The 57,671-nt window shown below is 72.6% G+C and carries 28 protein-coding genes and 1 pseudogene (1 of these 29 running past the window's edge); 13 read left to right on the top strand and 16 right to left on the bottom strand.

The annotated features are described in order from the left end of the window. The 4 genes from CLV63_RS31060 to CLV63_RS31015 form a co-directional block, all read right to left on the bottom strand. On the bottom strand, nucleotides 1-1,896 hold part of the coding region annotated (locus CLV63_RS31060) for a type I polyketide synthase (RefSeq protein ID WP_146165714.1) (this coding region is incomplete at its 3' end). 101 nt of the annotated region lie to the left of the window's left edge; 1,896 of 1,997 annotated nt are visible. Between the two features lie 54 nt (nucleotides 1,897-1,950). Then, nucleotides 1,951-20,379, bottom strand: a complete 18,429-nt coding sequence (locus CLV63_RS34840; RefSeq protein ID WP_170134387.1) for a type I polyketide synthase — start codon at nucleotides 20,377-20,379, stop codon at nucleotides 1,951-1,953. A gap of 469 nt (nucleotides 20,380-20,848) precedes the next feature. After that, a complete protein-coding gene (locus tag CLV63_RS31020) occupies nucleotides 20,849-21,826 on the bottom strand; it encodes an acyl-CoA desaturase (RefSeq protein ID WP_106586813.1) in 978 nt (325 codons plus the stop codon). Between the two features lie 209 nt (nucleotides 21,827-22,035). Next, on the bottom strand, nucleotides 22,036-27,546 hold the full coding sequence (locus CLV63_RS31015) for an ATP-binding protein (RefSeq protein ID WP_106586812.1): 5,511 nt from the start codon (nucleotides 27,544-27,546) through the stop codon (nucleotides 22,036-22,038). A 398-nt stretch (nucleotides 27,547-27,944) separates the two neighbouring features. Between CLV63_RS31015 and CLV63_RS31010 the strand changes: the two genes are divergently transcribed. Beyond that, the gene (locus CLV63_RS31010) at nucleotides 27,945-29,180 is read left to right on the top strand and encodes an aromatic amino acid transport family protein (protein WP_106586811.1); all 1,236 of its coding nucleotides are present in this window, start codon (nucleotides 27,945-27,947) and stop codon (nucleotides 29,178-29,180) included. Nucleotides 29,181-29,225: 45 nt separating this feature from the next. Here the strand turns inward: CLV63_RS31010 and CLV63_RS31005 are convergent, their stop codons facing one another. From CLV63_RS31005 to CLV63_RS34835, 3 genes are read right to left on the bottom strand one after another with little or no spacing between them, the layout of a single operon-like run. Next, nucleotides 29,226-29,918, bottom strand: coding sequence for a GyrI-like domain-containing protein (locus CLV63_RS31005; protein ID WP_245929228.1), 693 nt, complete (start codon nucleotides 29,916-29,918; stop codon nucleotides 29,226-29,228). Continuing rightward, nucleotides 29,915-30,451, bottom strand: coding sequence for a PadR family transcriptional regulator (locus CLV63_RS31000; RefSeq protein ID WP_106586810.1), 537 nt, complete (start codon nucleotides 30,449-30,451; stop codon nucleotides 29,915-29,917). Before CLV63_RS31000 ends, CLV63_RS31005 begins: the two co-directional genes overlap by 4 nt. A gap of 49 nt (nucleotides 30,452-30,500) precedes the next feature. Further along, entirely contained in the window at nucleotides 30,501-31,139 is a 639-nt protein-coding gene (locus tag CLV63_RS34835; protein ID WP_106586809.1) for a TetR/AcrR family transcriptional regulator, read from the bottom strand. Between the two features lie 26 nt (nucleotides 31,140-31,165). On the opposite strand from CLV63_RS34835, the gene CLV63_RS30990 reads away from it, so the two are divergent. Then, nucleotides 31,166-32,419: an amidohydrolase family protein gene (locus CLV63_RS30990; RefSeq protein WP_106586808.1), complete on the top strand. Its 1,254-nt coding sequence runs from the start codon at nucleotides 31,166-31,168 to the stop codon at nucleotides 32,417-32,419. Nucleotides 32,420-32,522: 103 nt separating this feature from the next. On the opposite strand, the gene CLV63_RS30985 is transcribed toward CLV63_RS30990, so the two are convergent. The 3 genes from CLV63_RS30985 to CLV63_RS30975 all read right to left on the bottom strand — a co-directional run bounded on the left by CLV63_RS30985 (nucleotide 32,523) and on the right by CLV63_RS30975 (nucleotide 36,238). Further along, nucleotides 32,523-33,713 (bottom strand): L-talarate/galactarate dehydratase, encoded by a 1,191-nt coding sequence (locus tag CLV63_RS30985; protein ID WP_106586807.1) that lies wholly within the window; start codon nucleotides 33,711-33,713, stop codon nucleotides 32,523-32,525. 92 nt (nucleotides 33,714-33,805) lie between these two features. After that, nucleotides 33,806-35,137, bottom strand: a complete 1,332-nt coding sequence (locus CLV63_RS30980; RefSeq protein ID WP_106586806.1) for an enolase C-terminal domain-like protein — start codon at nucleotides 35,135-35,137, stop codon at nucleotides 33,806-33,808. A 204-nt stretch (nucleotides 35,138-35,341) separates the two neighbouring features. Beyond that, on the bottom strand, nucleotides 35,342-36,238 hold the full coding sequence (locus CLV63_RS30975) for a LysR family transcriptional regulator (protein WP_106586805.1): 897 nt from the start codon (nucleotides 36,236-36,238) through the stop codon (nucleotides 35,342-35,344). 137 nt (nucleotides 36,239-36,375) lie between these two features. On the opposite strand from CLV63_RS30975, the gene CLV63_RS30970 reads away from it, so the two are divergent. The 3 genes from CLV63_RS30970 to CLV63_RS30960 all read left to right on the top strand — a co-directional run bounded on the left by CLV63_RS30970 (nucleotide 36,376) and on the right by CLV63_RS30960 (nucleotide 39,597). Continuing rightward, nucleotides 36,376-37,386 (top strand): tripartite tricarboxylate transporter substrate binding protein, encoded by a 1,011-nt coding sequence (locus tag CLV63_RS30970; RefSeq protein ID WP_106586804.1) that lies wholly within the window; start codon nucleotides 36,376-36,378, stop codon nucleotides 37,384-37,386. Further along, nucleotides 37,383-37,970 (top strand): tripartite tricarboxylate transporter TctB family protein, encoded by a 588-nt coding sequence (locus tag CLV63_RS30965; RefSeq protein ID WP_245929225.1) that lies wholly within the window; start codon nucleotides 37,383-37,385, stop codon nucleotides 37,968-37,970. Before CLV63_RS30970 ends, CLV63_RS30965 begins: the two co-directional genes overlap by 4 nt. Nucleotides 37,971-38,076: 106 nt before the next feature. Continuing rightward, nucleotides 38,077-39,597, top strand: a complete 1,521-nt coding sequence (locus tag CLV63_RS30960) for a tripartite tricarboxylate transporter permease (RefSeq protein ID WP_170134386.1) — start codon at nucleotides 38,077-38,079, stop codon at nucleotides 39,595-39,597. A 53-nt stretch (nucleotides 39,598-39,650) separates the two neighbouring features. Here the strand turns inward: CLV63_RS30960 and CLV63_RS30955 are convergent, their stop codons facing one another. Both CLV63_RS30955 and CLV63_RS30950 read right to left on the bottom strand, forming a co-directional pair. Then, a complete protein-coding gene (locus CLV63_RS30955; protein WP_106586801.1) occupies nucleotides 39,651-40,916 on the bottom strand; it encodes a cytochrome P450 family protein in 1,266 nt (421 codons plus the stop codon). Between the two features lie 438 nt (nucleotides 40,917-41,354). After that, nucleotides 41,355-41,852, bottom strand: coding sequence for a DUF523 domain-containing protein (locus CLV63_RS30950; protein ID WP_106586814.1), 498 nt, complete (start codon nucleotides 41,850-41,852; stop codon nucleotides 41,355-41,357). A gap of 210 nt (nucleotides 41,853-42,062) precedes the next feature. Between CLV63_RS30950 and CLV63_RS30945 the strand changes: the two genes are divergently transcribed. The 7 genes from CLV63_RS30945 to CLV63_RS30915 all read left to right on the top strand — a co-directional run bounded on the left by CLV63_RS30945 (nucleotide 42,063) and on the right by CLV63_RS30915 (nucleotide 52,532). Next, complete coding sequence (locus tag CLV63_RS30945) at nucleotides 42,063-43,499, top strand: MFS transporter (RefSeq protein ID WP_106586800.1); 1,437 nt, start codon at nucleotides 42,063-42,065, stop codon at nucleotides 43,497-43,499. A 171-nt stretch (nucleotides 43,500-43,670) separates the two neighbouring features. After that, nucleotides 43,671-45,359 carry a thiamine pyrophosphate-binding protein gene (locus CLV63_RS30940; protein WP_106586799.1) on the top strand — a complete coding sequence of 563 codons (1,689 nt, stop codon included), beginning with the start codon at nucleotides 43,671-43,673 and terminating at the stop codon, nucleotides 45,357-45,359. A 16-nt stretch (nucleotides 45,360-45,375) separates the two neighbouring features. Continuing rightward, entirely contained in the window at nucleotides 45,376-46,605 is a 1,230-nt protein-coding gene (gene frc / locus CLV63_RS30935; RefSeq protein WP_106586798.1) for a formyl-CoA transferase, read from the top strand. Between the two features lie 4 nt (nucleotides 46,606-46,609). After that, a complete protein-coding gene (locus CLV63_RS30930; RefSeq protein ID WP_106586797.1) occupies nucleotides 46,610-48,772 on the top strand; it encodes an acetate--CoA ligase family protein in 2,163 nt (720 codons plus the stop codon). 395 nt (nucleotides 48,773-49,167) lie between these two features. After that, entirely contained in the window at nucleotides 49,168-50,757 is a 1,590-nt protein-coding gene (locus CLV63_RS30925) for an Nramp family divalent metal transporter (protein ID WP_106586796.1), read from the top strand. Then, entirely contained in the window at nucleotides 50,757-51,317 is a 561-nt protein-coding gene (locus CLV63_RS30920) for a hypothetical protein (protein WP_106586795.1), read from the top strand. The genes CLV63_RS30925 and CLV63_RS30920 overlap by 1 nt, the downstream gene beginning before the upstream one ends. 117 nt (nucleotides 51,318-51,434) lie before the next feature. After that, the gene (locus tag CLV63_RS30915; RefSeq protein WP_106586794.1) at nucleotides 51,435-52,532 is read left to right on the top strand and encodes a TerC family protein; all 1,098 of its coding nucleotides are present in this window, start codon (nucleotides 51,435-51,437) and stop codon (nucleotides 52,530-52,532) included. Between the two features lie 121 nt (nucleotides 52,533-52,653). Here CLV63_RS30915 and CLV63_RS30910 read toward each other — a convergent pair whose 3' ends face one another. Beyond that, nucleotides 52,654-53,337 (bottom strand): GntR family transcriptional regulator, encoded by a 684-nt coding sequence (locus CLV63_RS30910; protein ID WP_106586793.1) that lies wholly within the window; start codon nucleotides 53,335-53,337, stop codon nucleotides 52,654-52,656. Between the two features lie 205 nt (nucleotides 53,338-53,542). On the opposite strand from CLV63_RS30910, the gene CLV63_RS30905 reads away from it, so the two are divergent. Beyond that, entirely contained in the window at nucleotides 53,543-54,556 is a 1,014-nt protein-coding gene (locus CLV63_RS30905; RefSeq protein ID WP_106586792.1) for a 2-dehydropantoate 2-reductase, read from the top strand. A gap of 534 nt (nucleotides 54,557-55,090) precedes the next feature. On the opposite strand, the gene CLV63_RS30900 is transcribed toward CLV63_RS30905, so the two are convergent. The 3 genes and pseudogenes from CLV63_RS30900 to CLV63_RS30890 form a co-directional block, all read right to left on the bottom strand. Next, nucleotides 55,091-56,638, bottom strand: a complete 1,548-nt coding sequence (locus CLV63_RS30900; RefSeq protein WP_106586791.1) for an aldehyde dehydrogenase family protein — start codon at nucleotides 56,636-56,638, stop codon at nucleotides 55,091-55,093. Then, complete coding sequence (gene sucD / locus CLV63_RS30895) at nucleotides 56,635-57,537, bottom strand: succinate--CoA ligase subunit alpha (protein ID WP_106586790.1); 903 nt, start codon at nucleotides 57,535-57,537, stop codon at nucleotides 56,635-56,637. Before sucD ends, CLV63_RS30900 begins: the two co-directional genes overlap by 4 nt. A 14-nt stretch (nucleotides 57,538-57,551) precedes the next feature. Next, nucleotides 57,552-57,671, bottom strand: a pseudogene (locus CLV63_RS30890) (ADP-forming succinate--CoA ligase subunit beta); the annotation flags it as partial.

Genomic DNA, 57,671 nt, shown 5'->3' with positions numbered 1-57,671 from the left:
CAAGCCCGGGTCACCGTCGTCCCAGAGGACCTGCCGCAACGGCCGGTCCAAATGACCGTCCAACTCCGCGCACACCGCGTCGAAGGCGTCGGCGAACACCGGGAACACCGCCGCCAACTCCCGGCCCATCCCCACCCGCTGCGCACCCTGACCACTGAACACGAACGCGCACCGACCGGCAGACGCGCTCCCCCGCACCACACCCGGGGCGTCCTCCCCCCGCGCCAGGGCGCCCAGCGCCGCCACCAACTCCGCACGGTCGCCGCCCACCACCACCGCACGCTCCGCAAGAGCGGCCCGCGACAGGGCCAACGCCGCCCCGGCATCCTCAGCACGCAGGTCGGGGCGCTCCTCCACGTAGGCCCGCAGGCGATCGGCCTGGGCGCGCAGCGCCGCAGGCGTCCGCGCCGACACCACCCACGGCAGCGGGCCCGGCTCGCGCGAACCCGCACTCCGCTCGGCCGTCGAATCCGGCGTCCCTGCCGGAACCGCTTCCGCCGCCTCGTCGGCGGGCGCCTCCTCCAGCACCACGTGCGCGTTGGTGCCGCTGATACCGAACGACGACACGCCGGCCCGGCGTGGCCGGTCGCCACCGACCGGCCACTTCCGCGCCTCGGTGAGCAGCCGGACCGTGCCCGCCGACCAGTCCACGTGCGGGGTCGGCTCGTCCGCGTGCAGCGTCTTCGGCAGGGCGCCGTGCCGCATCGCCTGCACCATCTTGATCACGCCCGCCACGCCCGCCGCGGCCTGCGTGTGCCCGACGTTGGACTTCACCGACCCGAGCCACAACGGACGACCTTCGGGGCGCGCCTTTCCATAGGTGGAGAGCAGGGCGTCGGCCTCGATGGGGTCGCCCAACCGGGTCCCGGTGCCGTGCGCCTCCACCGCGTCAACATCGCCCGGAACCAGCCCGGCGTTCTCCAGCGCCTGCCGGATCACCCGCTGCTGCGACGGCCCGTTCGGCGCGGTCAGACCGTTGCTCGCGCCGTCCTGGTTCACCGCCGAGCCGCGCACCACCGCCAACACCCGGTGCCCGTTCCGGCGGGCATCGGACAACCGCTCCACCAGGAGCAGCCCGACGCCTTCGCCCCAACCGGTCCCGTCCGCGGCCGCCGCGAACGCCTTGCATCGGCCGTCGGCCGCGAGCCCGCGCTGGCGGGAGAACTCCACGAAGGTCCCCGGTGTGGCCATGACCGTCACACCCCCGGCGACCGCCAACGAGCATTCCCCCTCCCGCAGCGCCCGCACCGCCAGGTGCAGCGCCACAAGCGAGGACGAACACGCGGTGTCCACCGTCACCGCCGGACCCTCCAGACCGAAGGCGTACGCCACCCGGCCGGACACCACGCTGGCCGCGTTCCCGGTACCGGCGTAGCCCTCCAGTTCGTCCGGGCCGTTGGCGGCCAGCACCGCGTAGTCCTGTCCGTTGGTCCCCACGAACACACCCGTGCGCGAACCGCGCGCCGAACCCGGGTCGACCCCGGCGTCCTCGAACGCCTCCCACGCGGTCTCCAGCAGCAACCGCTGCTGCGGGTCCATGGCCAGCGCCTCACGCGGCGAGATGCCGAAGAAGTCCGCGTCGAACCCGCCCGGCTCGTCCAGAAAGCCGCCCTGGCCGACGTAGGCGGTGCCGGGGCGCGACGGGTCGGGGTCGAACAACCCGTCCAGGTCCCAGCCGCGGTCCTCCGGGAACGGTGAGAGAGCGTCGCGGCCACCCTCAAGGAGCCGCCACAGATCCCCACGGGACGCCACACCGCCGGGGAAACGGCAGCCGATGCCGACGATCGCGATCGGTTCCGCCGCCTTCTCCGTTACGGTGCGGAGCCGCTCCTCGGCGCGGTCGAGGTCGGCGGTGACCCGCTTGAGGTAGTGCAGCAGTTTCTCTTCGTTCACCATGGTGGGATCACCCGGTCCGGGTCGTCGGGAGGGGGATTCAGGCTCTCGGGGCGGTCACTCGCCGTACTTCTTGTCGAGATAGGCCAGGAACTCGTCGCTGCCGGCCTCTTCGAGGTCGGCGTCGGGCTCCGGTGCTGCCGTGCCGCGCTGCTGTTCCCGCAGCCGGCGCGCCAGCGCCTCCAGCCGTTGGGCGATCGAGTCGCTGTGCTCGTCGGCAAGGCCGGTTCCGGGGAGCCCGGAGAGGGACGCTTCCAGCCGGTCGAGGTCGGCCAGCGGGGCGGCATCGCCGCTGAGACCGAATTCGGTGCGCAGGTGCTCGGCGACCGCTTCCGGTGTCGGGTGGTCGAACACCAGGGCGGGCGGCAGGACCAGCCCGGTCTCGGCGTTCAGCCGGTTGCGCAGCTCGACCGCCATCAGCGACGTGAATCCCAGCTCGCGGAAGGCGCGGCCGGTGCGCACCGCCGTGGTGTCGCGGTGCCCCAGTACCGCAGCCGCCCGGCTCGCCACGAGTTCGAGCAGCGCCGCGGACTGCTCGGCCTGCGACTGTCCGCTTAGGCGTTCCCGCAGCTCATCGCCTCCCGCACGGCCCGATTCCACGACAGTGGACGCCGCCGCCCGCCGCGCTTCGGCGACCCCGGTGAGCAACGGGCTCGGCCGGGTGGCGGTGAACCCCGGGGCGAACCGCTCCCAGTCGATGTCGGCCACGACCTCCACAGCGGCGGCGTCGCCTCCGACGAGGGTGTGGAAGGTGTCGACGGCGGTCTCCGGCCGCATCGCGCGGATGCCGTCCCGGCGGAACCGGTCGACCGCGGCGCCGTGCGCTGCCAGACCGTCGCCCGCCCACGCCCCCCAGGCGATCGCGTGCGCGGCCAGCCCGTCGGCGCGACGCTGCTCGGCCAGTGCTTCGAGGAACGCGTTCGCGGCGGCGTAGTTGCTCTGGCCGGGGCCGCCGATGGCGCCGGCCATCGAGGAGAACAGCACGAAGGCGTCGAGATCGCGGTCCCGCGTTGCCTCGTGCAGGCGGTGGGCCGCCGCCGCTTTCGGAGCGAGCACGGACTCCAACCGGTCGGGCGTCAGCGAGTCGGCGACACCGTCGTCCAGGACCCCGGCGGCGTGCACCACCGCCGTCAGCGGAAACTCGGCCGGGACCACGGAAAGCAGCCGCTCCAGCGCGACGGGGTCGGTGACGTCGCACGCCGCGATGGTCACCCGGGCGCCATGCCCGGCGAGCTCGGACCGCAACCGGTCGGCACCGGGGGCGTCGGGGCCGCGGCGCCCGACCAGCAGCAGGTGTTCGGCGCCGCCGCGCGCCAGGCGGCGGGCGATGTGCCCGCCCAACGCGCCGGTGCCACCGGTGACCAGGACGGTGCCGCGAGGGCGCCACGCGCCGCCGTCCGACCCGGGTTCGGAGCGGGCGCGCACCAGCCGGCGCGTATACAGGCCGGACGGTCGGACAGCGAGCTGGTCCTCCCCGGTCCGCCCGGACACGGCGGCGGCGAGCAGCTCCAGCGACCTGCGGTCAGGAGCGTCGGTGCCGGGCGCCGGACCGGCCGGAAGGTCCACCAGGCCGCCCCAGTGGTCCGGCTGTTCCAATGCCACCGAGCGCCCGAAGCCCCAGGTCTGGGCTTGCAGCGGCGAGTCGGGACGGTCGCCGGGGCCGGCCGCGACCGCGCCACGTGTGACCGCCCACAGCGGGGCGGTGACACCGGCGTCGGCCATGCCCTGCACCAGAGCGAGCCCCGCCGCCAGCCCGGCTGGGACCGAAGGGTGATCGGCACGCGGCCGCTCCTCGAATGCCAGCAGCGACACCACTCCGGCGAGGCCGCGGTCTGCGGACGCCGTGCGCAGCCGGTCAGCGAACATGGCGCGGTCGGCGGTGTCGGCGTCCGCCTCGATCTGCACGGCATCGGCGCCGTTCTCCGTGAGGACGGCGAGCACCGCGCGGGCGCACGCGTCATCGGCGAGTGCCCGGGGGACGACAACCGCCCAGCGCCCGGTCAGCGGACCCGCGGAGGGTTCGGCAACGGGGCGCCACTCGATCCGGTAGCGGCTCCGGTCCGCTGTGGCGCGGTCGCGGCGGTTCCGGTGCCACTCGGACAACGCGGGCAGCGCCGCGCTCAATGCGGCGCGGTGCTCGGCGTCCACATCGAGCGCGTCCGTGAGCCCGTCGACGTCCTCTCGCTCGACGGCCTGCCAGAACTCGGCCTCGGCCGGGTCCGCTTCGGCCGTGGCCGACGGTTCGGGATCGTCCGGCCAGTAGCGGCGGCGCTGGAACGGATACGTGGGCAGGTCCACCCGACGTGCACCCGACCCGGCGAAGAACCCCGCCCATTCCACCGCAGCGCCGGAGACGAACAGCGCGCCCAGAGCAGCGGCCGCCTCCCCCGCTTCACCCCGGCCCGAACGCTGCGCCGGGACCACGACCGCCCTGTCTTCGGCGGTCAGGCAGGTGCCCACCATCCCGCTCAGCACCGCATCGGGGCCCACCTCCACAAACCGCGACACACCACGGTTCTCCAAGAACGCGATGCCGTCGGCGAACCGCACCGCCTCGCGCACATGCCGCACCCAGTACTCCGCCGTGCCCAGCTCCGCAGCGATCCCGCCATCAAGGTTCGACACCACCGGCACCGACGGCTCGGAGAACGCCACCTGCTCGACCACCGACCGGAACTCGGCCAACACCGGCTCCATCAGCACCGAATGGAACCCCTGCGACACCCGCAATCGCCGGGTCTTGCGGCCCAGCTCACGCAACCGGGCAGCCACCCCGAGCACGGCGTCCTCGGCGCCGGAGACCACCACCGACTCCGGACCGTTCACCGCCGCGATATCCACACCCGCCACAAGGAACGGGCGCACTTCCTCCTCCGAGGCGGCCACCGCGACCATCGCCCCCGATGAGTCCAAGCCCTGCATCAACCGGCCCCGCGCCGCCACCACCCGCGCCGCGTCCGAAAGAGACCACACCCCCGACGCATGCGCCGCCGCCAACTCCCCCACCGAATGCCCTACGAGGAAGTCCGGGCGCACCCCCCAGGACTCCAGCAGCCGGAACAGCGCCACCTCGAACGCGAACAACCCCGCCTGCGCGAAATCCGTCCGGTCGACCAACTCCGGGTCACCGTCGTCCCAGAGGACCTGCCGCAGGGGTCGGTCCAAATGGACGTCCAACTCCGCGCACACCGCGTCGAAGGCGTCGGCGAACACCGGGAAGACCGCCGCCAACTCCCGGCCCATTCCCGCCCGCTGCGCACCCTGACCACTGAACAAGAAGGCGGTTTCTCCCGTGGACCTGCCAGCCGTCCCTTCGACCAGGTTTCCGGTCGGTTCCCCCGCGATGAGCGCTGCCAGACCTTCGCTCAGGTCGCTGCTGTCGAGGGCGATGACCGCCGCGCGGTGCTCAAGTCCCGCACGTGTCGTCGCAAGTGAGAGGGCGGCGTCGACCGGACGCACATCGGTGTTCGCCGCCAGGTGCCCCCGAAGCCGCTCCGCCTGGGCACTCAGTGCCTGCGCACTGTGCGCGGACAGCACCACCGGCACGGGCCGGGCCGATACTTCGGCCGGTTCCGCCCCGGCGGCGTCCTCTTCGGGTTGGGCCTGTTCGAGAACGACATGGGCGTTGGTGCCGCTGATCCCGAACGACGACACACCAATGCGGCGCACCCGGCCGGACTCCGGCCACGGCGTGTGCTCCCGCAGCAGCTCCACCCCGCCCGCCGACCAGTCCACATGCGGCGACGGCTCATCGGCATGCAGCGTCTTCGGCAGCATGCCGTGCCGCATCGCGAGCACCGACTTGATCACGCCGCCCACACCCGCCGCCGCCTGGGCGTGCCCGATGTTGGACTTCACCGACCCCAGGCGCAGCGGACGGTCCTGCGGGCGCCCCTGCCCATAGGTGGCCAGCAGCGCCTGTGCCTCGATCGGATCGCCCAACCGGGTCCCCGTGCCGTGCGCCTCCACCGCGTCAACGTCGCCCGGAACCAGCCCCGCGCTCTCCAGCGCCCGCCGGATCACCCGCTGCTGCGACGGACCATTCGGCGCCGTCAACCCATTGCTCGCACCGTCCTGATTCACCGCCGACCCACGCACCACCGCAAGAATCGGATGCCCATTGCGCCGCGCATCCGACAGCCGCTCCACCAGCAGCAGCCCCGCACCCTCCGACCAGCCGGTCCCGTCCGCGGACGCCCCGAACGCCTTGCACCGGCCGTCCGGTGACAGCACCCGCTGCCGGGAGAACTCCAGGAACACGGCCGGGGTGGCGAGCACAGTGACGCCGCCGGCCAAGGCGAGGTCGCATTCACCACTGCGCAGCGCCTGCGCGGCCAGGTGCAGCGCCACCAGCGACGACGAACACGCGGTGTCCACCGTCACCGCCGGACCCTCCAGGCCCAGGGTGTAGGCGATCCGGCCGGACGCCACACTGCCCGCGCTGCCGCTGACCAGGAACCCTTCGAGGTCGTCGGATGCCTGGGCGATCCGGGTCCCGTAGTCGTCGTACATGACTCCGGCGAAGACGCCCGTGCGCGATCCGCGCGCCGACCCCGGGTCGACCCCGGCGTCCTCGAACGCCTCCCACGCGGTCTCCAGCAGCAACCGCTGCTGCGGGTCCATGGCCAGCGCCTCGCGCGGCGAGATCCCGAAGAAGTCCGCGTCGAACTCCCCCGCGTCGTAGAGGAACCCGCCCTGCCGGGTGTAGCTGTGTCCGGTCCGCTCCGGGTCGGGGTCGTAGAGTCCGCCGAGGTCCCACCCCCGGTCGCCGGGAAACGCGCCGATGGCGTCGGTGCCTGCCGTCATCAGGTCCCAGAAGTCCTCCGGCGACCGCACGCCGCCGGGGTAGCGGCAGGCCATGCCGACGATCGCGATCGCGTCGGTGTCCGCAGCGGGCGCACCCGCGGGGGGCACACCCGCCGGAACGGCTGATTCGTCCGCGCCGAACAGCTCTTCGTCCAGGTGTGCGGCCACGGCCGCCGCCGTCGGGTGGTCGAAGGCGAGGGTTGCGGGCAGCCGCAGCCCGGCATCGGCGTTCACCAGGTTGCGGAACTCCACAGCGGCCAGAGAGTCGAACCCGAGGTCCTTGAACGCGCGGTCGGGGTCGATCGCGCCGGGGTCGGCGTGGCCCAGTACCGCGGCGAGCCGAGTCCGGACCATGTCGAGCAGTCGGCGGGCGCGGTCGTCAGGTGTCAGGGCGGCGAGGTTCCGCATCGGGGAGTCGCCGGCAGCGGTGGAAGCACCCGCTGCCTTGCGGCGCGCCCGAACGGGGGCGAGCGCACGCAGCAGAGCGGGCACACCGTCTCCGCGGGCCCGCAGCGCGGCGGTGTCGAACCGGATCGGCACAAGCGCGGGATCGCGCATCTCCAAGGCGGCGTCGAGCAGGACCAGGGCCTCACTGGTAGGCAACGGCGGCATGCCCAACCTCCGCAAACGGCCGACATCGACGATGTCGCCGCTCTCCTCCCACAGCCCCCACGCCAGCGAGGTCGCGGGCAGACCCAGCGCCCGCCTCCGGTGCGCCAGCGCATCGAGGAAGACGTTGGCCGCCGCGTAGTTGGCCTGCCCGGCGCCGAGGAGCAGCCCACCGGTGGAGGAGAACAGCACGAACGCCGCCAGGTCGGTACCGGCGGTCAACTCGTGCAGGTGCCACGCCGCGTCCACCTTCGGCCGCAGGACCCGGTCGACCTGATCGGCCGACAGTTCGGTGAGCACACCGTTGTCCATGACCCCGGCGGCGTGCACCACCGCCGTCAGCGGGTGCGCGTCGGGCACCCCGCCGAGCATGGCGGCGACCGCATCGCGATCAGACGTGTCGCAAGCGGCGAAGGCGACCTCGGCACCGGCCGCGGCGAGTTCGTCCCGCAGCCCGGCGGCTCCGGGCGCGTCAGCCCCGCGCCGTCCGACCAGCAGGAGCCTCCGCACCCCGCGCCGCACCAGGTGCCGCGCCACGACCCGCCCCAGCGTTCCGGTCGCGCCCGTGATGAGGACGGTGCCGTCGGGATCCCAGCCGGGGACGGCGCCGACAGGATCGACGCCGGGACCCTCGCGGTCATCCCTGCCGCCACGGTCCTCTCCGGCGGGGGCGGAGGGTGCAGAGGGTGCGGCGGCCGTACCGGTCGCGGGCACCGCCGCGGAAGCCAGCCGGGGAGCGCGGATCTCGCCGCCGCGGATGGCGAGTTCGGGTTCGTCCAGGCTCAGGGCCAGGGCCGCGATCGCACTGCTCCCGGCAGCCCCGGGCGTTCCGGTGGTGCCGGGTGGACCAGAGGGGTCGGATGTACCGGAGGGGTCCAGGTCGAGCAGCCGGAAGCGGTCGGGGGACTCGGCCTGCGCGGCGCGGACCAGACCCCAGACCGGGGCGTGGGCGAGGTCGAGAACGTCCTCGTCCGGGGCGGCGGCCACCGCCCCGCGGGTCGCCACCACCATGCGGGAAGCAGTGAAGCGGTCGTCGGCGAGCCAGCCGCGCAGGGCGTCCAGCACGCGGAGCACGGCGGTGTGCACCGCCGCCGGCACCGACCCGTCCACGGGACCACACGGGAGTACCACCGTCCCCGGCATCGGGGTGCCGCCATCGACGGCGGCGCCGAGGGCGGCAAGGTCGGCGTACGCGGCCGCCCCGCCGAACTCCCCGAACGGGTCGCCTCCCAGGACGGCCCAATCGCGGGTGTCCGCGTCCGAGTCCACTCCCCCGTTGTCCGCACCAAGCTCAGGGATCCAGTCGAGGCGGTACATCGAACCGGCCGCTGCATCGCCGCGCGCCTCGGTCAACTGAGCGCCGGAGACCGGACGGGTCACCATCGACTCCACTGTGGCCACCGGCGCACCCGCCGAGTCCGCCACGGCCAGCGAGACGGTGTCGGGAGCGGTGGCGGAGATCCGCAGCCGCACCGAGGACGCCCCGGCCGCGTGCAAAGTGACGCCCGTCCAGGCGAACGGGAGCGGGGTCCCACCGGTCGGCCGGTCCTCGTGCAGCAGGCCGATCGTGTGCAGGGCGGCGTCGAGCAGCGCCGGGTGGACACCGAACCGCTCAGCGTCGGCCCGCGCCTCCTCCGGAAGGGCGACCTCGGCGTAGACATCGCCGTCCCGCCGCCAAGCAGCACGCAGCGCTTGGAAGATCGGGCCGTAGTCGTACCCGCGCGCGGCCAACTCGTCGTACCAACCGTCCAGGTCCACCGGGGCTGCGCCGCGCGGCGGCCAGTCGGACAGGTCGGACGGCCCTGCGGTGTCGGCGGTGTCGGCGGTGTCGGCGGTGTCGGCGGCACCGAGGAGACCCGATGCGTGTCGGGTCCAATCCCGATCGTCGTGTGCGCCCTCGAACCGCGAGTACACCGCCAGCGAGCGGCGATCCGAGTCGTCCGCCGCGCCGACCTCCACCCGCACTGCGACGCCGCCCTGTTCGGGCAGGAGCAGCGGAGCCTCAAGGGTCAGCTCTTCAAGGACGCTGGACCCGAACTCGTCCCCGGCCCGGATGGCGAGTTCAACGAATCCGGTCCCAGGCAGCAGGACCGCGCCCTGCACGGCATGGTCGGCGAGCCATGGCTGCGTTTCCGCCGCAATCCGCCCGGTGAACACGGCGCCATCTGTCCCGGGCAGCGCGATCACCGCGTCGAGGAGCGGATGTTCCGCGCTCTCCTGACCGATGTCGCCGACATCGCCCGCGACCACCGGGGCGTCGAGCCAGTAGCGGCGGCGCTGGAACGGATACGTCGGCAGATCCACCCGGCGCACGCCTGAGTCCGCGAAGAACCCCGCCCAATCCACCCCGACACCATCGGCGAACAGCGCACCCAACGCCGCCACCGCCGAGACGGCCTCACCACGGCCCGAACGCTGCGCCGGGACCACGACCGCCTCGCGCCCGCCGCCCTCAGTCAGGCAGGTGCCGACCATCCCACTGAGAACCGCATCCGGGCCCACCTCCACGAACCGCGACACACCCCGGTTCTCCAAGGACGCGATGCCGTCGGCGAAACGCACTGCTTCGCGCACATGCCGCACCCAATACTCCGCCGTGCCCAACTCCGCAGCGATCCCGCCATCGAGGTTGGACACCACGGGAATCACCGGCTCGGCGAACGCCACCTGCTCGACCACCCGGCGGAACTCGGCCAACACCGGCTCCATCAACACCGAATGGAACCCCTGCGACACCCGCAACCGCCGCGTCTTGAACCCCAACCCCGAAAGCCGCTCGGCCACCCCGAGCACGGCGTCCTCGGCCCCGGAGACCACCACCGACTCCGGCCCGTTCACCGCCGCGATATCCACACCCGCCGAAAGATGCGAACGGACGACGTCTTCCGAGGCGGCCACCGCGACCATCGCACCGGCCGAGCCCAAGCCCTGCATCAACCGGCCCCGCGCCGCCACCACCCGCACCGCATCCGACAGCGACCACACCCCCGCCACATGCGCCGCCGCCAACTCCCCCACCGAATGCCCCACCAGGAAATCCGGCCGGACACCCCAGGACTCCAGCAGCCGGAACAGCGCCACCTCGAACGCGAACAACCCCGCCTGCGCGAAATCCGTCCGATCCACCAACCCCGGATCGCCACCCCACACGACGTCCTTCAGCGGACGATCCAAATGGCCGTCCAACGCGGCGCACACCGCATCGAACGCATTCGCGAACACCGGGAACACTGCCGCCAGCTCCCGGCCCATCCCCGCCCGCTGCGCACCCTGACCACTGAATACAAACGCGGTCCGCCCCTGCGAACGCGCCCGCCCCCAGAACACACCTGGGCCCGACGATCCCTCGGCGACAGCAGCCAGACCGGCACGCAACTCCGCACGGTCGCCGCCCACCACCACCGCACGCTCCGCAAGCGCGGCCCGCGTGAGAGCAGAGGAGAACGCGACATCACGCGGCTCGTACCCGCGGACATCCATATGCGTCAGCAGATCAGCGGCGCGCTCCCCCAGCGCCGCAGCCGACTTCGCCGATACGACCAACGGCAACGGTGCGGGCGTGGTCGGCTCCTCCTCGCCCATTACCGCGTCCTCGGGTTGGGCCTGTTCGAGGACGACGTGGGCGTTGGTGCCGCTGATCCCGAACGACGACACACCCACCCGGCGCACCCGGCCGGACTCCGGCCACGGCGTATGCTCCCGCAGCAACTCCACCCCGCCCGCCGACCAGTCCACATGCGGCGACGGCTCGTCCACGTGCAGCGTCTTCGGCAGCATGCCGTTCTGCATCGCGAGCACCGACTTGATCACGCCGCCCACACCCGCCGCCGCCTGCGTGTGCCCGAGGTTGGACTTCACCGACCCCAACCACAACGGACGGGTGGCCGACCGGTCACGACCATAGGTCGCCAGCAGCGCCTCTGCCTCGATCGGATCACCCAACCGGGTGCCCGTGCCGTGCGCCTCCACCGCATCCACATCGCCCGCCGACAGGCCCGCGCTCTCCAGCGCCCGCCGGATCACCCGCTGCTGCGACGGCCCATTCGGCGCCGTCAACCCGTTACTCGCACCGTCCTGATTCACCGCCGACCCACGCACCACCGCCAACACCCGGTGCCCATTGCGCCGCGCATCCGACAACCGCTCCACCAGCAGCAGCCCCGCACCCTCCGACCAACCCGTCCCATCCGCCGCCGCAGCGAACGACTTGCACCGCCCATCGGCGGACAGCCCGCCCTGCCGGGAGAACTCCACGAACGTGCTCGGCGTGGCCATCACGGTCACCCCACCCGCCAAGGCCAGGTCGCATTCGCCGCTGCGCAGCGCCTGCGCGGCCAGATGCAGCGCCACCAGGGACGACGAACACGCGGTGTCCACCGTCACCGCCGGCCCCTCCAGCCCGAACGCATACGCCACCCGGCCGGACACCACACTCGCCTGATTGCCGGCGAGCATGTATCCCTCGAAACCGTCCGGCGCCTTCGCCATGCGTCCCGCGTAGTCGTGGTACATCGACCCCGTGAACACCCCGGTCGCGCTGGCCCGCACCGACTCCGGGTCGATCCCCGCCCGCTCGAACGCCTCCCACGCGGTCTCCAGCAGCAGCCGCTGCTGCGGATCGGTCGCCAGCGCCTCACGCGGCGAAATACCGAAGAACTCCGCGTCGAACTCCCCCGCCCCATACAGGAACCCGCCCTCACGGGTGTAGCTGTGTCCGGTCGCGTCCGGATCGGGGTCGTAGAGCGTGTCGACGTTCCACCCCCGGTCGTCGGGGAACGGGCCGATCGCATCGGCCCCGGAACTGACGAGCCGCCACAGATCCTCCGGCGACCGCACCCCACCCGGGTAGCGGCACGCCATCCCCACAATGGCGATCGGCTCGTCCGCGGGCGCCGCAGCGGCGGGCGCGCGGACCGCCCGCTTCGGGGCGGGACCCGATTCCTGTAATCCGTCCACGATGAACCGGGCGAGCGCGCTCGGGGTCGGGTGGTCGAAGACCATGGTCGCGGGCAGGCGCAGCCCGGTCGCCGCTTTCACCCTGTTGCGCAGCTCGACCGCTGTGAGCGAGTCGGAGCCGAGCTCCTTGAACGTCCGGTCCGTGTCGACGGTCGCGGGATCGCCGTGTCCGAGCAGTTCGGCGACCGCCCCGCGGAGCAGGTCGAGCACGATCGGCAAGCGGTCGGCTTCCGGCGCGTCGGCGACGCGGCGCGCCCAGTCCGCGGTTGCGGCCCGGACCGGTCTTCGGGTGCGCTCCGGTATGACCGACCGCAGGATCGCCGGAAGCTCCCCGGACTCCGCGCTGCCGCGCAGCGCGGCGGCGTTGAGCCGCGCCGGGACCAGGTGCGCCCGCCCGGTGCCGAGGGCGGCGTCGAAGAGGGCCAGCCCTTCGCCCGTGCTCAGCGGGGACAGTCCGGCGCGGTCGAGCCGGGCGAGGTCGGCCTGGTCCAGGTGGCCGGTGATCCCCCCGGACTCGGCCCACAGCCCCCAGGCCAGTGCCGTGGCCGGAAGCCCGGCGGCGCGCCGCTGCTGCGCGAGGGCGTCCAGGAAGGCGTTGCCCGCTGCGTAGTTGGCCTGGCCGGCGTTGCCCAGGACGCCGACGATCGAGGAGAACACGACGAACGCCGCCAAGTCCTCGCGTTCGGTGAGCCGGTGCAGGTGCCACGCTGCGTCGGCCTTGGGCCGCAGTACGGCGGCCAGCTGGTCCCCGGTCATCCGGGCGACGGTGCCGTCCTCGATGACACCGGCGGCGTGCACCACTGCGCTCAGCGGGTGGTCCTCCGGAACGAGGCTCAGGGCGTGGCGCAGCGCGTCCTCGTCGGCGGCGTCGCAGGCCGCGATCCGCACTTCGGCGCCGAGGCCGGACAGCTCCTCGACGAGGCGGGCGGCCCCGACCGCGTCCGGCCCTTTCCTACTGGTGAGCAACAGGCTGCCGACCCCGTGCTCGGTGACCAGATGCCGGGCGAGCAGGGCGCCCAGCGCGCCGGTGCCCCCGGTGATGAGCACGGTCCCGGAGTCGAGCGGCCGGGGCGCGGCGCCTCCGGCGGTCTCTTCGGCGGCGGTGTCGCGGAGCCTGGTGAGACGGGGGGCGAAGTAGCCTCCACCGCGGACTGCGAGCTGCGGTTCGCCAAGTTCGATGGCGGTCGCCAGCGCCGCGGCGGCGGCCTCGTCGGTGCCATCGGTCGGCTCGTCCGCCGCGGCCGCTTCGGTATCGAGCAGGACGAAGCTCCCGGGGTGCTCGCGCTGGGCCGTACGCACCAGGCCCCATACCGCTGCGGCGGCCGGGTCCGCTGCCGGGTCGCCGGGGACCGCTGCCACAGCGCCCTGGGTGCGGACGACGAGTGGGGCGCTCCCGGACGGCGGTTCGGCGGCGATCCGCTCCTGGATCAGTTCGAGTGCCTGGTGGGTTGCGCGGTGCGCCCGCTGGGGCGGGCTCCCCTCGCCCCCGTCCACGCGGACTACCTCCGCTGCGGCGGGCGCCCCAGCGACCGCGGGGAGGCGGGTCCACTCCACGGTGTACATCGAGTCGTCGCGCGCGGTGAAGCGGTCGGCGTCCGCCTGCGACAGGACCACCGAGTCGACATCGGCGACCGGTGCACCCTCGCTGTCCGCGAGCGTGAGGGAGACCCTGTCCTCGGCGACCGGGACGATGCGCGCGCGGAGCCGACCGGAGGGCGCCGCGTACAACGACATGCCGGTGAAGGAGAAGGGCAGAAGTCCGGGCCGCACCGCGCCGACGAGGCCGAGGACCACGGGGTGCAGCACGGGATCCATCAGGCAGGGGTGGAGATCGAACCGGTCGGCGCCGCCGTCATTCTCCGGCGCGGCCTCGACCTCGGCATACAGTTCGTCGCCGAGCCGCCAGGCCGCGGACAGCCCCTGGAAGGCGGGGCCGTAGTCGTAGCCGAGGTCGGCGAGGCGCCGGTAGGAGTCGTCCAGCGGCAGTGGTTCGGCGCCGGCAGGCGGCCACTCGCCGATCCCATGTCCCGCGTCGTCGGCGGCTGGGGACAGCAGGCCGGTGGCGTTGCGGGCCCACGGTTCGTCCGAGCCGTCCAGCCGCGAGTAGAGGGTGAGGGTGTGGCCGCCGTCGCCGCCGTCGGGGCGCACCTGCACCTGGAGGGCGACGGTCCCCTTGTCGGGCAGCACGAGCGGGGCCTCAAGGGTGAGTTCGGCAATCCTCTCGGCTCCGATCGCGCGCCCGATGTGCGTCGCGAGTCCGGCGATGGCGACGCCCGGGAGCAGGACCGCGCCCATGACGCGGTGGTCGGACAGCCATGGGGTACCCGCGCGGGAGACCCTGCCCGTGAAGACGCGCCCTTCGTCACCGCCGAGTTCGACCACGCCGGTCAACCACGGGTGGTCGGCCGCGGTTCCGCCTTCGGCCAGGGCCGGCGAGGAATCGAGCCAGTAGCGGCGGCGCTGGAACGGATACGTGGGCAGATCCACCCGACGCGCCCCCGACCCGGCGAAGAACCCCGCCCAGTCCACCCCGACACCATCGGCGAACAACGCGCCCAACGCCGACACCGCCGAGACGGCCTCACCCCGGCCGGAGCGCTGCGCCGGGATTATGACCGCCGTGTCCTCGGCGGTCAGGCAGGCGCCCACCATCCCACTGAGAACCGCATCCGGGCCCACCTCCACGAACCGCGACACACCCCGGTTCTCCAAGGACGCGACGCCGTCGGCAAAGCGCACCGCCTCGCGCACATGCCGCACCCAGTACTCCGCCGTGCCCAGCTCCGCAGCGATCCCGCCATCGAGGTTCGACACCACGGGAATCACCGGCTCAGCAGAGTCCACCTGCGCGACCACCCGGCGGAACTCCGCCATCACCGGGTCCATCAACACCGAATGGAACCCCTGCGACACCCGCAACCGCCGCGTCTTGAACCCCCGCCCCGAAAGCCGCGAAGCCACCCCGAGCACGGCGTCCTCGGCGCCGGAGACCACCACCGATTCCGGCCCGTTCACCGCCGCGATATCCACACCCGCCGCAAGGAACGGGCGCACTTCCTCCTCCGAGGCGGCTACGGCGACCATGGCCCCGGAGGAGGCCAAGCCCTGCATCAACCGGCCCCGCGCCGCCACCACCCGCGCCGCGTCCGAAAGAGACCACACCCCCGACGCATGCGCCGCCGCCAACTCCCCCACCGAATGCCCTACGAGGAAGTCCGGGCGCACCCCCCAGGACTCCAGCAGCCGGAACAGCGCCACCTCGAACGCGAACAACCCCGCCTGCGCGAAATCCGTCCGATCCACCAAACCCGGATCGCCACCCCACACGACGTCCTTCAGCGGACGATCCAGATGCCCGTCCAGCTCAGCGCACACCGCGTCGAAGGAGTCGGCGAACACCGGGAAGACCGCCGCCAGCTCCCGGCCCATCCCCACCCGCTGCGCACCCTGACCACTGAACACGAACGCCGTGGAACCCTGCCGCGCCCGCCCCCAGAACACACCTGGGCTCGACGATCCCTCGGCGAAAGCGGCCAGACCGGCACGCAACTCCGCGCGGTCGCCGCCCACCACCACCGCGCGCTCCGCAAGCGCGGCCCGCGAGACAGCCGACGAGAACGCGATGTCGCGGGGGTCATCCGCGCCCGCGTCCACCCGCGCGAGTAGGTCGGCGGCACGCTCCCCCAGCGCCGCAGCCGACTTCGCCGACACCACCAACGGCAGCGGGCCCGGCTCGCGCGAACCCGCACTCCGCTCGACAACGGAGACCGGATCCCCTTCCGCAACCGCATCGGCCGCTTCTTCGGCAGGCGCCTCCTCCAGAACGACGTGGGCGTTGGTGCCGCTGATCCCGAACGACGAGACACCCACCCGGCGTGGCCGGCCGGACTCCGGCCACGGCGTGTGCTCCCGCAGCAGCTCCACCCCGCCCGCCGACCAGTCCACATGCGGCGACGGCTCATCGACGTGCAGCGTCTTCGGCAGCATGCCGTGCCGCATCGCCAACACCGACTTGATCACGCCGCCCACACCCGCCGCCGCCTGCGTGTGCCCAAGGTTGGACTTCACCGACCCCAACCACAACGGCCGACCCTCGGGACGCCCCTTCCCATAGGTCGCCAGCAGCGCCTCCGCCTCGATCGGATCGCCCAACCGGGTCCCGGTGCCGTGCGCCTCCACCGCGTCAACGTCGCCCGGAACCAGCCCCGCGCTCTCCAGCGCCCGCCGGATCACCCGCTGCTGCGACGGACCGTTCGGCGCCGTCAACCCATTGCTCGCGCCGTCCTGGTTCACCGCCGAACCCCGCACCACCGCAAGAATCGGATGCCCATTGCGCCGCGCATCCGACAGCCGCTCCACCAGCAGCAGCCCCGCACCCTCCGACCAACCCGTCCCATCGGCCGCCGCAGCGAACGACTTGCACCGGCCGTCGGCGGACAGCCCGCCCTGCCGGGAGAACTCCAGGAACATTCCGGGGTTGGCCATGACGGCGGCGCCGCCGGCGAGCGCCATGGTGCATTCGCCGTTGCGCAGTGCCTGCGCGGCCAGGTGCAGCGCCACCAGCGACGACGAACACGCGGTGTCCACCGTCAGGGCCGGGCCCTCCAGGCCCAGGGTGTAGGCGATCCGGCCGGACGCCACGCTGACCGTGCTGCCGGTGAGCAGGTGGCCTTCGAGCCCTGGGGCCGGGTGGTGCAACTGCGGGGTGTAGTCCTGCGCCATGGCGCCGATGAAGACGCCCGTGTGCGAACCGCGCGCCGACCCGGGATCGATTCCGGCCCGCTCGAACGCCTCCCACGCGGTCTCCAGCAGCAGCCGCTGCTGCGGGTCCATGGCCAGCGCCTCGCGCGGTGAGATCCCGAAGAAGTCCGCGTCGAACTCCGCCGCGTCGTGGAGGAACCCGCCGCGGCGGGTGGCCGAGGTGCCGGGGCGGGCCGGGTCGGGGCCGTGGAGGCGGTCGAGGTCCCAGCCGCGGTCGTCGGGGAAGTCGGAGGTGGCGTCGGTGCCCTCGGCGGCGAGCCGCCACAGGTCTTCGGGCGAGCGCACGCCGCCGGGGTAGCGGCAGGCCATGGCGACGATGGCGATCGGGTCGCCGTCGGCGGGCGCCGCCGTGTCGGCCGCGCCGGAGGTGTCGCCGTCCCCGGCGAGTTCCGCCCGGAGGCGGCGGGCCAGGGCCGTGGGCGTGGGGTGGTCGAACAGGACGGCCGAGGGCAGGGTGAGGCCGGTGGCCGCCGCCAGCCGGGTGCGGAGTTCGACCGCCGAGATCGAGTCGAACCCGAGGTCGTTGAACGCGAGGTCGGGGTCGACGGTGTCGGCGGAGGCGTGGCCCAGCACGTCCGCTGCGCCGCTGCGGACGAGCTCCAGGAGGTCCCGGCCGCTACGGGGCGCGGCCGCCGGTGCGGGGGCGGGATCGGCGTCCTCAGGGGCCGGGGCGCTGCCATGGCGGTCCGGCGCGGCCGGGCGCTCGGCGTCGCCGATCCAGTACCGGCGTTCCCGCTGGAAGGCGTAGCTGGGCAGGTCCACGGTGCGCGCGCGGTCGCCGTAGACGGCGCGCCAGTCGACGGGGACGCCGCGGACGTGCAGTTCGGCGAGGGCCGTGGCGACCGCGGCCGCTTCGTCGTCGTCGCGGAGTGCGGCCACGGCTCCCGCGGGGTCGTCCAGGCGGTCGGCCGCGAGCAGGGTGAGCACCCGCCCGGGGCCGACCTCCAGCAGGGTGCGTGCGCCCGCGGCGTGCAGCGCGTCCAGCCGGTCGGCGAAGCGGACGGTGCGCAGGACGTGGTCCACCCAGTAGTCGGCGGTCGCGACGCCGGGGTCGCCGACGGTGTCGGCGCCGGGGGTGCCGGTGACGACGTTGCCGGTGCCGACGTTGCCGGTAACGACGGGGATGCGCGGCGGGTGGTAGGTGGCGCGCTCGGCGGCGGCGCGCACGCCGTCGAGCACCGGTGCCATGAGCGGCGAGTGGAAGGCGTGGCTCACCGCGAGCCTGCGGGTGCGGCGGCCGGTGGCGGCGATGCTCCGGGCGATGTCCTCGACGTGCTCGGCCGCGCCGGAGACGACGGTGGCGGCGGTGCCGTTGACCGCGGCCAGGCCGACGGACCGCTCGCGGCCGTCGAGGAGCGGCCGCACTTCGCCCTCGGTGGCTTCGAGGGCGGCCATGGCGCCGCCCTCGGGCAGCGCCTGCATGAGCCTGCCGCGGGCGGAGACGAGCGCGGCGGCGTCGCCCAGGGAGAGCACACCGGCGGCGTGGGCCGCGGCGAGTTCGCCGAAGGAGTGCCCGGCGACGAGGTCGGGCCGCACCCCCCACGACTCGAACAAGCGGAAGAGGGCGACTTCGACCGCGAACAGCGCCGGCTGGGTGTGGCCGGTCTGGTCGAGCAGCCGCGCGTGGGGGGAGCCGGGTACCGCCCACATGGCCGTGCGCAGCGGCGCGTCCAGGTGGGGGTCGAGGGCTGCGGCGGCCTCGTCGAACGCGGCCGCGAAGGCGGGATGGGCGTCGTACAGGCCGCGGCCCATGCCGAGGCGCTGCGACCCCTGGCCGGAGAAGAGGAACGCGACGGCGCCTTCGGCGGGCCGGCCGCGCGCGGTGCCCGGTGCGGTGCGGCCGTCGGCGAGGGCGCGCAGGGCGGCGTCGAACGCCCCGCGGTCGCGGGCGGCGATGGCGGCGCGCTCGCGGAAGCCGGTGCGGGTGGCGGCGAGGGAGTGGCCGACGGCGTCCAGGTCGGGGGCGGGGTCGGCGCCGATGCGGTCGGCCAGGCGGGCGGCCTGGGCGCGCAGCGCGGCGGGGGTGGCGCCGGACACCGGCCACACCCGCACGGCGGGTCGGGTCGGTTCGGGCCGGGCGGGAACGGGGACGGGGGGCGGCGCCTCGGTGAGGACGAGGTGGCAGTTGGTGCCGCCCATCCCGAATGAGCTGACGCCGGCGACCAGCGGGCGGTCGGGGTGCGGCCAGTCCGCGATGGCGGTCGGCACCCGCAGCCCCAGCTCGTCCAGCGGGATGTCGGGGTTGGACCGGGTGAAGTGCAGGTTCGCCGGGATGCGGCGCTCGCGCAGCGCAAGCGCGGCCTTGACCAGGCCGGCGACGCCCGCGGCCGCCTCCAGGTGGCCGATGTTGGTCTTGGCCGAACCGACGGGCAGCGGGTCGCCGGCCGGCCGGGAGCGGCCGAGCGCGTCGCCGAGCGCCGCGGCCTCGATCGGGTCGCCGACGGCGGTCCCGGTGCCGTGCAGCTCGACGTACTGGACGTCGGCGGGGGCGATTCCGGCGTCGGCGCAGGCGGCGCGGATGACCTCCCGCTGCGCCCTGGCGCTGGGCGCGGTCATCCCGGTCATGCCGGGGCCGCCCTCGCGTCCGGCGTCGCCGCCGTCGTTGTTGGCGGCGCTCCCGGCGATGACGCAGTGGACGCGGTCGCCGTCGGCGAGCGCGGTGTCGAGCCGCTTGAGGATCACGGCGGCGCCGCCCTCGCCGCGCACGAAGCCGTCGGCCGAGGCGTCGAAGACGGCGCACCGCCCGCTCGTGGAGAGGGCCCCGAACCGGCGCATCACCTCGGTGCCTTCGGGGAGGAGGGCGAGGCTCACCCCGCCGGCGACGGCGGTGTCGGATTCGCCGCTGCGCAGGCTCTCGCAGGCGAGTTTGACCGCGACCAGCGACGACGACTGGGCGGTGTCGACGGTGAGGCTGGGCCCGCGCAGGCGGAGGACGTGGGAGACGCGGTTGGCGATGATGCCGCGCCGGGTGCCGGTGGCGGTGTGCGCGGTGATGGCGCCGGGGCCGCTGCGGTCGTGCAGGATCGCGTAGTCGTCGCCCATGGCGCCGACGAACACCCCCGTGCGGCCGGGCAGCTCGGCGGGGATGATCCGGGCGTCCTCCAGGGCCTCCCAGGAGAGTTCCAGCATGAGCCGCTGCTGGGGGTCCATGGCGGCGGCCTCGCGGGGGCCGATGCCGAAGAAGCCGGGGTCGAAGCGGTCGACCCCGCTGAGGCGGGCGCCTTCGGACGCGCCGCCGACCGCGTCGCGCCCCTCGGCCAGCAGCCGCCAGAACGCCGCCGGGTCGGGCGCCTGGGGCAGCCGGCAGGCGAGGCCGATCACCGCCACCGGGGCGGAAGGTCGAGAATCGGTCATGGCCGCGTGCCACCGCCTCCACAATTAATGTGCAGTAAATTCGTCGCGAATCGCCGGCGGTCGCCCCGCATATTCTCGATCGCGCAATCACGAACGGGCCCGCCGGGCAGGGGCGGGCGCCCTTTGTTCCGGGGCCTCTCTGCGATTACGTTTCCGACCTCGGCGGAAACGCCGAATCAGCGGCTCAACAGGGTATTCTCACGCGCCAATACCGAAACGTCGCATAGAACAAGGCCAAATCGACCTTACCGGAGGACGATCGGAATCCACCTGTCCGCGTTCGGACATTCGGGCGATGTTTCGCGGTTTCCAGGGAAATGTATTCGGCGAACCGCCAGGGTACGGGTTTCGGTCTGATCCACTCGGTGAATCTTAAGAACCGGATTCATTGTGCAATGGTCCGGGCATGCGAAAGTCCCGCTCGCGCGACGCGAGCGGGACTCCCCACTGTGAAAACTCCGGGACGCGGCTACTCGGCGCGCACCAGCTTCGCGTTCAACCGCTCGGCCTTGGGCCAGCGGACCTGATACGCCCAGCCCAGCTTCTCGAAGGCCCAGATGACGCGGGCGGAGATGTCGATCTGGCCCTTCAGCACACCGTGGCGCGCGCAGGTGGGGTCGGCGTGATGCAGGTTGTGCCACGACTCACCGAACGACGGGATGGCGAGCCACCACACATTCCGCGACCGGTCCCGCACCTCGAAGTTCTCCTCGCCGATGGTGTGGCAGATCGAATTCACCGACCAGGTCACGTGCTGCTGGAACGCCAGCCGCACCAGCCCCGCCCAGAAGAACGCCGTGAGCGCGCCCCACCACGACCACGTCACCAATCCCCCGATCAGCGCCGGCGCGAACATCGACACCAGGAAGATCGGCCCCGCCCACCGGTCGACCGCCACGATGTCGCGGTCCTTCAGCAGGTCCGGCGTGAATCGGCGCAGCGAGGTCTTGCGCTTGTCCAGGTACAGCCAGCCCATGTGGGCGTAATACAAGCCCTTGGCGACCGAGCGCCAGTCGTCGCCGAAGCGCCACGGCGAATGGGGGTCGCCCTCGGCGTCGGCGTACTTGTGGTGGCGCCGGTGGTCGGCCACCCACTTGATGACGCTGCCCTCGAACGCCAGCGTCCCCGCCACCGCCAGCGCGATGCGCAGCGGGCGCTTGGCCTTGAACGAGCCGTGCGTGAAGTACCGGTGGAACCCCACTGTGATGCCCAAGCCGCCGATCAGGTAGAACACCAGGCCGATCGCGATGTCGACCCAGGTCAGCGCCCACCCCCACGCGAACGGCACCGCGACCGCCAGCGCGACCAGCGGGATGAGCACGTACCCGAAGATCGTGGCCCGCTCGGTGAAACTCCGGAGCTCGGGGTCGAGATCGTTCTCCAGGCCACCCCCCGGACGCGGCCGCTCCTCGTTCTCCGCGTGCCCCGCGGACTCCGTCAACGCCATCTTCCACCTCAGGGGAAATCGCCCGGCCGTTACCTACGCCATCGTAACCTACGAAACCGTAAGTTTCACGGTCTCCTTCGCACTCCGCACAGCCGTCCCGGCTCGCGGACTCCTCATCAGGCACCGCCCGCGGCAGCGCGCCCGGCCCGACCCGCCAGGTCAGGCCGCCGTGTCCGCCTGCGGACACCCGCGGCCACCCGCGCGGGGCGTCAGCGCTTCATGCCGTGCTCGATCGCCTCGATGATCCGCGGCCGGAGCTCGGCGGCGCTGATGATCGCGTCGACCGAGCCGACCTCGACCGCGCGCTGGATGCTGTGCACCCGGTCGAACTCCGCGGCGACCGCACCGAGGTGCTCCGCCCGGACGGCGGACTGCACCTCGGCGAGCCGGGCGCTCAGCGTCGCCCGCTCGACACCGCCGGCCGCCGACACCTGCGCCTGCAAACCGGTCACCCGCGGGTCGGTCGCGGTGCGGTTGCGCACCTCGCCGGAGAACACCACCGCCGCAGCGGGGGCGCCGCCCAGCACCGACGCGAACGAGCCCTCCAGCGCCAGCACCGTCATGTTCGGGTTGAGCGCCTTGGAGAACACCACGAACGCCCCGCCGTGGTAGCGGGAGATCACGCAGAACACGATCGGGCCGTCGAAGTTGACGATCGCCCGGCCGATCTCCGCGCCGTACTCCAACTGGAGCTTGCGCATCGACTCCGGTGACCCGTCGAACCCCGACAGGTTCGCCAGCACGACCAGCGGCCGGTTCCCCGACGCCGCGTTGATGGCCCGCGCGGTCTTCTTCGACGACCGCGGGAACAGCGTGCCCGCGGTGTAGGTGTCGGGCCCGTCCGTGGGCGGGAAGCCGCGCCGCGGCACCGACCGCGACTCGATCCCGATCAGGCAGACCGGGCGGCCGCCGACGTGCGCGTCCTGCACCGCCGACGTGTCGGCGTCGGCCATGCCCGCCCACCGCTCCAGCACCGGGTGGTCCTGGTCGGACAGCGCGCGCATGACCGTGCGGATGTCGAACGGCTTCTTGCGGTCGGGGTTGTGCTCCGCGGAGAAGATCTCGCCGACGGTGCCGAAGTCGCTGCCTGCGGCGGCGTGCGGGAACCCGGACACGTCGCGGTCGGCCGGGTCGTCCGTGCCCGCCTGCCGCGGCGCCGTCTCGCCGGGCGCCACATAGGTGTGGTCGTAGTGCGCCATGAGCACGTCGCGGGCCGCCGGCAGGTCCGGCGCCCAGTACTGGGCCTGCCCGTTCGGGCCCATCACCCGGTCGTAGCCGCCGATGCCGAAGTTGTCCTCGGCCGACACGCCGCCGGAGAAGTCCAGCGACTGCTTGCCGGTGAGCACCATCGCGGAGTCCGGCGTCATCACAAGGATGCCCTTGGTGTGCATGAGCATCGTCGCCTCGGCGTTCCAGTACGGCTGGGCGCCGACGTTGATCCCCGCGACCACGATGTTGATCTCGCCGCCGCCCTGGGTGAACGTGACGATCCGCTTCAGCGCGGCGGCCACCCAGTCCATGTTCTCGGTGCCCGAGGACATCGAGATGCGCGCCCCGGCCGACAGCGCGAACCACTCCAGGGGGACCCGCATCCGCTCGGCGAGGTCGAGGGCCGCGATCACCCGCGAGCACTCCGGCTCCGACAGCGCGCCCAGCGCCATGGTGGGGTCGCCGAGCAGCACCACGCGGGTGACGCCTTCGGGGTGACGCTCGGTCGGCGTCGTGACGACACCGGCCACCATCGCCGCGGTGTTCTTGCCCGCCGGCCGGTCGACCGGCACCAAGGCGCCGTCGCCGTCGAGGTCGTGCTCCGTGAAGCCGCCGCCGGGCCCGGCGAGCAGGCCGGTCAGCTCGTACGGGTAGACGTTGCCGCGCCGGGCCGCGCGCAGCACCTTCTGGCGGTAGTCGTCGAGCGGCTGCACCGGTTCCGCCGACGGCTCGCCGACATGCAGGCGCGTGCCGTGGCCCTGGTCGAGGGTGATCCGCACCGCGACCTCGGTCAGCTCGCCCGACTCCGTGCGCTGGCGGGCCAGGAACTGGACCTCCTCCAGCCCGGCGCCGGCCGTGGTCGGCAGGATGCGCTGGACGAGGGTGTTCAGCTCGTCACCGGTCAGCTCGGTCGACGGCCAGACGTACATCATGATCCGGTTGGTGTCGAACCGCTTGTTCTGCGGCCGCTGCGCCTGGATGTTGCGGATCGCGTCCAGGCACGCGGTGATCGCGTCCTCCACCGCCGGCAGCGCGACCAGCCGCCCATCGGTCTCGCGCAGCGGCGTCAGGTCGCGGACCTGGGCCATCGCGAACAGCCGCTCGTCGGCGGGGTTGCTCTTGGCGACGGCCTTGAACAGGTAGATCTCCTCGTCGGCCGACGGCAGCCGGGTGAGGTCGAACGCGCGCAGCCGCTGCAACTGGAGGCGCTGCGCGATCTGCGGGTGCAGGCCGCGGATCAGCCGGTCCTCCGCGAAACCGGTGCCGTCACCGGGGCTGTCACCAGTGCTGTCGGGCCGGAACGTGAAGTGGTGGTGCATCACCGCGCCGCTGGTGCCGGCGACGGTGGTGGTGATCCGGCGGACACCGGCCGGCAGCGGGTGCTCGGCGAGGAGTTCGCCGAGCCGCACCGCCATCGCGTCGGCGTCCGGCTGGCCCTCCCACGTGACGTACAGGTCGGCGACCAGGCCGCGGTCCGCGACGTCGGCGGCGAACGCCCCGACGGCGCCGATGGCGTCGGGCAGCGCCGCGATGTCGACGGCGGTCGCGACCACGCGCGTCACCCCGCTCGACCCGGTGTGCTCGCCCGTGACGAACCGGCAGCCCGCGGCCTCGCGTGCGGTGACCCCGGCCAGCCCGCGGTTGCCGTAATAGCGGCGGGTCAGCACCTCCAGCAGCGGGGCGTGGTCCCTGCCGGGGCGCCCGATCCGCTGGCCGATCAGGCGGACCAGCGGCTCGGAGCTCGCGACCATGGCCCGGATCCGGTCCGCGCGGTCCGGCGCGTCCGGGGTGCCGTCCAGGTAGCGCAGCTCGTCCCGCACCGCGGCGTACACCTGGGCGCGGTTGCGGCGCAGCAGCGGCTGCGCGAACCAGCGGAACACCACACCGCGGGCGAGGTCGGCCACCGCGGGGAAGCGCACCTGCGTGGCCTCGACCAGGTGCGCCAGCGCCAGACCGGCGCGTTCGCTCAGCGACTCCAGCGGCTGCGCCCCCGCCAGCCACTGCCGCAGCAGCTCCGTGACGACGGCGGCGTCGGTCGACATCCGCTGCGACGCCAGGAAGATCCGGAAGACCGCGGCCTCCAGCTCCGGCGTGCGGTCCAGGTCGGCGATGCCGTAGTGCCCGAGGACCCGCTTCAGCCGGGCCTGGAACGCCTCGGTGGCCCCGGCCCGCTCGACGTCGAGGCTCTGGAGGTAGCTGTGGAAGTACTCGCGCGGGCTGTGCACCGGGCTGCCCGGCTCGACCTCGAACCCGTCGCCCGGGTTCTTGCTGCTCAGCTCCGCCAGGTCCGCGAACACCGTCAGGAGGTCGACCTCGCCCGGCAGCGGCCGGCCGCCGAGTTCGGCCCGCGCCGCCAGGTACCCCGACAGGACGCGCTTGCGGTCCTGCGGGTCGACGTCGAAGCCCAGCAGCAGGCTGCGCAGGTCGTGCAGGCCGCGTTCGACCCGTCCGGCCGCCGACACGTCCTGCGGTTCGGCCGGCAGGTCGACCTCGACGGCCGTGTCGGCGCCCGCGGCGTCCGCGCCGGCCCCGTCGTCGGCGAGGGGCTCCAGGCGCATCAGCGGCGCGCCGGTCTCGGCCTGGCTGCCCACCGACACCGGGCACTCCCGCACCCGGGCGCGGAACGGCGCGCGCAGCACCGTCTCCATCTTCATGCTCTCCAGCACGAGGATCGGCGCACCCGATTCGACCTCGTCGCCGACCGCCAACGGCGTCGCGACGACCAGCGCGGGCGCGGGCGACCGGACCACGCCGCCCTCGTCGCGGCTGATCCGGTGGGTGACCCCGTCGACCTCCACCAGGTGGGTCGGGCCGTGCGTGGCCGACACCAGCCGGAAGCGGCGTCCATTGACGACGATCTGGCCGCTGTGCGCGTCGAACCGGTCGACCTCGACGTCGGCCGGGTGCACGGCGCCGCCGCCGGACACGCCGACTCGGAACCGCTTCTGGCCGACCCGGGCGACGCTCACGCGGTAGCCGGCGCCGCGGAGCTTGAGGTCCAGCGGGCGGCCGCTCTCGTGCTGCACCTGCGGCCGCCCGCCGTGCGCCGTGGACAGCAGCCGCCTGCGGCTGACCTCCTCCTCGTCCTGGTACGCCTCGATCGCGGCGGCGGCAAGGGCGATGGCGGAGTGCCGGTGGCTGACCAGGCGCCCTTCGGCGCGCACGCGGTCGATCCAGCCGGTGTCGGCGCTCGCGTCGATGACCTCGGGCTGGTCGAGCAGGTCGAGCACGAAGCTCTTGTTGGTCGCGCCGCCCTCGATGATCACGGTGGTCTCGGCCATCGCGCGGCGCAGCCGGCCCAGCGCCTCCTCGCGGTTCGCGCCATAGGCGATGATCTTCGCGATCATCGAGTCGAAGTCTGCGGGGATGGTGTCGCCCTCGCTGACACCGGTGTCGACGCGGACGCCGGGTCCGGCCGGCAGCGCCAGCCGGGCGATGCGGCCGGGCGACGGGGCGAAGTCGCGGTCGGGGTCCTCGGCGTTCAGCCGGGCCTCGACGGCGTGGCCGGACTCGACCGGCTGGGCGCCGTCGAGCGTCCCGCCGCCGGCGACGTGCAGTTGCAGCCGCACCAGGTCGGTGCCCGTGGTGATCTCGGTGATCGGGTGCTCGACCTGGAGCCGGGTGTTGACCTCAAGGAACGCGAAGAGCTTCTCGCCGGGGTGATAGAGGAACTCGACCGTGCAGGCGCCGCGGTAGCCGACGGCGACGGCGAGCCGCTCGGCCGACTCCTTCAGCTCCGCGGTCTGCCCCGGTTCCAGCACCGGGGAGGCGGACTCCTCGATGATCTTCTGGTTGCGCCGCTGCACCGAGCAGTCGCGGACGCCCAGCGCCCACGCCGTGCCCTGCCCGTCGGCGATGACCTGCACCTCGACGTGCCGGGCGCCCGTGACCAGGCGCTCAAGGAAGACCACGCCGGAGCCGAAGGCGCGCAGCGCCTCCTGGCTGGTGCGCTCGTAGGCGTCGGCGAGGTCCTCGTCCGAGGCGACCATGCGGATGCCGCGCCCGCCGCCGCCCGCCGTGGCCTTGAGCATCAGCGGGTAGCCGATCGCGGCCCCGGCGCGCTGCGCGTCTTCGAGGGTGCCGACCTCGCCGCGGCTCCACGGCGCGACGGGGACGCCGACCTCCTCGGCGATCAGCTTCGCGCCGATCTTGTCGCCGAGCCGGCGCATGGCCTCGGCGCTCGGCCCGACGAAGGTGACCCCGATCTTCTCGCACAGCTCGGCGAACGCGGGGTCCTCGGCGACGAACCCCCAGCCGACCCACGCGGCGTCGGCCCCGGTCTCGACGAGGGCCCGCTCCAGGACGGCGAGGTCGAGGTACGGGCGGGCCGCGGCGGGGCCCAGCAGGTAGGCGGTGTCCGCCGCGCGGACGAAGGTCGCGTCGCGGTCGGCGTCGGTGTAGAGGGCGACCGTCTCGACCCGGGTGCCGGTTTCCGCGGAAAGGTCCCGGACGGCGTGGATGAGCCGCATCGCGGCCTCTCCACGGTTGACGATGGCGACACGACTGAACACCGGTTGAGCCTCCCAAGTACCCACGCACAGAAGGCGACGTCCGGGGACCGGAGCGTCGCCTGCACCTGCCTTCTACCCTGCTCGATTACCGGCGGGTACACCAATGTCCCGAATCGCGCATTCCCGGGCCGCTGCGTTGTGGGAACCCTACAAAAAGCCGCCCGCGGCCCCCCGGCCGACCGCCGATTCGCACAAGGTCTCGCACAGGACACCTCCGAACACTACGGCGTCGCCGGACAAGGCGGCGCCCGCAGCCCGGTGACCTGGTCGTAACGCCTCTGTGCCCCCCGCGGAGACCCGGGCCGCGGAGCGGCGCGGTGAAATGGACGGATGCCGGCAGAGGTCCGGGGCGGCCGGCCCCGCACCTTCCATCACGAGCGAGAGCGAGACGGACGTCCATGGCGGAGACGACGGACGAGTCAGCGGGCGGCCCCACCGGGCGCCGGTCCGACGCGATCACGTTCTGGCAGGGTGTGGCGATCATCTTCGGCGCCAACATCGGCGCCGGGATCCTGAGCCTGCCCTACGGCGCGCGCAACGGCGGCTTCCCCGCCCTCATCGTCGCCCTCGTCATCGCCGGGGTACTGACCACAGTGTCGATGCTCTACGTCGCCGAGGTGTCGCTCCGCACGGCGAAGCCCCTCCAGTTGGCGGGGCTCGCGCGCAAGTACCTCGGCGAGACGGGGTCGTGGCTCATCTTCGCCGGGGTGGTGATCAACGGGCTCGGCGCCCTCATCTCCTACGCCAGCGGGAGCGGCGCCATCCTCGCCGACCTCCTCGGCGTCCACGAGACGGTGGGCGGCCTGCTGTTCTACATCCCCGGCGTCGTCGTGGTCTGGCTCGGCCTCAAGGCGACGGGCCGGTCCGAGCAGGCCATCACCGTCGTCATGCTGGCGATCATCCTGCTGCTGTGCGGGTGGACCATCGTCGGGCCGGGGATCGACGCCGGAAACGTCGGCTACGTGAACCCGTACTTCGTCGTGCCGATCATGAACCTCGCGGTCTTCGCGTTCATCGCCCAGTACACGGTGCCCGAACTGGCGCGGGGCCTCGCCGCCCACTCCCCTCGCGCCCTGCCCGGAGCCGTGGTGACCGGGATGTGCGCGACAGGCTTCCTCCTCGCCCTCATCCCGTTCGCGGCCCTGGGGATGATGGGCCCCGACGGTGTCACGGAGGTCATCACGATCGGGTGGGGCCAGGGCCTCGGCCCCGTGGCCTACTACCTGGCGAACATCTTCGCCCTGCTCGCCATGCTCACCTCGTTCTGGGCCATCGGCCTGACGCTGATGACGAACGTCTTCGACCGCTTCGACTGGCCCGGGGAGGGCTCCCCGCGGCACCGGTTCGCGGCGCTGGCGCTCATCGCCGTGCCCCCGTTCCTGATCGCGGCGTTCGGGCTGGCGGGGTTCGTCTCGGCCCTCGGCTACGCCGGCGGCTTCGCGGGGGCGATCATGTCGGTGGTGCCGGTGCTCATGCTGCGCCGTGCCAGGGCGGTCGGCGATCAGGAGCCCGCCTGGCAGGCCGGCCGGATCGCGCACCCGGTCGTGCAGGCGACCCTGGTCGTCGTCTTCGGCCTCGCGTTCCTGTACTCGCTCCTCACCGCGGCCGGGCTCCTCCCGGACGGCTGGAGCTGACCGGCTGTTGGACGGGCTGCCGGAAACGGCGGGCGGCGCGCCCGGTCAGGCCGGGTGCTCCCGCCGGACCGGCTGCCGCAGGACCGTCTTGAGGCGGGCCGGGTCGGCACGGCGGGGGTCGCTGAGATAGATCTCGTGGTGCACGCCGTTGAAGGCGAGGCCGTGCTCCGGCATGAAGACGCGGTGCAGCCGGTCGAGTGTCGGGCCCTCGTCGTCGTAGGGGCCGATGTGCAGGATCTGCGCGCTCAGCCCTTCGGTGAGGGTGAGCGGCCGGACCAGGTCGAACGCGCCGGGGCGCTGCGCCGCCGCCGCGGCGGCCGCCGCGGCGACCATGTCCGCGCCGATCCAGTCGGGCAGCGCGATCAGCATGGTCCACGACCAGGCGGACTTGACCCGCTCGGTGAACACCGACGGGTCGTCGGCGTGCCACAGCCCTTCGAGCGGGGCGACGACGAAGTCGCGCCCGAGGTCCACCTTGCTCGTCCGCTTCAGCGTGTAGGCGGTGCCGAACAGCGCCTGCACCGCAGCGGGGTAGGCCGCCGCGGTGTTCGGGTCGCCGCTGCCGTCCACGGCGATGTAGTCCATCGGGGGGACCTCGGCGAGGGTGAAGTCCGCCGAACCCGGCGCGTAGAGGCGCTTGTGCGCCTTCTTGATGTCGTACTTGCTGTGGTGCTTGGCGTCGTGCTTGCTGTCGTGCTTGCTGTCGTACTGGGCGTCGTGTCGGTCCGTCGTGGTCACGTGGCGTCCTTGAGGTAGGTGTCGAGCAGCCGCCCGGTCCAGTCCAGGTCGGCGCGCAGCATGGCGTCGGCGTGGTCGTACAGCGCCGCGGCGACGGGCGGCAGCGGCCCCGCCGACCGGTGGGCCGCCAGCTCCGCGCGGCGTTCGCGCAGGGCGGCGGTCCGTGCCAGCAGCCGCTCGCGCACCTGGCCGGGCGGCAGGCCGGGGCTGTTGGCCAGGCCGATCAGGACGCGGTCGTGGACGGGGCCGACGGACTCCAGCGCGGCCAGCGACCCCTCCGCCATCGCCGCCGTCCCGGCCCCGGTCGCTCGGTACACCGTCCGCGAGCGCCGCGTCGCCTTCGCGGACTCCGCCTCGATGAGCCCGCGGCCCTTGAGCCGGTCGAGCAGGTAGTAGATGGAGGAGAAGCCCAGGGAGGTCCACGCGCGGACACCCCGCTCCTGGATGACGCGCTCCAGCGCGTACCCGTGCCGAGGCTCCTCCGCGAGGAGCCCGAGGAGCGTGAGTTCGCCATCGCTGAGCACTGCGGACATTATTTTATTCTAGCACTAGAATAAGGGACGGACGGAGAGGCCGACCGGGTCAGCCCGCCGGGCGCCGCGGCAGCGCGCCGTCCAGCACGGCATCGGCCAGCGGCCGCGCCTGGCGCGCCGGCGAGAACAGGTCCGGGCAGGCCACCCAGGTCGCCGCCGCCCCGTTGAGCGCCGAGATGATCGCGATCGCACCGCTCTCCGGCGGCACCGCGCCGGGCCAGGCGCCCTCCTCCTCACCCTCCTCTTCGGCCGCCTCCGCCAGCAGCACCGTGAGCTGGTCGGCCCACGCCTGCATGACGCGCCGCTTGCCGTCGAGCCCGGACGCCAGCTCCGGCGCGTCGACGCCCTGCATCGACAGGGCGAAGGCCGCGCTCATGACCTCGTCCTCCTCCAGCGCCGTGCAGAACGCGACGATGAACGCGCGGATGCGCTCCCGCGGGGCCGCGCCGGTGTCGTCCAGGTGCGCCCAGATCGGGCCCGCCGCCGCGCCCCAGTTCTCCTCGATCGACGCGAGGAACAGCTCCGCCTTGTCGGTGAAGTGGTGGTAGACGGCACCGCGGGTGAGCCCGGCCCGCGCCGCGATCCCCGCCAGGGTCGCCGCGGCGTACCCCCGCTCGGCGAAGACCGCCAAGGCCGCGCGGAGCAGCGCCGAGCGGGTGCGGGCGGCATCTTCAGGTGAACGTCGCATCCCGCCATCATGCTATACATACATGCATGTATGTAAAAGCGCCCGACCTCCTCATCCGCGGCGCCCGGGTGTTCACCGGCGACGCCGTCCTGGCCCGCGCCGACGTCGCCGTCACCGACGGGCTGATCACCGCCGTGAGCGGCGGTACCGCACCCGCACGCGCATCCGCACCGGGCGGCGACGGTGCCGCGCCTGCGCCCGGCGGCGCCGAAGTGGTCGACGGCCGCGGCCGCACGCTGCTGCCCGGCCTGATCGACGCGCACGCCCATGTGTTCCCCGGCTGCCTGGAACAGGCGGTGCTCTTCGGCGCGACCACCGTCCTCGACCTGATGGCCGACCCCGCCGCCATCGGCGTGCTGCGGCGGCAGGCCGCCGGCACACCGGCCATGGCCGACGTCCGCACCGCCGGCACCGCGGCGACCGTCCCGGACGGCTACGGCAAGTACCTCGTGGACATGGGGTACCTGCCGCCGTTCCCCACCCTCACCGAACCCGGCCAGGCAGCGGCGTTCGTCGACGCCCGCGTCGCCGAAGGCGCCGACTTCATCAAGATCCTCATCGACGACGGCTCGACCACCGGGACCCCGCTCCCCCGCCTGCGCGACGAGACGGTCGCCGCCCTGGTCGAGCACTCCCACGCCCGCGGGATGCTCACCATCGCGCACGCGCTCACCGCCGCCGACGCCGCCACCGCCGTCCGCGCAGGGGTCGACGTGCTCGGCCACCTCTACGTCGACGGGCCCGGCGACCCGGAGTTCCCCGACCTGCTGGCCGACCAGGGCACGGCGGTCATCCCCACACTCGCCGTACTCGACGGGCTGTTCGGCCGGACGCACGGCGCCGACCTGCTCGCCGACCCCCGCGTCGAGCCGCACCTGGACGGGTTCGCCCGACAGATGCTCGGCTTCGGCCCCATCCCCCTCGGGCCCGGGGCGGTCCACGACCTCGACGTCCCCGCCGAGACCCTCGGGCGCCTGCACGACGCGGGCGTGACCGTCCTGGCCGGGAGCGACGCGTCCAATGCCGACACCGCGCACGGCGCGACCCTGCACCTCGAACTCGGCCTGATGGTCCGCGCCGGGCTCACCCCCGTCGCGGCCCTCACCGCGGCGACGAGCGCACCGGCCGACCGGTTCGGGCTCGCCGACCGCGGCCGGATCGCCCCGGGCCTCCGCGCCGACCTGCTGCTGGTCGAAGGCGACCCCACCGCGTCCATCGACGCCACCCTCGACATCGCCGCCGTGTGGCGGGGCGGCGTCCGCATCGGCCGCGGGGGGTGAGCCGGGCGGCCGCACCGGGGACCGGGGGCACGGGGCAGTGTGCCCCGATGATCAGCGTGTGCCGGTGACCAGGGCGTGCCGGTGAACAGGGCGTGCCAGGTGGTCAGCGCGTGTCGGTGGTGTGTCCGGCGGCGTCGACCCGGGCGCTCTGGTCGGTCCAGGCGCGCGCCTGGTCGCTGATGGTGAAGCCGAGCCCCGGACGGTCGGGCACGAGCATGCGGCCGTCCGCGATCTCCAACCGCTCCTCGAAGAGCGGCTGGAGCCAGTCGAAGTGCTCTACCCACGGGTCGATCTCGTACGCCGCCGCCAAGTGCACGTGGATCTCCATGGCGAAGTGCGGCGCCAGCCGCACACCGGCGTGCTGCCCCAAAGCCATGATCTTCACGAACGGCGTGATCCCGCCGACCCGCGCCGCGTCCGGTTGCAGGAAGTCCGCCGCGCCGAGCCTGATCAGCTCCGCATGCTCGAACACGCTGGTCAGCATCTCGCCGGTCGCGATCGGCGTCGCGAGTTCGGCGGCCAGCGCCGCGTGCCCGGCCGCGTCGTAGGCGTCGAGCGGCTCCTCGATCCAGACGAGGTCGAACTCCTCCAGCGCGCGGCCCATGCGGATCGCGGTGCCGCGGTTCCACTGCTGGTTGGCGTCAACCATCAGCGGGAAGTCGCCGAGCTCCGCGCGGACGGCGGCGAGCCGGGCGAGGTCGGCCCTGGTGTCGGGTTGGCCGACCTTGATCTTGATGCCGCCGATGCCGCTCGCCCGGGCGGCACGCGTGTTCTCCAGCACCTGGTCCAGCGGGGTGGACAGGAAACCGCCGGAGGTGTTGTAGCAGTCCACCGCGTCCCGGTGCGCGCCGAGCAGTTTGGCCAGCGGCAGTCCGGCCCGCTTCGCCTTGAGGTCCCAGAGTGCGATGTCGATCGCCGCGACCGCCTGCGCGGCGAGCCCGCTGCGGCCGACCGAGGCGCCGGCCCACACCAGCTTGGTCCAGATCCGCTGGATGTCGCTGGGGTCCTCCCCGATCAGCTCCGGCGCGATCTCCCGCGCGTGCGCGTACTGGCCGGGGCCCCCGGCGCGCTTGGAGTAGGTGTAGCCGACCCCCTCGTACCCCTCTTCGGTGCGGATCTCCGCGAACAGCATCGACACCGACGTGAGCGGCTTCTGCCGCCCGGTGAGCACCTTGGCGTCGCTGATCGGCGCGGCGAGCGGGAGGTCGACGCGGGAGAGCGCGACCTCGCTGATGCGGTCGGCGGCGGCGCGGTGCCGGGCCGCCGCACCGGTGGATTCGGGCTGGGCGGTCATGGGGTCTCCGTCCGTTGTGGGGCTTTCCGGCCGAGAAGGGCGGGGCGGGGCGGGCCGGGCGTGGTGGGCGGGATGGTCCGGGCGGGGTGCGCTCACCGCACCATGGCGGGCCGCTTGGGGTCGAAGTCCCATCCCGGGACGAGATGGCGCATCGCCGCCGCGTCGTCCCGCGCCCCGAGGCCGTGTTCGAGGTAGCGCTCGTGGGCCGCCGACAGCGCGTCCCGGTCGAGTTCCAGGCCGAGCCCGGGGGCGCTCGGCACCGCGATCGCGCCGCCCTCGATCCGCGGCGGCCTGCGCGTCAGCGCCTGCCCGTCCTGCCAGATCCAGTGGGTGTCGAGCGCGGTGATCTCGCCGGGCGCCGCGGCGCCCACCTGGGTGAACATCGCCAGCGAGATGTCGAAGTGGTTGTTGGAGTGCGATCCCCAGGTGAGGCCGAAGTCGTGGCACAACTGGGCCACACGCACGGATCCGCGCATGGTCCAGAAGTGCGGGTCGGCGAGGGGGATGTCCACCGCGTGGGACCGGACGCTGTGCGCCAGCTGCCGCCAGTCGGTGGCGACCATGTTGGTCGCCGTCGGCAGGCCGGTCGCCCGGCGGAACTCCGCCATCACCTCCCGGCCCGAGTAGCCGCCCTCGGCACCGCACGGGTCCTCGGCGTAGGCGAGCACCCCGCCCAGGTCCGAGCAGAGCCGGACGGCGTCGGCGAGCGGCCAGGCGCCGTTGGGGTCGATGGTGATCCGGGCGTCGGGGAAGCGCGCGGCGAGCGCGCGGACCGCCGCGACCTCCTCCTCCCCTGCGAACACCCCGCCCTTGAGCTTGAAGTCGCGGAAGCCGTAGCGCTCCCGCGCCGCCTCGGCCAGGGCGACCACGGCGTCCGGGGTGAGCGCGGGTTCGCGCCGCAGCCGCTCCCACGCGTCGGCCGGCGCGTCCTCGGCGAGGTAGGGCAGCGGGGCCCGGCCGCGGTCGCCGACGTAGAACAGGTAGCCGAGCACCGGCACACGGTCGCGCTGCCGGCCCTCCCCGAGGAGGTCGGCGACGGGGACCTCCAGGTGCTGGCCGAGCAGGTCGAGCAGTGCCGATTCCAGCGCCGTGACGGCGTGGACGGTGGCGCGCTGGTCGAAGGTCTGCGCGCCGCGGCCCCCCGCGTCCCGGTCGGCGAAGGTGTCGGCGACCCGGCGGAGCAGGCCGTGCAGCCGCGCGACGGGCTCGCCGACGAGCAGGTCCGCGGCGTCGGCGATGGTGCGCCGGATCGGTTCGCCGCCGGGCACCTCCCCGAGTCCGGTCCGTCCCTCGCTGTCGGTCAGCACCGCGATGTTGCGGGTGAAGAAGGGGCCGTGCGCGCCGCTGAGGTTGAGCAGCATGCTGTCGTGCCCCGCGACCGGCACCACCTCGACCGCCGCGACGGTGGGGGCGCGCCCGCTCATCGCCGTCCCCCCGCTGCCGTTGCCGTTGCCGCGCGTGCGGGGCGGTGCGCGGAGACGGGTCCGGTGTCCCCTACCGCCGCGGCTGCGGGTCGTCGTCCGTCAACAGGCACGTGGGCTCCTCCTGCGCTGGGTTGCCGATACCGTACGGAGAACCGTTCGATGCTGTCCAAGACTCGTTTTGCATCAACTGATGCGCGCCCGGCATCACGGTGTCGCGGTCTCCTGCGGGTCCCACGCCTCCAGCGCGCGCCACAGGGCCGGGTTCCGCGACTCCCGCAGCCACAGCAGGTGGAGTTCGACGGGGGTCCCCGTGAGGCCGTCGAGTTCGAGGTAGCGGACGCCGTCGATACCGAGCCCGGTCGCGGACTCCGGCACGAACGCGACCCCGCGCCCGGCGGCGACCAGCCAGACCATCGTCAGGATCTGGCTGACCGTGTGCACCACGTTCTGGTGGGATATCGGGACCAGCCCGACGACGAGGTCGTAGAAGTAGCGTGCCCTGGTCGGCGAGTGCATGATCAGCGGCAGGTCGACCAGGTCCGCGCTGGTGACGGGCCGCCCCCGCCGCGCCAGCGGGTGCCCCTCCGGAACGGCCACCAGCATGCGCTCGCGCAACTGCACCCGGGAGCCGAACGTCTCGGTGTCGAAGGGCGGCCGCGCCAGGCCGAGGTCCACCTCGCCGCCGAGCAGCGCCGCGACCTGCTCCCGAGTGACCATCTCCGACAACTCGATGTCGATCTCCGGGAGGACACCCTCCAGCCGGTTCAGCAGCCGCCCGAGGGTCCCGTAGGACGCGGCCGCCGTGAACGCGACCTTGAGGGTCCCGCTCGACCCCGCGGAGATCCGCCGGGCGAGATCGGGGGCGCGCTCGGCAAGGGCGAGCAGCCGCCGCGCCTCCACCATGAACGCCTCGCCGGCCGCGGTCAGGGTGACCCGCCGCCGGTCCCGCTCGAAGAGCCGTACGCCGACCGTCCGCTCCAGCTTCTGGATCTGGCGGCTCAGCGGCGGCTGGGTCATGGAGAGCCGCTCGGCCGCCCGGCCGAAGTGCAGTTCCTCGGCCACGGCGACGAAGCCGCGCAACTGGTCGAAAGAGAACGTCATACCGAATAAGTATCAGCTCATGCCGCATTTGCCTTGGACATGCATGGAACGGACCTCCTAGGCTGCCGAGCATTCCCCAACGTGACGGCACTCACACTGCCGGGGCAGCGGTTGACCCCCTGATCGAAGGAGCAGGCATGGCCCAGGTGATGGGAAAGACGTCGGCACGCCGAGGGGCGGTGTCCGCGGTCGCCGCGGCCCTCACATTGACGGCGGCGGCGTGCGGCGGGAACCTCTCGGGCGGCGGAGCCGGCGGTGAGTTCCCCAGCGGGCCCGTCACCCTGGCCGTCGGCCAGGAGCCCGGCGGCAGCACCGACCTGATCGGCCGCGCGCTGGCGGAGTCGGCAGCCGACGACCTCGGCGTCGCGATGCCGGTGGTGAACACCCCCGGCGCCAACGGCGCCCTCGCCGCGACCGAACTCGCGCGCCAGAAGCCCGACGGGCAGAACCTGATGGTCATCAACGCCTCGCTGACCGCCATCACCCCGCTGGCCGTCCCGGCGGACGAAGCCGTCGACATCGCCGACTTCGAGGTGGTCACCGGCATCTCCCAGGACGACTACGTGCTGGTCACCGCCTCCTCCGACCTGGACACGCTGAAGAAGCTGACCGACACCGACAAAGAGCTGAAGTTCGGCACCACCGGTGTCGGCACCGGCAGCCAGCTGTCCCAGGAGCTGCTGTTCAAGGAGGCCGGGATCCCCGGCACCGCCGTCCCGTTCGACGGCGGGTCGCCGACACTGACCGCGGTCCTCGGCTCGCAGGTCGACGTCGCCGCCATCCAACTCGGCGAGGCCATCGAACAGGTCAAGGCAGGCAAGCTGACCCCGCTGCTCACCTTCGCCGACAAGAGGAGCGAGTTCCTCCCCGACACCCCGACTGCGGTCGAGGAGGGGTACGACGTCGAGGTCTCGCAGTACCGTGCGATCGCCGCGCCGAAGGGCACCCCTGACTCGGCCGTGAAGCGGCTGCGCACCGCGTTCGAGTCGGCGTTCGCCACCGACGCCTACCAGAAGTTCAACAAGGACAACCTCCTCAAGGCGCACGAGGTCGAGGGCGACAAGGTCGTCGAGGAATGGACCGCGTCGCTGAAGGACTACCGCGCCACGACCGAGAAGTACGACATCGACCTCGGCGAGGAGAAGTGACCACCCCTTCCGCCGAAGGACCGGGGCCCGAACCGGCGCCACCCGACGCAGGCCCCGACACCGCTACCGCCACCTCCACCGACGCAGGCGCAGGCGCAGGCGCCGACCCCGATGGCGGGGAAGCCGCCGAAGAGCACCGCCCGGCACCCGCCGGAACCACCGCCAACCTGGTGGTCGCGCTCGTGATCACGGCGGTCGGGGTCGCCGGGGCGGCCGGCTCCTGGTCCCTCGGCCTCGGCAGCGCCGCCGCCCCCTCCGCCGGGACCTGGCCGTTCCTGACGAGCATCGCGATCACCTGCCTCGGTGTCGCACTGGGCGCGCTGGCGCGGCGCACCGATGACGCCGAAGCCCTCTCCCCCGCCACGTGGCGGATCGCCGCCGGGGTGGCGACCATGGTCGGATTCGTCGCCCTCATCAGTGTCATCGGCTTTGAGATCCCGTCGCTGCTGCTCGCCCTGGTGTGGCTGCGCTTCCTCGGCCGCGAGTCGTGGCGGCTGTCCATCGCCACCTCCTTCGGGATCGTCGCCGCGTTCTACGCGATCTTCGTCGGCGCCCTGGCGATACCGATCCCCCACCTGCTCTAGTCCCCGCCTGCTCAGGTCCCCCCGCCCGCCGGATCCCCTCAAGCACCTACCTCCTGCCTGCCTCCTCCCTCCCCTCTTCCCTTTCTTCCCTTCTCTAGGAGCGACGTTGGAATCCCTGACGCCCATGATCGACGGGTTCGGCGTCGTCCTGGAGCCCGCCAACCTGCTCTACTGCCTGATCGGCGTGGTCATCGGGATGCTGGTCGGGGTGCTGCCCGGCCTCGGCCCCGCGGCCACCATCGCGATCCTGCTGCCGCTCACGTTCAGCATCGAACCGGTGACGGCGATCATCATGCTCGCCGGGATCTTCTACGGCGCCCAGTACGGCGGCACCATCACATCGGTGCTCCTGCGGCTGCCCGGCGAGGCGTCGTCGGTCGTGACCGTCTTCGACGGCCACGCGATGGCCCGCCAGGGCCGGGCCGGGACCGCGCTCGGGATCGCGGCGATCGGGTCCTTCATCGGCGGCACCGTGTCCATCGTGGCGCTGTCGATCCTGGCCCCGGTGGTCGCGGGGTTCGCCCTCGACTTCGGGCCGCCCGAGTACACGGCCCTCGCGCTGCTCGGAATCCTGCTGGTGGCGACGGTGAGCAACGGCGGGCGGGTGAAGGCCGTCGTCGCCGCCTGCATCGGCCTGCTCCTCGCAACCGTCGGCCAGGACACCTTCACCGGCGCCGAGCGGTTCACCTTCGGCTCGATGTCGCTGGCCGACGGGATCGACTTCGTCCCCGTCGCGATGGGCGTCTTCGGCCTCGGCGAGATCCTCTACAACCTGGAGGAGCGGGCGAAAGGGGCGACCGCCCCGAGCCGCGTCGCCAACGTGTGGCCATCACGCGGCGACCTGCGGCAGTCGGCCGGGGCCATCGGACGCGGCTCCGTGCTCGGCTTCCTCCTCGGCATCCTCCCCGGCGGCGGCGCCACCCTGTCGTCGCTCGCGGCGTACGGCCTGGAGAAGCGCCGGTCGAAGACGCCCGAACGGTTCGGCCACGGCGCGATCGAAGGGGTCGCGGCGCCGGAGACGGCGAACAACGCGGCGTCCACCTCGTCGTTCATCCCGCTCCTCACACTGGGGATCCCGGCGAACGCCACCATGGCGATCATCTTCGGGGCGCTGCTGATCCAAGGGGTCACCCCGGGGCCGCAGCTGGTCGCCGAGGAACCGGAGCTGTTCTGGGGCGTCGTGAACTCGATGTACATCGGGAACATCCTGCTGCTGATCATGAGCATCCCGCTGGTGGGCCTGTTCGTGAAGATCCTCCGGGTGCGCGGCACGATCCTCGCCCCGATCACGGTGCTGATCACGCTGGTGGGGGTCTACACCGTCCGCAACAGCGTCTTCGACATCGCGCTGGTGATCGTGTTCGGCCTCGTCGGCTACCTGATGAAGAAGTACGGCTTCGAGCCGGGGCCGCTGGTACTCGCGTTCGTCCTCGGCTCGCTGCTGGAGACCTCGCTGCGCCGCTCCCTGCTGGTCTTCGACGGCGACCCGACCGGGTTCCTCACCCGCCCCATCTCCGGCACACTGCTCGTGGTCCTGGCCGTGGTCATCCTGCTGCCGCTCGCCCGGCACCTGCTCCGCGCCCGGCGCGGCGCCCCCGACCGGCAGCACGAGGACGCCGGCACCTGAGCGCGGGCAGGAGCGGCCGGATCAGCTGAGACCGGCCGGCCAAGACGGGCCGGTCAGGCGGGACGGCGCGGGTGCGGCACGCCCGCCCCCTCGCGCGGCCGGGGGACGACAGGGAGCTCGGCGAACCCGTTGATGACGAGCGAGGGGATCCTGGGCGGCGGCCCCGGCGCGGCGAGGCCGATCCGGGGGAACGCGTCGAAGAGCGTGGTCAGCGCGACGTGGGCTTCGAGCCGGGCGAGGTGCGCACCAAGGCAGTAGTGGGGCCCGTGCCCGAACGCGAGGTGCTCCTTCTCCGAGCGGTCGGGGTCGAAGGTGTCCGGGGTATCGGCGTGCAGCTCCGGGTCGCGCCCTGCCGCGGCGAACGCCAGGAGGACGGGGTCCCCCTGCCGGATGAGCACGCCCTCGCCCAGGTCGATGTCCGCCAGCGCGTACCGGAGCGGGAGGTGCATCACGGGCCCCTCGTGGCGCAGCGTCTCCTCAATGACGTCGTCCCAGGTGAGCGTGTTCTCGGCGATCCGTTCACGGTAATGCGGGTGGGCCAGCAGGGCGTGGGCCGCGCTGGTGATCAGGTTGACCGCCGTCTCGTAACCGGCGCCGATCAGCAGGAAGAAGCTGTCGTGCAGCTCCTCTTCCGGCATCGCCGGTGCACCGTCGACGGAGCCGGTGAGGAGGTCACTGGTCAGGTCGTCCCCCGGGGCCTGCCGCTTGCGGCGCACCAGCTCCGTGAGGCAGGCGTCCAGCTCGACCTGGATGGCGGCGGACTGCTCCGGGGTGACGGTGGTGTCGATGATGCCGTCGATGGCGGCGCCCAAGCGGTCGCGCATGGACTCGGGGACGCCGAAGAGGTCGCAGATGACGGTCATCGTGAGCGGCAGCGACAGCGCCGACCGCAGGTCGGCGGTCTCCCCCGGCGCCAGCTCCGCGAGGCGGGCGACCAGCGCGTCCGCCGTGGCCTGGACCCGCGGGCGCATCGCCGCCACCCGGCGGGGTGAGAACGACGGCGCGAGGCGGCGACGCCGCTGCCGGTGCTCCGCCCCGTAGGCGTTCACGAAGGTGCGTTGCAGGGTGATCGCCGCCAGCTGCCAACCCTCGGGGATGTCGGCGATCCCGGGCCAGTGCCGGTGGGGGTCGCGGGAGATGCGCGGATCGGTCGTCATCTCGCGGATGACGCTGTGGCGGGTCACCGACCAGGCGCGGACGCCGCCGGGCAGCTCGACCAGGACGGCGGGGCCCTGCGCGCGCAGAGCGGCGGCCTCGGCGTGCACGGCACCGGCCGTGATGTCGAGGACGGGACAGCGGGACACGGGAGTCGATGGCATGGGCGCTCCTCTCACCGGCGCACACGCGACCCGTCCTCCTGCGCGAGCCGGGCGGGCGGCCGCAGTGCATCGAGTTGGGGACTCGGCGGCGCACGGTGTGACACGACGTGGCTCGGCGTGAAACGGCGCAGCCGCTGCTTCACGGGGTGCCCGCGGCACCGCTCCGGGAACGCCGCACGGGGTGACAGAGGCAGTTCTGGCGGCGGGGGCACACGCCTGTCGCCCCGCGGACACCCCGGCCCCGCCTGGCCCGTCTCAGCGCTTTCCCAGTTCCAGTGCCTCTCAGGTCTCAGCGCTTCACAGGTCTAAGTGCTTTTCCAGGTCCCAGTGCTTCACAGGTCTCGGGGCGGTGCCCACGTGTGGTGAGGCGGCTCCAGCGCGGGCCCGACCCGCCGCGCACGGCACCGTGTGCGTCGCCGAACGGTCGCCGAACCCGTCTCAGGGGGACGCCAGAGCGGCGAGGTGCGCCGCCGCGGCGTCGATCTCCGACTCGGAGAACACCGCGACCCCGGCCGCGCGCAGCAGATGCGCGGTGACGCCAGAACCGTCGATCGTGGTACCGGAGAACGTGCCGTCGTGGACGCGGTGCACACCGCACGACGGGCTGCCCTCCTTGAGCACCGCGATCCGCGTGCCGTGGCGGCGGGCGGCGCGCACGGCGCCGTGCGCGCCCGCGAGGAAGACCTCGGTGACGTCGGCGCCCGCAGGGGTGATGATGCGCGCCGACCCGTCCAGAACGGCGGCCGCGGTGCCGCCCGCCTCGATCTCGGCCGGCGGCCGCGGCACGGGCAGGCCCCCGGCGACCTCGGGGCAGTAGGACACCAGGCGCCCCTCGGCACGCCAGCGGGCGACCTCGGCGTGCGCCGTGGCCTTCCCCGCGCCGTCGTACCGGACCCGCTGGCCGAGCAGGCATGCGCTCACGAGGATCTTCTCCAGGTTCTTCACCATGGCCCGCGCCTTTCGTCCCGGATCGGTTGCCGCGCGTCCGCGGACCGCCACAACGCTACCGGTGCCGCGTCTCGAAGTGCCGAGTGCCCGTCGCACCCGACAGCGCCCGGCCCGCCGGTTCCTGTGCGATCGGTCACAGAAAACCCTTCTCAATGACGTAGATCACATGCATACTGTATACAGTTTGGAGGTGGACCAGTGACTCAACAGCCCCCGCTCACCCCAGGCCCGCCGACCGGCCCCACCCGCCCCTCCGACCCCGCCGACACCGCCGACACCGCGCCCGGCTCCGACGCCTCCGGCACCGACCCCGCCCCCACCACCCCGCACGCCGAGCTCGCCGACTGGCGCGGCCGCCGCTATGTCGTCGGGCCCACGCCCCGCGATCTCACCGGCCAGGGCCGCGCCGGGATCCTGGCCCGCTCGGCGATCGCACTGGCGGCGATCGGCGTCCTCCAGTTCGGATACGGGGCAGCAGTGCCGACCCTGGTCGCCGCGCACGACTGGAGCGTCCCCGAAGCGCTGCTGCCGTTCGTCGTCTGGGCGGTGCTCCAAGGCGGATCGGCGCTGCCGGTGGCGCGCCTGCGCGCCGCCGGGCTGCTCTCGCCCGGCCGCGCCGTCGCCCTCGGCGGCCTGCTGTGCGCCGTCGCGCTGCTGTCCGTCGGCTACGGCGGCGGGCTCGCCTGGCTGCTGCTCGGCTACGGGGTGCTCGGCGGGATCGGGGCCGGGCTCGTGTACCACTCCTGCGTCCACGTGGCCTCCCAGTGGTATCCGGAGCGGCCCGGGACCGCGGCCGGGCTGGTCGGCGGCGCGTTCGCCCTGGGGTCGGCCCCGCTGGCGGCGGCGCTGCTGGGCCTGCGCCCCGAGGCGCTCGCCACGTCCTGCGCGGTGCTCGCCGCCGCCGCGGCCGTGCTGTCGCTGTGGTGCGCGGCGCGGCTGCCCTCGCCCCCTCCGGACTGGTGGCCGCCCGAAACCGACCCCCGGGCGTGGGCACTGTCGGCGCAGGCCAACCCGGCGGCGTCACGCGACCACTCCCCCGCCGAGGCGTGGCGCAGCGGGGCGCTGCCCACCCTGAACGCCGTCCTCGCCCTCGCCGGTGCCGTGTCGCTGTTCGACCTCGCGGTGCTGCCCGCCCTGCTCGCCGAACACGGGCCGTCCCCCGGGCTCGCCGGCGCCGTCATCGGCACCTTGATCGCCGCCAACGCCGTGGGCCGCGTCTCGGCGAGCCGGTGGTCCGAGGCCGCCGGGCGGCGCCGCGTGCTGGTGCTGGTGCTGCTCGCCGGGGCGCTGGCGCACGCCGGACTGGTCATCGCGGGGGCCGGCGGCCCCACCGTCCTCCTCCTGGGCTGCGCGGTCCTCGCCGGACTGGGCGGCGGCGCGTGCTACCCGCTCGCGTGCACGCTCGCCGTCGACTACTTCGGGCTCCGCGACAGCGCGCGCAACCAGGCGTTCGTCTACAGCGCCAAGGCGCTGGGCGGGCTCCTCGGGGTGGGCGGCGGGGCGGCGCTGCTGGCGTTCGCCCCCGCGCACGCCTTCGACGCCGCGCTCGCCGCGGCCGGGCTGTGCGCCTTCGCCGCCGCCGGGCTCGCGCTCCGGCTGCGGCGCCCGTTCCAGGTCAGAACGATCCCGGCATGACCGCGGCAGCGCAGTCCGGAAGGCGGCCCCGCGGGTGGGCCGGCGGGTGGTCCGGCGAGTCGTCCGGCAAGGCGAATCGCGGCGCGCTCTGGACATGCGGCGCGTCCTCCGGTAGCAATGGAACAGCGATTGTATGCAGTATCCAATGCGCGATATCATCGAGGAGAGCTGATGGCGGACACGACGAGTGACGGTACGACGATCTCGGGCGGGCACCTCGTAGCCAAGGCCCTCAAGGCCGAAGGGGTCGACGTCATCTTCACCCTGTGCGGCGGCCACATCATCGACATCTACGACGGCTGCGTCGACGAAGGCATCGACGTCATCGACGTCCGCCACGAGCAGGTGGCGGCCCACGCCGCCGACGGCTACGCCCGGATGACCGGGAAACCCGGCTGCGCGGTGGTCACCGCCGGGCCCGGCACCACCGACGCCGTCACAGGCATCGCCAACGCCTACCGCGCCGAGAGCCCCATGCTCGTCATCGGCGGCCAAGGGGCCCTCAGCCAGCACAAGATGGGATCCCTCCAGGACCTCCCCCACGTCGACATGATCTCGCCCATCTCGAAGTTCGCGGCGACCGTGCCGCACACCGAGCGGGTGGCCGACATGGTGTCCATGGCGTTCCGCGAATCGCTCAACGGCGCACCCGGGCCCTCCTTCCTGGAGATCCCCCGCGACATCCTCGACGCCGACGTCCCGGCGGCCGCCGCGCGGATCCCCGAGCCCGGCCACTACCGCGCCTCCACCCGCCAGGGCGGCGACCCCGCCGCCATCGAGCGCCTCGCCGAACTCCTGGTGCGCTCCGAGAAGCCGAGCATCCTGCTCGGCAGCCAGGTCTGGACCACCAGGGCCACCGACTCGGCCACCGAACTGGTGCGGGCCCTCAACGTCCCCGCCTACATGAACGGCGCCGGCCGCGGCACCCTGCCGCCCGGCGACCCGCACCACTTCCAGCTGTCCCGGCGCTACGCCTTCACCAACTCCGACCTGATCATCATCATCGGCACCCCGTTCGACTTCCGGATGGGATACGGCAAGCGCCTCTCACCCGACGCCACCGTCGTCCAGATCGACCTGTCGTACGCCACCGTCGGCAAGAACCGCGACATCGACCTCGGCATCGTGGGCGACGCCGACGTCATCCTGTCCTCGGTGCTCCAGGCCGTCTCCGCCTACGGCGACAACGGCGCCCAGGGCCGCAAGCAGTGGATGGAGGAACTGCGCGCGCAGGAGCGCACCGCCATCGACAAGCGCGCCGCGCTGATCCACTCCGACGCCTCCCCCATCCACCCCTACCGCCTCGTCAACGAGATCAACGAGTTCCTCACCGAGGACTCCATCTACATCGGCGACGGCGGCGACATCGTCACCTTCTCCGGGCAGGTCGTGCAGCCCAAGTCCCCCGGCCACTGGCTCGACCCCGGGCCGCTGGGCACCCTCGGCGTCGGCGTCCCCTTCGTCATGGCCACCAAGTACGCCCGGCCCGACAAGGAGGTCGTCGCCCTGTTCGGCGACGGCGCGTTCAGCCTCACCGGCTGGGACTTCGAGACCCTGGTGCGGTTCGACATGCCGTTCATCGGCATCGTCGGCAACAACTCGTCGATGAACCAGATCCGCTACGGCCAGATCGCGAAGTACGGCGCCGACCGCGGCAACGTCGGCAACACCCTCGGCGACGTCCGCTACTCCGAGTTCGCCAAGATGCTCGGCGGCTACGGCGAAGAGGTCCGCGACCCCGCCGAGATCGCCCCGGCACTGCGCCGCGCCCGCGAGTCCGGCAAGCCCTCCCTCATCAACGTATGGATCGACCCCGAGGTCTACGCCCCGGGCACCCGCAACCAGACCATGTACAAGTGAGCAGGGCGGGAGCACGATGACCAAGGCACTGGAGGGCGTCCGCGTCCTCGACATGACCCACGTGCAGTCCGGCCCGTCCGCGACCCAGATCCTCGCCTGGCTCGGCGCCGACGTCGTGAAACTCGAAGCGCCGAGCGGCGACATCACGCGCCGCCAACTCCGCGACCTGCCCGACGTCGACAGCCTCTACTTCACGATGCTCAACGGCAACAAGCGCAGCATCACCCTGAACACCAAGAGCCCCGAAGGCAAGGAGATCTTCCAGCGCCTCATCCGCGAATCCGACGTGCTGGTCGAGAACTTCGCCCCCGGCGCGCTCGACCGCATGGGGTTCACCTGGGACGCGCTGCGCGCCACCAACCCGCGGCTGATCTACGCCTCCATCAAGGGGTTCGGCCCCGGCGCCTACGCCGACTACAAGGCGTACGAGGTCATCGCCCAGGCCATGGGCGGGTCCATGAGCACCACCGGATTCGAGCAGGGCCCCCCGCTGGCGACCGGCGCGCAGATCGGCGACTCCGGCACCGGGATGCACGTGGTCGCCGGGATCCTCGCCGCGCTGTACAGCCGCACCGTCACCGGCCAGGGGCAGCGGGTCGAGGTCGCCATGCAGGACGCCGTGCTGAACCTGTGCCGGGTCAAGCTCCGCGACCAGCAGCGGCTCGCACACGGGCCCCTCAACGAGTACCCCAACGAGGAGTTCACCGACGAAGTCCCCCGCTCCGGCAACGCCTCGGGCGGCGGCCAGCCCGGCTGGGCGGTGCGCACCGCACCCGGCGGCCCCAACGACTACGTCTACGTCATCGTCCAACCCCCCGGCTGGGCCCCGATCACCGAGATCATCGGGCACCCCGAACTCGCCCAGGACCCCGAGTGGGCCACCCCCGAGGCGCGCCTCAACAAGCTCGACAAGATGTTCGCCCTCATCGAGGAATGGTCCTCCCTGCACCCCAAATGGGAGGTCCTCGCCGCCCTCAACGACCGCAACGTCCCCTGCGGCCCGATCATGTCCACCAGGGAGATCATCGAGGACCCCACCCTGAACGACAACGGCATCGTGGCCACCGTCGAGCACCCCGAGCGCGGCGCCTACAAGACCGTCGGACTGCCCATCCGGCTGTCCGACTCCCCCGCCGAGATCACGCGCTCCCCCCTCCTCGGCGAGCACAACACCGACATCTACGGCGACGAACTCGGCATCCCCGCCGAGGAACTCGCCTCCCTCAAGGCGAACGGAGTGATCTGAGACGATGGCCACCCAGACCACCGGCCCGGCAACGGGCCGCACCTACGACCGCGAAGCGGTGCGGACCCTGCTCGACCGGGCCCGCTCCGCCGGGCGCGACTCCCTGACCGCGCCCGAGGGCAAGGCGATCGCCGACGCCTACGGCATCCCCGTCCCGGGTGAGGCGCTCGCCACCTCAGCGGACGAAGCGGTGTCCCTCGCCGTCGAACTCGGCCTCCCCGTCGTCGCCAAGATCGTCTCCCCCGACATCCTGCACAAGACGGAGGCCGGCGGCGTCGAAGTCGGCATCGCCACCCCCGAGGCCGCCGCCGACGCCTACCGGCGCATCGTCGCCAACGCCCGCGCCTACAACGCCGACGCCGAGATCGTCGGCGTGCAGCTCCAGCAGCAGGTCACCGGCGGCCACGAGGTCATCATCGGCGCCACCACCGACCCCACCTTCGGCAAGATCGTGGTGTTCGGGCTGGGCGGGGTGCTGGTCGAGGTCCTCAAGGACGTCACCTTCCGCATGGCCCCCATCACCCCGGAGGAGGCCCGCGCCCAGGTCGAGGACATCCGCGCCGTCGAGGTGCTGCGCGGTGTGCGCGGCGCGGCAGGCGCCGACCTCGACCGGCTCGCCGACGTCCTCAGCCGGCTGTCCGACCTGGTCACCGACTTCCCCGAGATCGCGGAGGCCGACCTCAACCCGGTCTTCGCCGACGCCTCCGGCGCGGTGGCGGCCGACCTGCGGTTCGTCCTCGACTTCGACCCGCCCGCACCGCCCAAGCGGTTCGAGCGCGCGGAGATCCTCACCGCGATGGAGCGGGTGTTCAAACCCAGATCCATCGCCATCATCGGGGCGTCCAACGAGGCGGGGAAGATCGGCCACTCCGTCATCAAGAACATCGTCGACGGCGGCTACGCCGGCGCGGTCCACCCGGTGAACCCCAAGGCGCCCGAGGTCTACGGGCACAAGGCGTACGCGAGCATCAGCGACGTCCCCGGCGACGTCGACGTCGCCGTGTTCGCCATCCCGGCGAAGTTCGTCGCCTCCGCGCTGGAGGAGGCCGGCGCCAAGGGCGTCGCCGCGGCGATCCTGATCCCCTCCGGGTTCGCCGAGACCGGGGAGCAGGAACTCCAGGACGAGGTGCTGGCGATCGCCCGGCGGCACGGGGTGCGGCTGCTCGGCCCCAACATCTACGGCTACTACTACACGCCGGAGAAGCTGTCGGCGACCTTCTGCACGCCCTACGACGTCGCCGGCGGCACCGCGCTGACCTCCCAGTCCGGCGGCATCGGCATGGCCATCCTCGGGTACAGCCGCAGCACCCGCACCGGCGTCTCGGCGATCGTGGGCGTCGGCAACAAGGCCGACATCGACGAAGACGACCTGCTGACGTTCTTCGGCCAGGACGACAACACCAACGCCATCGCCATGCACCTCGAAGACCTCAAGGACGGCCGCGCCTTCGTCGAGGCCGCGCGCGAGGTCGTGCCGAAGAAACCGGTCGTGGTGCTGAAGGCGGGGCGCACCTCCGCCGGGGCGCGCGCCGCCGGCTCCCACACGGGGGCGCTGGCGGGCGACGACAAGGTCTACGACGACATCCTGCGCCAGGCCGGCGTGGTCCGCGCGCCGGGGCTCAACGAGCTCCTGGAGTTCGGCCGCGCCCTGCCGGTGCTGCCGACCCCCAAGGGCGAGAACATCGTCATCATCACGGGGGCCGGCGGGTCGGGGGTGCTGCTCTCCGACGCGGTCATCGACAACGGGATGTCGCTGTACGAGATCCCGCCCGACCTCGACGCCTCGTTCCGGGCGTTCATCCCGCCCTTCGGCGCGGCGGGCAACCCCGTCGACATCACCGGCGGCGAACCGCCCTCCACCTACGAGAACACCATCCGGCTGGGTCTGGACGACGACAACGTGCACGCCCTGATCCTCGGCTACTGGCACACCATCGTCACGCCGCCGATGGTCTTCGCGAAGCTCGTCGCGAACGTGGTCGGAGAGGCCCGCGCCCGGGGCATCGACAAGCCCGTCGTCGCGTCGCTCTCCGGCGACACCGAGGTCGAAGAGGCCGCGCAGTACCTCTTCGAGCACGGCGTCGTCGCCTACCCCTACACCACCGAGAAGCCCGTGCAGGTCTTGGGCGCGAAGTACCGCTGGGCGCGCTCGGCCGGCCTGCTCTGACCAGGCCGCAACCGATCCTGGCCGGGCCGTACCAACTCTGACCAGGTCTGTTCAGGTCTGACCAGCCCTGACAGAGTCTGAACTGCTTCGACCGACCCGTTCCGGACCGGTGGTCGTCGACCGATCGCCATCGACCGACTGCCACCGACCGGCCGGGTCGCGCCGGAAGGGCGCCCTCACGTCCCTCCGATGCGCACCGCACGACCAGTGACCCGGCGGCCTCGCACGCCGCCGCAGAGAGGACGCCGGGTCCAGCCACCGGGCGACGGGCCGCCACTCGTACCCCGGTGACCAGCACCGATACAGCCGCACGACCGTGAGGAGAACGCAGCACCAGGGGGCGTCATGGGAGCAACTCGCTCGCATTCCGCATGTCCCAAGCAGGGAGTTCGTCCATGGATCCCACCCGTCCCGAAAGCGGCGACCGGCCGGCCTCGGCCGACGCGCCCCCGCACCAGCCACTGGTTCCCAAGCAGCGGCAGACCGAGCCCCCCGAACCCGAGACCATCCCCACCATCGAATCGACAGCGCAGGACACCGCCCCGAAGGAGCGGTTCTGGAAGGCCGGCCGGCTGGAGCCGATGCCGATCCGCCCCCTGCCCAAGGCACCGCCGTCCATCCACATCCTCGGCCCCACCGTGTTCCTCGTGGCGCTGGGCGTGGGCATGGGCGAGTCCTACATGTGGCCGCGCCTCGTGCTGCTGTTCGGCCCGGAGATCCGCTGGCTGTTCCTTGTCGGCGTCTCCCTCCAGGCCGTGGTCATGCTGGAGATGTCCCGCTACGCCATGGCCACCGGCGAGAGCATCTTCTTCGGCGCCGCCCGCGTATTCAAACCACTGATGTGGTTCTTCTTCGTGACGGCGATCGCGGTCTACGTCTGGCCCGGCCACCTTTCCGCCGGCGCCTCCGCATTCGAGCAGGTCACCGGCATCCCCTGGCAGGCCACAGGGGTGGCGGGGATGCTGCTGGTCGGCGTGGTGTTCACGCTCGCCAAGGTCGTGTACAACCTGCTGGAGAACGTCCTCTCCATCTGTATCGGCATCCTGGTGGTCGGCACCTCCTTGGTGGCCGCGCTGGTCGGCAGCTTCGCCGACCTCGCCAGCACCATCACCGGGATGTTCGCCGTCGGATACCTGCCCGACGAGGCCATGACGCCGACCTGGTTCCCGGTGGTCGTGGGCGCGATCGCGTTCGCCGGCCCCTCGGGGATGCAGCAGATGTGGTACACCCTGCACCTGCGCGACAAGGGCGCCGGCATGGGCGCGCACATCCCCAAGATCCGCGGCCTGCGGCACGCCGAGGAGCAGGAGACGATGCCCTCGCGCGGGTTCATGTTCGACACCGACGACCCCGCGGAGATGACCAAGTGGAAGGGCTGGCGCCGCTGGGTCACCTTCGACGCGTTCGTGCTCTTCTGGGGCATCACCATGCTCGTGACCATCTCGTTCACGGTGCTGGCGCAGGCGTCGACGCGCATCGACCCCGGCGTGGCCGACGTCATCCGCGGCGGCGACCAGGGCGCTTCACTGGACGCGATGGCCGGCTCCTTCTCCGCGGCAGGCAGCCCGGTCTTCGGCACGATGTTCTACTGCTTCATCGCGCTGATCGGGCTCAACGCCACCCTGGGGTTGTTCGACTCCTTCTCCCGCGGCCAGGCCGACATGACCTACTACTTCGTCCCCGGCGCCAAGAAGTTCAGCATCTCCAAGATCTACGCGTTCTTCCTCTGGGCGCTCATCGCCTTCGGCATCGGCGTCCTGCTGTTCGGCCCGGCCGACGGGCCCGCGGCGATCCTGGACACACTGGCCTTCCTGTCGGCGTTCGCCATGGGCGCCTACTGCGTGGTGCTGCTCCTCGTCAACAACATCACCCTGCCCAAGCCGATCCGCCCCGGCATCGTCAGCAATGCCCTCATCGCCTTCGCCGCGGTGTTCTACCTGGGCGCACTGTTCTACTCCCTGTTCGCCTTCGGGGTCGTGATCTGATGGCAGCCCACACCGCCTCACAGCAGAGTTCCGGCATCGTCCACAACGCCGAGGTCGCCGTCCCCGGTTTCGCGATCGGCCTGGTGGGTGGGTTGTTCGCGGCGGCGGTCGGCGCAACCGCCGGCCTGCCGTCGGCACTCACCCTGACCGTCGCCGCCGCGCTCGGCCTGCCGCTTGCACTACTCGGGGCGGGCTACTGCCTGTTGGTGGCGCATCACCGGATACCCTTGGGTGCCGTCTACCCGGTCGCCTTGTACTGGTTGGTCGGATTCCCCCTGGCACGGTTGTTCGACGAGTACACCGTGGCGGCCGTCATGGGCAGCGAGACCGTCCTGCGCGAGCCGCTGTGGGAGTTCCTGGTCTTCCAAGCACTGCTCAGCGTCGGGTACGCCATCGGGTTCCTCTGGCTGCACGAACGGATCGCACCGCACTGGTTCATCCGGATCCAGCAGCACAACCCGCTCGCCGCCGACCTGGTGCAGCGCTACCTGGAACATTTGAGTACCATCGGCCGCCGACGCGGTTCCGCCGAGCGGGGCCGCGGCAACGCCCCGACCTGACCCGCAACGCACTGGTGGATCCCGCTTCCACCCGTTCCCGTTCTCGCGCGCGGGGCGCCCCGGCGCCCCGCGCGGGACATCGCAGTGTCCCGACCGACCCTCATGGAGCACAGGACCTTGGACGTACAACCGTGGGTTTGGGCCGTGACGATCGCCGTACTGCTCGGCATCATCGCGCTCGACTTCATCATCATCGCCCGCAGACCCCATGAACCCTCCATGCGCGAGGCCGGGATCTGGATCAGCATCTACGTCTCGCTGGCCGTCATATTCGGCATCGGACTCGGCTTCTACACGGACAGCGCCCAAGGTCTCGACTTCTTCACCGGCTGGATCGTCGAGTACTCGATGAGCATGGACAACCTGTTCGTGTTCATCCTGATCCTCGGCTCGTTCGCGGTGCCGCCCGAGCACCGCCAACGCGTCCTGCTCGTCGGCATCGCGCTCGCCCTGCTGTTCCGCGGGATCTTCATCGCACTGGGCGCGGCCGTCGTCAACGCCTTCGCCGGCGTCTTCTTCCTCTTCGGCGCCTTCCTGCTGTACACAGCGTGGAAGCTGATCACGGCCGGCGGCGAGGACGAGGAGTACAAGGAGAACGCCGCCGTCCGGATGGTCCGCCGGTTCATGCCGACCACCGACGTCTACCACGGCTCGAAGCTCACCGTGCGGATCGACGGCGTCCGGGTCGTCACCCCCATGCTGCTCGTGATGATCGCGGTGGGCCTCACCGACGTACTCTTCGCCCTCGACTCCATCCCGGCGATCTTCGGCATCACCCAGGAGCCCTACCTGGTCTTCACGGCCAACGCGTTCGCCCTGATGGGCCTGCGCCAGCTCTACTTCCTCATCGGCGGGCTGCTCAACAAGCTGGTCCACCTGAGCAAGGGCCTGGCGATCATCCTGGGGTTCATCGGCGTGAAGCTGATCCTGCACGCCCTGCACGAGACCACCGACCTGCACGTGCCCGAGATCCCCACCGAGATCTCGCTCCTGGTCATCCTCGCCACCCTGGCGATCACCACGGTGACGAGCCTGATCTCCAGCAAGCGCACCGCGGCGGCCGCGGCCGAAGGTGCGGCGGCCGAGGGCGGCGCCGCAGCGGAGAAGGAGCCCGAAGCCGGGGAGTCCAGCCCTGCCGGTTCTGCCGGTTCTGCCGCCGACCCGGCCGGCCCGGACGCCCCGGGCGACGACGTGGACGAGACCGTCCACCGCTGACCGCCGCTCATCACGGCTCACCGCAACTCATTACGGTTCACCGCAATCCACCGCGGCCTACCACCGCGCGACCGGTACCGCGCCCGGGGCTCCCCGGGGCGGCACCCCGCGCGCCCGGCGGTCACCCACCGGGCGCGGTACCGACAAGGTCGTGGTAGGTCAGCCGGGTGCGCTCGGTGTGCTCGCGCATCAGCGCCGCGGCCCGACCCTCGGCCCCCTCGGCGATGGCGCCGACGATCCGGGCGTGCTCGTCCCACGAGGACAGCCCCCTGACCCGGGCGACCGGCGCGTAATACCAGCGGACCCGCCGATCGACCTGCGCGGCGAGCTCGCTCAGCACCCGGTTCCCCGACACCTCGGTGAGCCCGCGGTGGAACTCGGCGTTGGCGGCGACCACCCGCTCGACGTCATCGGACTCGACGGCGGCGACCCCGGCGCCGCACAGCTCCCGCAACCGGTCGAGCTCCTCACTGCCGGCGCACTGCGCCGCGAGCCGCGCCGACTCGGTCTCCAGCACCGCGCGGACCGCGAGGAGCTGGTCGGCCTCACTCTCACTCGGCGTGTGCACATAGGCCCCATGCCCCGGGCGCAGGTCGACCCACCCTTCGTTGTTCAGCTTCTGTAGCGCCTCGCGCACCGGCTGCCGGGAGACCCCCAGCACTTCGGCGATGTCGCTCTCGACCAGGTGGCGCCCCGGCGGAAGCTCGCGGGTGATGATCTGGTCGAGCAGCGCCTCGTAGGCGGCCTCCCTGAGGGGGACCGGGCGCGCGACCTTGCCGGGGCGGTATGACGGCTGAGCGGGCATGCAGGGCTCCTCGCCGCCCGGAGCGCCACCCGCGCGGCGCCGCCGACCGGCGGCGGTGGGCGAGAAGAACCCGGGAACTTGTCGGATCGGCACGGTCGGCGGGTCCTTCTCGGCGGAACCCGGACCAGAGACGTCTGATTCTGTTTAGCATACTGTATACAAAATGTACTTGGCTATATGAACTTGGCTACGGAAAGGGACCCTCATGCGCATCGCGATTCTGGGCGCCGGAGCGATCGGCGCCTATGTCGGCGCCGCACTGCACCGCGGCGGCGCCGACGTCCACCTGATCGCCCGCGGAGCACAGCTCCACGCGCTGCGCGAGAGGGGGATCCAGGTCCTCAGCCCGCGCGGCGACTTCACCGCCCACCCCCACGCGACGGCGGACCCGCGCGAGATCGGCCCCGTGGACGTCGTGTTCCTCGGCCTCAAGGCACAGCACTACGCGGCCTGCACACCACTGCTGCGCCCCCTGCTCGGCCCCGCCACCGCCGTCGTCGCGGCGCAGAACGGCATCCCCTGGTGGTACTTCCACGGCCTCGACGGCCCCTACGCCGGGCGCCGGCTGGAGACCGTCGACCCCGGCGGCACGGTCAGCCGCGCCATCCCCGTGGAACGCGCCATCGGCTGCGTCGTCTACGCCGCCACCGAGATCGTCGAACCGGGCGTCATCCGGCACCTGGAGGGCACCCGCTTCTCCATCGGAGAACCCGACGGCAGCGACTCCGCACGCTGCCGCGCCTTCAGCGAGGCGATGATCGCGGGCGGGCTGAAGTGCCCGATAGAGCCCGCTCTGCGCGAGGACATCTGGGTCAAGCTGATGGGCAACATCACCTTCAACCCGCTCAGCGCCCTTGCCCGCTCGACCATGGCCCAGATCTGCCGCCACGGCGCCACCAGGGACCTGGCGCGCACGATGATGAGCGAGACCCTGGAAGTGGCCGGGCGACTCGGGGTGCACCCCGAGATCTCCATCGAACGGCGGCTCGCCGGGGCCGAGCGCACCGGGGAGCACCGCACGTCCACGCTGCACGACGTGGAACGTGGACGCCCGATGGAGTTGGACGTCATCCTCACGGCAGTGGTGGAACTGGCCGACCTCACGCAGACCCCCGCGCCGACGCTGCGCGCGGTGAACGCCGTGGCGACACTGTTCAACGAGCGGCTGATCGACGGCACCGCCGCACCGGCGGCCCATGCACCGGCGGTCCCGGCCTGACCTGGTGATCGGTCGGCCGCCGCGGCAGCGGCCGACCAGCGGCAAGGGGGGCGAACCGGTTGGTTCGCCCCCCTTGTCGGATGACATGTCGAGGAATACTGTAGACCGTATACATGACAATGTGATCCAGGCAACATCATTGCACGATTGCCGCGGATGATTCGAGGTGACCGAACGTGGATCCGCATTCTCCGGCCCGCGCCCCCGCCGACGGCCGCCCTGTGCTCTTGCCATGACCGGCGCCGCGCAGGGCCCCATGTACGCGCCCTGCGCCGCAGCCCCACGAACGTCTACACCGGTCGGCATCGGATCATCCTGGAGAAGGCGTCCTCGACGCCAATGGCGGCCCCGGGGTGACTCCGCCGTCCGGACGGTAGGCGCGGGCCCGGTCGGCGTCGACAAGCCCCCTGACGCCGCCCGGGCCTGAACTCTGCGCCCGGCCCCCGTGCCGCCTCTCAGCCTTCTCCCTGGCAGCCCGCTGCCTCTTGACCCGCTGCCTGTTTTGACGCGCTGCCTGTCTTGACCCGCTGCCTCTCAGCCCGCTGCTTCGGGCCGCAGCGTGTACTCGGGGAAGTTGCCGGGCAGCCGCTCGCCGGCGGGACCCTCGGTGACGGCGTGCACCAGCAGCCGTCCGCCGACGAAGGCACCCCGCCAGGAGTCGCCCCAGCCGCCGAACAGCTCGTCGCGGTCGCCGCGCGAACGCGGCGCGTTGACGCCCACCTTGAACGCGCGGACGCTCGCGGCGAGCCGCGAGGCCGCATCGGGGTCGTCGCACGAGACCGTGCCGACGAGGGCGCCGTTGCTGGCGTTCATCGCGGCCAGCAGCTCGGCCTCGGTGTCGACCAGGACGATGGAGTCGACCGGGCCGAACGGTTCGGCATGGAACAGCGGCGATGAGCGCGGGGGCTCCAGCAGCGCCACCGGCGCGGAGTACGCGTCGGTGTTCTGCCCGGGCAGGAACCGGCCGTCGCCGAGGGAACCCTGGTACAGGGGGATCGCACCGCCCGTGACGGCTTCGGCCACCTGGCCGTCGAGGTCCTTTGCCTTCGCCGCGTTGATGAGCGGGCCGAAGTCGAGCTCGGGCAGGTCGTCGGAGGCGTCGGCCACGGCTAGCGGGTGGCCGAACCGCACCGAGCGGACCGCGGGCAGGTAGGCGGCGAGGAACCGGTCGAACAGCCGCCGCTGCACGACGAACCGGGGGTAGGCCGTACACCGCTGCTTGGCGTAGTCGAAGGTCTTGCGGACCTGGCCGGTGAAGGTGTCCCAGTCGTCGAACTCCCACACGCCCCAGCAGTTGAGCCCCTCCTGCTCCAGCACGTGGCGCTTGCCGAGGTCGGCGAGCGCGGTGGCGACCTGCCCGCCGGTGTCGCGGCCGCCGACAAAGGACACGCAGCCGATCTCGGGCGCGCGCACCAGCGCAGGCGAGAGATCGCGGCCACCGCCGCTGACCAGGGTGAACGGCAGCCCCTCGCGCACGGCGAGCGCCACGGCGAGCGTGAGGCAGCCCAGCCCGCCGTCGGTGGGGGTCTTGGCGATGGCGGCGTTGCCGGCGAGCGCCTGCACGCACATGGCGTGCGCGAGGACGCTCATGGGGTAGTTCCAGCTCGCGACGTTGCTGACCGGGCCGTCGAGCGGGGCCCTGCCGTCGAGCATGGGCTCGATCTGGTCGAGGTACCACTCGACGCCGGAGATCGCCCGATCGACGTCCTGGCGGGCCAGCCGCCACGGCTTGCCGATCTCCCAGACCAGCAGCAGCGCGAGCAGGTCGCGGTGCGCGCCCCACGCGTCGAGCGCGGCGCGCACCCGGCTGCGGCGCTCCGACAACGGGACCAGGCGCCACGCGCGGTGCTCGTCGGCGCCGGACCGGACGGCAGCGGCGGCGGTCTCGGCCGGCACCATCGGCGGCCCGGCGATCTCCGACCCGTCGACCGGGGAGAACGCGGGCCGGGGCACACCGTCGAAGCGCCATTCGCCGCCCCAGCGGTTGGCGACCCGCTCGGGGCCGAACGCCTCGGGGGCGAGGGCGCGGCAGCGCGCGTAGACGGCGGCCCACTCGGTTCCCGGCTTGAGTACGAGGGTCATCGCAGGCCTCCCGGTGCCCGTGCGAAGAGTTCGCGTGCGAGTTGGGCGGTCTCGCTCGGAGTCTTGCCGACCCGCACCCCCGCCGCCTCCAGCGCCTCCTTCTTCGCCGCGGCCGTACCCGCCGACCCCGACACGATCGCCCCCGCATGCCCCATCGTCTTGCCCTCCGGCGCGGTGAAGCCCGCGACGTAGCCCACCACCGGCTTGGTCACGTTGGCCTTGATGAACTCCGCGGCCCGCTCCTCGGCGTCGCCGCCGATCTCGCCGATCATCACGATCGCGTCGGTCTCCGCGTCGGCCTCGAACGCCGCCAGGGCATCGATGTGGGTCGTGCCGATCACCGGGTCCCCGCCGATGCCCACCGCCGTGGAGAAACCGATGTCGCGCAGCTCGTACATCATCTGATAGGTCAGCGTGCCCGACTTCGACACCAGCCCGATCCGCCCCGGCTTGGTGATGTCGGCCGGGATGATGCCCGCGTTGGACTCCCCCGGGGTGATCAGACCCGGGCAGTTGGGCCCGATGATCCGGGTCGCGTTGTCCTTGGACTTCGCGTAGGCCCAGAAGTAGGCCGTGTCGTGCACCGGGACGCCCTCGGTGATCACCACCGCCAGGCCGATCCCCGCGTCGACCGCCTCCACGACCGCGTCCTTGGCGAACCTGGGCGGCACGAAGATCACCGACACGTCCGCGCCGGTCTCCTTCATCCCCTCGGCCACCGACCCGAACACCGGCACCGCCGCGCCGTCGAAGTCCACGCTCTGCCCGGCCTTGCGCGGGTTGACCCCGCCCACCACCCGGGTGCCCGAGGCCAGCATCCGGCGGGTGTGCTTGGTGCCCTCCCCGCCCGTCATGCCCTGGACCAGCACCCGGCTGTCCTCGTTCAGAAAAATCGCCATGAGTCCTCTCCGCCCTACTTCGCCGCGGCCAGGGCGGCCGCCTGCGCGGCGGCGCCGTCCATCGTGTCCACCCGGCGCACCGCCGGATGCGCCCGCTCGGCCAGGATCGCCCGGCCCTGCTCGGCGTTGTTGCC

Origin of the sequence: Murinocardiopsis flavida (assembly GCF_003014485.1) — a bacterium.
Lineage (GTDB): Bacteria > Actinomycetota > Actinomycetes > Streptosporangiales > Streptosporangiaceae > Murinocardiopsis > Murinocardiopsis flavida.
Note: the sequence above shows the minus strand (reverse complement) of the source record. Positions and strands in the feature narration are given on the sequence as shown.

Excerpts from the sequence above, each read along its gene's own strand:
- CLV63_RS34840 (WP_170134387.1), bottom strand. The coding sequence starts at position 20,379 with ATGACCGATTCTCGACCTTCCGCCCCGGTGGCGGTGATCGGCCTCGCC.
- CLV63_RS31020 (WP_106586813.1), bottom strand. The coding sequence starts at position 21,826 with ATGGCGTTGACGGAGTCCGCGGGGCACGCGGAGAACGAGGAGCGGCCG.
- CLV63_RS31010 (WP_106586811.1), top strand. The coding sequence starts at position 27,945 with ATGGCGGAGACGACGGACGAGTCAGCGGGCGGCCCCACCGGGCGCCGG.
- CLV63_RS31000 (WP_106586810.1), bottom strand. The coding sequence starts at position 30,451 with ATGTCCGCAGTGCTCAGCGATGGCGAACTCACGCTCCTCGGGCTCCTC.
- CLV63_RS34835 (WP_106586809.1), bottom strand. The coding sequence starts at position 31,139 with ATGCGACGTTCACCTGAAGATGCCGCCCGCACCCGCTCGGCGCTGCTC.
- CLV63_RS30990 (WP_106586808.1), top strand. The coding sequence starts at position 31,166 with ATGTATGTAAAAGCGCCCGACCTCCTCATCCGCGGCGCCCGGGTGTTC.
- CLV63_RS30985 (WP_106586807.1), bottom strand. The coding sequence starts at position 33,713 with ATGACCGCCCAGCCCGAATCCACCGGTGCGGCGGCCCGGCACCGCGCC.
- CLV63_RS30980 (WP_106586806.1), bottom strand. The coding sequence starts at position 35,137 with ATGAGCGGGCGCGCCCCCACCGTCGCGGCGGTCGAGGTGGTGCCGGTC.
- CLV63_RS30975 (WP_106586805.1), bottom strand. The coding sequence starts at position 36,238 with ATGACGTTCTCTTTCGACCAGTTGCGCGGCTTCGTCGCCGTGGCCGAG.
- CLV63_RS30970 (WP_106586804.1), top strand. The coding sequence starts at position 36,376 with ATGGCCCAGGTGATGGGAAAGACGTCGGCACGCCGAGGGGCGGTGTCC.
- CLV63_RS30955 (WP_106586801.1), bottom strand. The coding sequence starts at position 40,916 with ATGCCATCGACTCCCGTGTCCCGCTGTCCCGTCCTCGACATCACGGCC.
- CLV63_RS30940 (WP_106586799.1), top strand. The coding sequence starts at position 43,671 with ATGGCGGACACGACGAGTGACGGTACGACGATCTCGGGCGGGCACCTC.
- frc (WP_106586798.1), top strand. The coding sequence starts at position 45,376 with ATGACCAAGGCACTGGAGGGCGTCCGCGTCCTCGACATGACCCACGTG.
- CLV63_RS30930 (WP_106586797.1), top strand. The coding sequence starts at position 46,610 with ATGGCCACCCAGACCACCGGCCCGGCAACGGGCCGCACCTACGACCGC.
- CLV63_RS30925 (WP_106586796.1), top strand. The coding sequence starts at position 49,168 with ATGGATCCCACCCGTCCCGAAAGCGGCGACCGGCCGGCCTCGGCCGAC.
- CLV63_RS30920 (WP_106586795.1), top strand. The coding sequence starts at position 50,757 with ATGGCAGCCCACACCGCCTCACAGCAGAGTTCCGGCATCGTCCACAAC.
- CLV63_RS30910 (WP_106586793.1), bottom strand. The coding sequence starts at position 53,337 with ATGCCCGCTCAGCCGTCATACCGCCCCGGCAAGGTCGCGCGCCCGGTC.
- CLV63_RS30905 (WP_106586792.1), top strand. The coding sequence starts at position 53,543 with ATGCGCATCGCGATTCTGGGCGCCGGAGCGATCGGCGCCTATGTCGGC.
- CLV63_RS30900 (WP_106586791.1), bottom strand. The coding sequence starts at position 56,638 with ATGACCCTCGTACTCAAGCCGGGAACCGAGTGGGCCGCCGTCTACGCG.
- sucD (WP_106586790.1), bottom strand. The coding sequence starts at position 57,537 with ATGGCGATTTTTCTGAACGAGGACAGCCGGGTGCTGGTCCAGGGCATG.